This window comes from Nocardia uniformis NBRC 13702 (assembly GCF_001613345.1).
Lineage (GTDB): Bacteria > Actinomycetota > Actinomycetes > Mycobacteriales > Mycobacteriaceae > Nocardia > Nocardia uniformis.
In genome coordinates this window covers 1-56,051 of record NZ_BDCE01000039.1, presented here as the reverse complement: position 1 = coordinate 56,051, position 56,051 = coordinate 1, and the positions used below count along the sequence as shown (strand labels likewise).

The window sequence follows — 56,051 nt, the reverse complement described above, 5'->3', positions numbered from 1 at the left end:
GAACCCGGCCTCGCCGAACTCGTCCTACCCGCCGTGCGTGCCGATTACCAGGCCGTCGAAACGTATCGCTATCAGCCGGGGCCGCGGCTGCGCTGTCCGATCACGGCTCTGGTGAGTACCGAGGACCCCACGACGACGGTGGCGCAGGCGGGGGAGTGGAGCCAGTACACGTCCGGGGATTTCGACCGCGGCACCTTCCCCGGCCGCCACTTCTACCTGGACCTGCCCGAAAACGTGGGACCGGTAGCCGATTTCGTGGCCCGCCGTCTCGACAGCACGTACAGCCCGGCCCAGGACAGCACTACGCAGACAGCCACCAGCAGCCGCACCAATTCCAACGCGTCGCGCGGGTAGATCACCCCGGTGATGTAGTGGTCGATGAATCCGCTCGGCGGCAGGCCCGCCCTTCCGGCCTGTCGTCGAGACCAGTTCTCCAGATCGGTGAGCGGACAGTCGACCGCGAACAGAACCGTGCCGAATCCCCAGGCGACCGCGAGCAGGTGCAGCCAGATGGTGCGCGGCCACCGCCAGGCGATGAACCCGCCCACCACCACATAGGCCACGAACACGAAGTGCACGAGCATGGTGATATCGGCCAGTAGCCGGTACGGCATGACTCCAGACTAGGCCGGTGCGCCCAGGTACTCGGACTCGAGCACGAGATCGGCGAACAACGATTGATACTCGACGTGGGTGCGGTGCTCCACGGTCCGCCAGCTGCGTCCATTCTCCCCGCGCATATACGCGAGGTAGGCCGGAGCACCGGGGATCCGCACATTGTCCGCGACTACCACGGTGCCCGGATGCAGCCAGCCGGCCTCCAGAATCGTCTTCAGATCGGGCAGGTACGCCTGCTTGGCGTGATCGATGAAGATGAAATCGACGGTCCCGGGCGTGAATTGGTGCTCGTCGACCAGGCGCTGGACGGTCTCGCCGCCGTCGCCGATCGTCCCCACCACGACGCTCACCCGATCGGCGAGACCGGCGTGCGCGATGATGGCGCGCGCCACCCGCGCGTTGTCGGCACAGAACTCCACCGATACCAACCGCGCGTTCCGGGGGAGTGCACGAGCCATCCGCACCGCGCTGTACCCGCAGTAGGTCCCGAGCTCCAACACCACCTTGGGCCGCGTCCTGGACACCGCGGCGTCGAGGATCAGCCCCTTCTCATCCCCGACATTCACCAACATGCTGCTGTGCCGGGCGAAATCGTCCATGGCGGCCAGCACGGCATCCGGATCTCCGGCCGGTATCCGTGCGAGCACCCGATCCCGCACCGCCGCCTCCCGCCCATCACCGAACTGACCGGTGCGAGCGAAGGTGGGCAACCGAACGGCCGTCTCGACCGCCCGCAGAAGCCACCGAATCGTTGTGCCGCCCATGAGCTCTCCTGTGGGTCGCGGTAACCCGCTATCGCGATTATCCCCGCACCTGAACAGATACCGCCATGCTGATATGCGCATCAAAACATGTGATGACGGACGTGGCACGCATGGATCGACACAGGGGAGTGGCAGGTCAATGCCGCCACGGTGCCGAAGCAGCACCGGCCTCCTGGGTCGTCAGAGGGAGCGAAGCCCCGGAATGTACTTATCCGCAAAGCGGGGGGAGGGGCGTTACGCAGGGGGAATGCGCGAAAGATCCAGTGGTGCTGCAACTCTCGGGGCTCCGACACGGTCATGTCGGAGCCCCGACCATAGCTCTCTTGGCCATGACAATATCTATACGGCAATATGCGCATCTATTTATGAAAGAACTCAACTCTCGAATCGGCAATACACACACCATCAAGACACAAAAAGACGCACAGACAGGAGGGGGTCTGTTCGGGCCCCTCCTGTCTGTGCGGTGAAGAGGGCTACCAGTTGGACGGTTCGTAGTCCTTGAGGAAGACTCCGAAGAGATCGGTGCCGGCCTCGCCCTGGACGATCGGGTCGTATACGCGGGCCGCGCCGTCGACGAGGTCGAGGGGAGCGTGGAACCCTTCCTCAGCGAGGCGGACCTTGGTGAAGTGCGGGCGTTCGTCGGTGATCCAGCCGGTATCGACGGCGGTCATGAGAATGCCGTCGGTTTCGAACATTTCGCGGGCGCTGGTGCGGGTGAGCATATTCAGCGCGGCCTTGGCCATATTGGTGTGCGGGTGGCCGGGGCCCTTGTATCCGCGGCTGAAGACGCCCTCCATGGCGGAGACGTTGACGATGTATTTGCGGCGGGCGGGTGAGGCGGCCAGGGCGGGGCGCAGACGCGAGATCAGCAGGAATGGCGCGGTCGAATTGCAGAGCTGGACTTCGAGCAGTTCGGTCGCGTCGACCTCGGCGACGGTTTGCACCCAGCTGTTGGTGTGGGCGAGGTCGGGTACCAGGCCGCCCGCGTCGATGGCCACGCCGCGCGAAATGCGGTCGGGGGTGGCCGAACCCGCGACGAGGGCGAGTTCGGTGATATCGGCGGCGGTCAGATCGGGAGTGAGTGAGGCTGTGAGTGCGGTGGGGTGTGCCTGCATGGTCTTGCCGAAGGTGACGACGTCGGGTAGTTCACCGGCGGGCAGTGGGCCGTTTTCGGCGTCGACGAGGGCGCTGTAGGAGCCCGCGGAGCGTCGTACGGTCTGGGCCGCGTTATTGATGATGATGTCGAGCGGACCTTGGGCGGCAACGTCATCGGCGAGTGCGACGACCTGGGCGGGGTCGCGCAGGTCGATGCCGACGATGCGCAGCCGGTGTAGCCAGTCGGCGCTGTCGGGTTGGGCGGTGAAGCGGCGGATGGCGTCGTTGGGGAAGCGGGTGGTGATGGTGGTGTGCGCGCCGTCGCGCAGGAGCCGCAGCGCGATGTACATGCCGATTTTGGCGCGTCCGCCGGTGAGCAGGGCGCGGCGGCCGCTGAGGTCGGTGGAGGCGTCGCGTTTGGTGTGGCTCTTGGCGGCGCATTCGGGGCACAGTTGGTGGTAGAAGGCGTCGACACGGGTGTAGCGCTGTTTGCAGATGTAGCAGGGTCGCGCTTTGAGCAGGGTGCCCGCGGAGGCGCCGACGGTGTTGGAGCTGATCAGGATGCCCGCGGTCTCGTCGTCGATGCGATCGGGCGATGCCGTGGCGGTGGCGGACATGACCTGGCGGTCGGCGGTGGCGACGGCTTCGCGGGAGGCCATGCGGCGGCGCTGTTTGAACATTTTGAACAGGTGGCCGACGGCGCGTTGCACGGTGATCGCGTCCGGATGCTCTTTGTCGAGTTGTCCGGCCTGTTCGAGGACGCGCAGGCAGATGGCCAGCTCGTCGGGGTCGATGGCCGTGATGTCGGAGAGTGTTTCCGTGGTGCTGTGTTCGGCCATCGGAGGGTGCGGTGTTCCTTCGTGCGGGGGGTGGTTGACGCTCTATTGTCGCATCGCCCGTGATGAGCGCCGTCGGTGGCTGCTAGAGCGCGGCGACCAGCAGCACGATCGCGAGCACTAGGAGCGGGGTGACGAGGATTGTGACGTTTTTCAGGACGAGGCGACGAGCTATCGTCGGCGTTTTTCGCTGCGCTTGATGTTGGGGTGGTTGGCGTGGGGAGGACGGCCATGGCGAGGGGTGCGGGATGATCGGCGCGGCATACGCTGACCGTGGGGAGATTGTCGCGGTGTAGGTGGGTAGTCGTTTTCCCTTGCCGGGATACCAGGGGCCGTAACGGGCTGTCTTGCAGTACGGCGTGGTGTGCCAGCCGTTCCGGCATAGTGGGTTGTGGCAGGGGAATTTCACGGTCGAGACCTCCATGAGCCGACCTGGAAGTGATGGGTTGCAGGGTAGCGGTGGGGGCCGACAGATTTCGCGATAGTTCAGGGTCTCGATGGCTGACGTGAATGGGTCCCGACCAGTCTGGTCGGGACCCATTCACGTTGTGGTGCAGTCTTATTCGGCTGTGGCTGTGGCTGTGGCTGGTTCGAGTTGGGTGGCGATGTGGTCGTGGGCGAGTTCGCGGGATCGTTCGGCGAGTAGGCCGAGGAGTGTGGCGGGGATTTCGTCGCGTACCGCGATGAGGGCTTCCCATACGACTTCGGGGGTGTCGGGGGTGAGGGCGGAGAGGAATTCTTCGATGTCGTCCATGTCGTCGATGAGTTCGAGGACGCGGGTGCGGCCGTCTTGGTTTTGGGCGAGGGCGATGTCGATGAGGGTGTGGATGTTGTCGCTGCGGGAGGCGGCGAGGAGTCCGGCGAGGAGGTGTTCGCGGGTGAGGTCGCCGATGTAGGCGGCGAGTGTGGGTGTGGCGGTGTCGGGGAGGGCGTCGACGAGGGGGAGTGCGTGGGACCAGAGTTCGTGCTCGGCGGTGCTGGTGATGACAGCGCGGAGGAGGTCGGGTTCCTGCATGACGGGGAGTGTGGCCATGCGGCGGCGGTGTTCGTCGGTCATGGCGAGGGCGAGGGGGAGCATGGCGTGCCAGAGTCCGGCGGTGTCGGCTTCGCGGATGAGTTCGGTGAGGCGGTCGTCGGATTCGGCGGTGACGCGGGCGGCGACGAAGGCGAGTTGTTCCGGTGGCAGGTGTGGTGCGAGGGGGAGTAGGTCGCGCCATTGGCCGTGGTGCAGGGCGGTGTCCATGATGGCGGTGAGGACGGTTTCGTCGTGGACGGCGGGGCGTTCGGCGAAGAGTCGCAGGCTGTCGTGGCTCATGGCGCTGGTGATGGGGAGCAGGGTGGGCCAGGCGTCGAGTTCGCGGACGGCGTTGATGAGGGCGTCGAGGACGTCGCCGCCGAGTCCGGCGGTGATGTCGCCGATCCAGGCGCGGTTGTGGGGTGCGATGGAGTCGAGGAGGTCGATGCCTTCGGACCACATGTGTTGTTCGGCGGCGGCGCGGATGACGCCTGCGACACGGTCGGAGACGATGTGGAGGACGTTGTCGATGGCGGATTTGTTTTCGAGTAGGAAGCCGATGCGGAGCAGGTCGACGTCGCTCATGATGGGTGCGGCGGCGCGGAGTGCGGGTTCTTCGACGACGTGGACGAAGCGGCCCATGGTGATGTGGTCACCGCGGGCGAGGAGTTCGCGGGCGACGTCGGCGACCATGGTGGGTGGTACGGCGCTGATGATGTCGGCGGTGCGGCGTGGGTCGAGTTGGACGGCGCATTCGGCGAGGAAGCGTGCGGGGAGTGCTTTGGCGATGTCGATGGCGCGTCGGGGGTCGACGGTGCTGGCGGTGGCGGCGCAGAGGACGGGTCCGAAGGCGCGTTCGGCGACTTTGGCGCTGATGGAGACGGGGACCATTGTGCTGGCGGCGGCGATGCCTTTGAGGCGTTTGGCGTCGCGGTCGAAGAGGAGGTCGGTGGCGCGTTCGCGGAATTCGCGGAGGGCGGCGGGTGGGAGGTCGACGAGGAAGTCGAGTTCGGTGGCGTCGGTGATGCCGAGGACGCGGGCCAGCTTGGTGGTTTCCGCGACGGCGACGAGGTGTTCGCTCATAGGCCGAGTGCTTTCTTGACGGCCGGGCGCATGAGGCGTGGCACGTAGTCGAGTGAGGTGTCGATGGCGGCGTCGAGGTTGTCGCCGCGTTGGCGCAGTGCGGTCTGGAGCAGCCGGTCGAGTTCGGTGAGTTCGGTGTCGGCGAGTTGGTCGAAGGCGTCGGGGAGTGGTGCTTGGAGGGTGGCGCTGAGTTGGCGTGCTGCGTCTGGCATCGGCATCTTTCCGGTTGTTTCCCGTTCGACGGGCGGTGCGCACCGGTTCGACCCCTGCGCGAACCGGTGCGTACCGCCAGTACGCATTTCGATACTGGCAGTACGGTGATGGTGAAATCAATCCCGCATGGTGTGTGCGGTTTGTGGCATCGGTCACTCGAATACCCGGTAGTTAGTGGGCAAAACAGGCAGGGCTGTGGACGTACTGCCGGTACGTGTAGAGTTCGGTGCGTGGCGCGTATCAGTGTCGGATCTGCCCCGCGCACGATCACCCGTGATGAGATCGTCGATGCCGCGATCCGGGTGATCGATCGGGACGGGCCCCGGCCGAGTATGGATGACATCGCGCGTGAGGCGCGGATGACCAAGCCGCGGCTGTATCGGCAGTTCGCCGATAAGGCCGATCTCTATGCCGAGATCGCCGATCGGACGACGCGGCTGGCGTTCGCCTCGGTCGGCAATGACATGACCCTTATGCTGGCGCCGCCGCGCACCGCGCTGCGGCGGGTGTTCACCGAGTACGTGAATGGGATCCTGGAGCACCCCAACGTTTTTCGCTACCTCGGTCAGGCGCCCATGCTGCAGCAGTCCGATGGCGCGGTCATGCAGGTGGATCTGGGTCGCAATGCCGCGCGCAAGCTCACCAAGATGGCGACCTCGGTGGCGGAGGCGGTGCCGATCGATACCACCGGTATCGAGTATCTGTCGCGGGCGCTGATCGGTGTGGTGGTGTCGGTGACCGATCTGTGGCTGGCCGATTCCGATACCCCGGATGCCGCGCGCACCGCCGAGTACCTCGATCGCACCGTGGAACTGGTGTGGGACCTCATCGACGGGTTCCTGCGCCGCCAGGGCATCCACGCCGATCCGGATATCCCGATCTTCACGACACTGGCCGAGGTGAACCAGCGATCCGAGGACCGCTGATCACCCGTCGACACCCCCGCTCCCAGTCGTTGACATCCTGCCAATAACCCGGCACGCTGGTCTCGACAGCGCCGCACACGCGGCGCGGGGAAAGCAGAGGATAGCGACGATGGCACGGCCCGCATGGAGCGACGACGAAGTCGAAGCGGTACGAGGACTGGCGACCACCTTCTTCGAGAAGGAGGTGATTCCGCACGAGGAGAAGTTCATCGAACAGGGTCACCCCGACCGCGAGCTGTACCGGCGCGCAGGTGAACTGGGACTGCTGTGCGCGGCGATACCGACCGAATACGGCGGTGGCGGCGGCACCTTCGCACACGAGGGCGCCATTATCGAGGCGCAGTGCCACACCGGTGACGGCGCCATGGGAATGCCGGTGCACTCGTCGATCATCGCGCCGTACGTGCACGAGTTCGGATCCGAGGAACTCAAATCGCGGGTGCTGCCCAAGGCGGCCAGCGGTGACATGGTGCTGTCGATCGGGATGACCGAACCGGGCACCGGCTCGGATCTGCAGAACATCAAGACCCGCGCGGTGCGCGAGGGCGACGAATACGTCATCACCGGGTCGAAGATCTTCATCTCCAACGGCTGGCTGTGCGACGGCATCATCATCGCCGCCAAAACCGATCCGAGCCTGGGCGCGGCCGGTGTCTCACTGATCTTCGCCGAGGTCAACGATGAGACCCCCGGCTTCAAGCGCGGCCGCATCCTGTCCAAGATCGGCGGCAAGGGCCAGGACACCGCGGAGCTGTTCTTCGACGGCCTGCGCGTGCCCGCCTCGAATCTGCTGGGCTCGGCCGAAGGCCAGGGCTTCTATCAGATGATGCAGATGCTGGCCCAGGAACGCCTGGTCACCGCGTTGATGGCGGTCTCGATGATGGAGAAGGCGGTCGCGTTGACCGTCGAATACACCAAGGGCCGCGAGGCATTCGGCAAACCGCTGTTCGCCATGCAGAACACCCGCTTCGAACTCGCCGAATGCGCCACCATCACCAAGGTGAGCCGGGTTTTCCTCGACGACTGCATGGTCAAACACGTGGCCGGGGAACTCGATATCCCCACCGCGGCCATGTCGAAGTACTGGCTCACCGACCAACTGGGTATCGTGGTGGATCGTTGTCTGCAGCTGTTCGGCGGCTACGGATACATGACCGAATATCCCATCTCCCAGCTCTACACCGGTGCCCGAGTGCTGCGGATCCTGGCGGGCGCCAACGAGGTGATGAAGGATCTCATTGCCCGCTCACTCTGAGATGGTCGAGTCGACGGACGCCGTGCCCGCCAATGGCGCGGTGTCGATCGATGGTGGCGACGCACCCTCGCGGCGGCGTCGACTCGAACCCGACGAACGCCGTGCCCAAATCCTGGCCTGCGCTATCGACATGTTCGGTGAACGACCCTATGCGGCCGTCTCCACCGCCGAACTGGCGCAGCGGGCCGGGGTGGCGCGCGGACTCATCAACCACTATTTCGGCAATAAGCGCGACCTGTACCTGGCGGTCGTGCGCCGCATGGTGACCCTGCCACGCCCGGACGCGATGACCACGCCCACCGGCGATATCCGCGAACGGGTAGACGCCAGTGTGGCGTGGCTGCTCGACACCATCGGCGAGCACGGCCACACCTGGGTGAAGGTCACCGGCCACGAGGGCATCGGCGACGATCCGGAGGTGCAACGCATCCTCGACGACGCCGATACCGCCGCCGCCGACCGCATGGTGCACATGATGGGCCTCGAGGGTTCCCTGCACAGCGACGAATTGCGGGCACTGGTGCGCTGTTACGGCGGATTGGTGAAGGCGGCCGGCCGGGAATGGATCGTGCGCGGCAGCCTCAGCCGCGAGCAGGTTCACGACCTGCTCGCCGATATGCTGCTCACCCTGGTCACGCAGACGTTCCCGAACGTCCACCGCGGCACCTGAATTCGCGTCACACCTGGATGCGCAGCATATGGTGCGCGCCACGCTGGAACCGGTAGGCCACCTCGCGCAGTTCGGTGCGGTGGCCGTCGGCGTCCAAGTCCGCGCGCAGCCGGTCGAGGAATTCGACCGGCTCGCCGGTGGCCTGCAATACCAGCGGATAGATGCGCACCTCGCGGCGTGCGACCCGGATCAGTTCGGCGAGGGCACGACGATGAAAGTCCTCATCGAACCGATCCGACCAGGTGAACAGCAGATGCGAGCACAGCACCAGGTCGAATTGCCCGGTCGCCACCGGGAGATCGGGCAGCGCACCCGCGATATAGCGGTCGGGCCGGGCGGTCAGGTCCGCGATGAATCGCTCACTGGCCGCGCGGCGCATGGCCCTGCGGTTGGCAATATCTCCGTACCAGGTCCATTCGAACTGGTCGGCGTGCGCATCGATCATGTCATCGCCCTCGCGGATCGCCATGCGGACCCGTTCGGCGACCGCCTCGGGGCCCAGCGCGTAGGCCAGGTCGACGGCGAGGACCTGATCACCGGTCTCGGCGGCGAAACTCGAACCGCCCGAACAGCAGTCGAGTATCCGGCCCGCCATGTCCCGTTCTGACAGGTCGAACATGGCGCGATATTCCGTCGCGGAACGCGATGTCACCAACACGAGTGTTTGTCTATCCGACGGGGTCTCGCCCCGTCCAATCCATTTCGGGGCGTCACCTATCCAGATCTGCTGGCGCAAGATCTCGCGCCATCTCAACCGGAGTGAATCCATCCACGCGCTCAAAGGTGACCTCATCTACGCCTCCGATGTTCGGATGTAGACCTGTGGTGACTCATCTGGCAGGTGCAGGCTCGACGATCGCGGATCGGGGGTCCGGGAACATCTCCGGAATGGGTCAGTGACCCGGCCGCGCGGCGGCGTCCGGGTCGCTGAGAATCGTTCGATATATTGGTGATCCCACCGAATCACACACGCCCCCGAGCGAAGAACATGGGGGCGTGTGTGATTCGGATGCGGAGCAGGCCGCGCGGACCGGCGAGCCTGCCCCTGCCCTGGTCATTCAAGCGAATCCGCTGCCACCTCCGTCACCTCGCCGTAGCGCCTGGGGGAGTTCACATAGAACGGCGGAACGGTCTGCCCTTCGAACATGATCGTCATGATCGGGCCGGTCACGGGTTCGGCCGACACCGGGAGGGACACGTCATGGACGAGTTGCACCGCCGCGCCACAGGCCGCCGCTACGAGCGGCTCGCCGCGCGAGCGGTTCAGCCGCACCGCGGTCCCGCGCACCTGCGAAGGCATGGCGGAGGCCCGCGCGAATGGCCTCCTCGAGAGGGCAAAGCAGCGTCGAAACTGCCTCTCGCAGCACGGAAAACGATCCACCGCCGCCACCACGAGTCCGCCGAAGACGCGAGCCTGGCCGACCTAACCGAGGAATACAGCCTCGGCTGCTCCGCAATCCACCGCATCGCCAGCGGAACTGCTCCGCAGGCTAAGGCCCCGCGCGATTGCCGCTCATGACGTGCGGTTCCTACCGGCAGCTCGGGTCTGTCGGCGGTAGATCGAGACGTGTTGCGGGGATTTGTGATTGATCGGTTCGTAGGTGTAGCTGGCATAGCGTTGTTCGAGCTCGAGGTCGGCCAGTTGTGCCATGAGGTCAAGTTCGGAGGGCCAGCAGAAGCGTTCCTCGACGGGCAGGAACTCGATGCCCTCAGGGCGAAGTGTGGCTTCTTGGAACCTGATCTGTTGGGTGTATCGGTTCACAACAGTGGCGGAGAACCGGAGGCTAGAAGGAGTGAAGTCCCGCAATGTCATCGTTCGCGCGGGGCTGAGTAGTTCCGGGGTGGGGATGAATGCCTCAAGTATGAACCGGCCGTCAGGGGCGAGATGGTCGCTGACGCTGCGGAAGCAGTCGACTTGTCGTTGTTGGTCGGCGAGGTGGAAGAACGAGCTGGATGTGCAGTAGATCAGGCCGAAGGGGCCTGCGACTGGGATGTTGGCCATGTCGCCGTGGTAGGCGGTGAGGGGGATGTCTGTGGCTTTGCTGGTCAGTTGCGCGAGCATCGCCTCGGAGATATCGAGTCCCTCGATCGGATGGCCGCGTCGGGCGATTTCCGTTGCCACGCGGCCGGTTCCGACGCCGAGCTCGAGGATCCGACCGGAGTCGGGTAGATGCTTGATCAGGAACTCTGCTGCTTCGTGCGGACTGTTGGAGGCGTGCCAGTCGTCGTAGGACTCGGCCCAAAGGTCCCATAGTTGGGCTTGTCGTCGCGCATGTTCGCCGTCGTCGTGTATCAATTCTGATCTCTCCCCAGTGCGTGAGCGGCTATGTCGATATGTCAGCTTTGGTTTCGGTGGGTGCGCGGTAGGTGCGGATCGATGGCAGCGCGAGCACGACGAAGGTCGATGCGACGACGATGCCGACACCGGTGATGATGGTGGGGAACGTTCCCGTCCGGTCGCTGACGGGGCCCGCGATGAGGTAGCCGAACGGAATCAAGACCGTCCCGAACAGGATGTCGTAGGACGACACTCGGCTCACTCGGTCGGCCGGGACGAGCCGCTGCAGAGTGCTGTAGAAGCAGACGACGAATACCTCGGTTCCTATGCCCGCAGCGAAGGTCGCGGCCGCTACCGCCCACAGCGGTTGCTCGTAGGCGAGAGCGACGAGCGGTAGCGCTTTGGCAAAGGTGCTGCTCGCAGCGGCGAGCAGGGGACGGCGTGGCTTCCAGGCGAGGATGAGTACGCCGCCGGCCAGCAGCCCGCAGGCCAAGGCGGCGGTGATGATCCCCCAGGCGGCTGGGCCGCCGAGGTTTTGTTGGCTGATGATCGGCCCCAATAGCTGGAAACAGCCGACCCATACTGCGTTGACGAGGGAGTACTGCAGCACTAGCGACCACATCCAGGATCGGGACCAGAACTCGCTCCATCCTTCGGCGAGGTCTGCCCGAAACCGTGAGGGTGGTCGTGGCGGCAGGTCCACGCGCAGGCGAGCCAGCAGCACCGCAGCTAGAGCGAATGATGCCGCATCCCAAGCAATCACCCAGCCCGAGCCGATGAAAGCGACCGCGACGCCACCCACTGCAGGGCCAAGCACTTTGATGCCATTCATGCTCAGACGTAGCAGCGCGTTAGCGTCGTGGAGGCGGTCGGCCTCCACGACCTGGGGGACGATGCCCTGGGAAGCGGGGCCGAAGAACGCTCCCGCCCCGCCGACGACAGCCGCGGCGACGGCGATATGCCAGACGCGGGCGTGACCGGTCACCAACAGCACAGCCAGAACCACTTGCGCCGCAGCGCAAATCCAGTTCGACCACACCATCACCGAGCTCCGGCTGAAACGGTCCGCGACGACTCCACCGACCAGCAGGAACGCGATCAGCGGTGCGTAGCCGACCGCTAACACGACACCAAACGCGGTGGCGGATCCGGTCAGATCCAGGACGGCGAATGCTTGCGCGATTGGTGCGACGGCCGAGCCGGTCAGTGAGATCAGTCGGCCCCAGAACAGAATTCGAAACCTTGGATGAGTCGCAAGTATCCGCGCCCCCGACTTCAACGACATGCTTTGGCAGCATACGCACACCACTCCTCCGCGGAGTCATGCGCTTCGCGTGTATCAGTGGCCTACATCACATTTCAGTGGAGGGGTCGGACTTCTTCCGATTGGAAGTTACTCTCGATAACGAGTGGCGTTGGGGGACCGGCTCTCTCAAGTGCGGATTATGCGAAGCACGCGGAATCTGCACTGCTGCAACAAACATGTCTAGGGGGTGAATGCTTGCGTAACTTAGATGACCGTTCGGCACTACAGCGATTGGTGAAAGACCCGGAGCTGTTCCTCGCAGAGGTTTGGGGGCAACGGTCGGCCCATTACGCAGGAATTATTGACCGGCCGCTAGTACAAATCGCCGACCTCGACGCACTTTTCGCGACTTCATTACTGCGCGTACAGCACTTCCGTCTGGTCCGTGAAGGTCGGTCAATCCCACCATCGGACTACATCAGAACCCCCGGCTCGCAAGGTCCGCCGGAATTGGTGACTGGTGCGGCCACTATTTTCCAGCAGTTCACCGAGGGAACGCCGGACACGGCGAGAATCACGGACCTTATTTGCAGCGGCGCAACGCTGATCATGCAAGGAATGCACCGATTCCTTCCCACGCTCGGATCCTTCTGCGAAAGTCTCACACAAGAACTCGGGCACGTCTGCCAGGCGAACATCTATGTGACGCCGCCAGGTGAGCAGGGGCTGACACCGCACACCGACCCGCACAACGCGTTCGTAGTTCAGGCCTTCGGCAGCAAGCAATGGCTGTTGCGTGACGGCGACTCGGAATCCGAGCTGACTGTTCACCCCGGCGATGTGCTGTATCTGACGAAAGACACTGTGCACTCCGCACGTTCGACTGCCGATCATATCTCCGGCCACATCACCATCGGTGTGCGCGCCACCAGCTGGAACACCCTCGTCAAGACCCACACGGCAGCACTGATCGACGAGCTCGCCGGCCAGATCGGCGCCGGGGACCTCCCAGCTGGATGGCCATCGACACCAGAGCGTGCCGACCAGCAACTGGCACAACTCCTCACTCGCCTGAGCCAGATGCTGGCCACCACAGAGACCAGCCAGGTCATGGACCAGCATCTCGACACTTTGCGACGACGCGGCAACCGGGCCGCCGTCATTGGCTCGATCCACTCGCACACGTCACCGAGGAGCAATCACGATGACGACATGGGCTGACAACGGCCACGTCAGGCTCGATTCCATCATCGACGAATCGACCTGGGATGCACTCGAATCCGAGGCACGCGGCCTGTACCCGCAGGCGCAGCAGGACAGCCTGCCGAGTATTCGGACGTTCCGTGACGGCAGCTTCTGTTCGCCGGCTCGATTCAGCAGTCACAAAGGTGGTCCGGTCTTCCGCTCGGTAATGCAGTCGCGGGAGGTGCTCGCGGCGGTGCGCGAGGCAACCCAACTGCCGCGTCTGGTGCCCGTCCGCTGCGGTTACAACTTCTATCGGCGCGGCGATTTCCTGGGCCCGCACCGGGACTCGGTCAAGGCAACGGTCACCGTGCTGGTCGGATTGACCGACAATCTGGGTCAAATGGGGTGGGCACCGGATCACCGGCAATCCACCAATGACGACGTCATCACAATGATCAGCGAAGAGGACCTGTTCGTCTCGCTGCCGAGCCAAGGCATGCCCATCACTCACCGCAGTGCGCAGGCCTTCGACGGATACAACATCCCACACTGGCGTATGCCGTTCGACCACGAACTGGGAATCCTGGGAACGTTCTGCTATTTCGATCTATAACGAGAGACGATGGGGGTGGCGTTTTGTCCGATGCCGTGCATCAGACATGGATCGACTCCGGATTTATCGAGCTGCCCGATTTCCTCGATTCCCAGACCTGGGATTCGATCGAAGCCGAGGCGCACTCACTGGAGCCGGATGCGTTCGATCGACTGAACGAGAATGAACAATTCGACGACCGACGAGACGGAAGTCTGGTGTCGCCGCAACGATGCCGGGCACATCTGGCTGGGCCCGCCCTGCGAGAAATAGCGATCTCCCGTGAATTCAATCGACTCGTCTCAGCGGCGACCGGTCTGCGAGGATTGGTACCGGCCCGACTCGGCTACAAGTACTACACTCACGGCGACTTCATGGCGGTCCATCGCGACGACGTGAAATGCGCTGTGACAGTAAGCTTCGGCGTTACCTCGAACCTCGACTACATGGGATGGATGCCGTCGCTGCGCGGCGAGTCCAACGCGACGGTCATCGAGCACGCCCGCCGCGAGGGATATTTCCCGGCGTCGGGACAGCGATTCGACATCCTGCACCGCAAGATGCGCGGATTCGACGGGTACAACATTCCCCATTGGCGGCCACCGTTCGATCGGCAACTCGGCATCCTCGGGTTCGTCTGCTTCGTCGACCTCAATTGACCCCACAGACCCGCACGGCATTCGCCGTGTAATCCGCTCGACAGGCGAAGGGAGGTGACCCCATGCCCAAGCACATCGACACCAAGGCTCCAGCCGATGACGCCGACGTCCATGATTTCGTGATGGACCTGTTCAACGAAGGCCTCGTGCCCGCCATCGTCATGCACGATTCGGCCGTGCCGGACTTTGTGGGCTGACCACAGTAAGTGGTGGCGGGGTGCTCCACATGGCCCCGCCACCGCGGCAAGGAAGCGGATTCGTGCACAAGACGTACTTTCGCGGCACTCACCGGGTGCGCCACCCCGAAGCCACATGGGCTGCCATCGCACCTCACATACACGAGTACGGCATCAGTCGACTCGCGAACGTCACCGACCTCGATATCGTGGGGATCCCGGTCTACATGGCCGTGCGGCCGATGGCGCGCACGTTGACTGTCGCGCAGGGAAAGGGAGCAGATCCCTTGGCGGCCAAGGTCTCTGCGGCCATGGAAGCGATCGAGATGTGGCACGCCGAACACGCGGTACCTGACGCTACCGCCACCGCGGTGCCCGCCACTGAGCTGCACTTGCCCTACCGGGTGTCGGATCTGGCCACCACGGTGCGCGGAATCGGCACCGACTCAATGGTATTGGACTGGATTCCGGCCACTGACTTTTCGCGTGACCTATCGACCTATGTGCCGCGTTCTGCGGTCGTCATGGACTGGCGACCACCACCACGCTGGACACCGCTGGCGCTCCCGAGCACCAGCAACGGCCTCGCCTCAGGAAATACGCGCGCCGAAGCATGCATCCACGCAATGCTCGAGGTCATCGAGCGTGATTGCACTGCACAGCTGAGCCTGATCCCACAACGAGAGCGCACACGAATCAACCCCGCCACGGTGACCGATCCCACTGTGGTTGACCTGATTGGTAAGTTACGCGCCGCGGGTGCATGGTTCGAACTCGTTATTGCAGCCACTCAGTGGCCAGTCTGGTGCTTCGCCTGCTATCTATGGCTGCCCGATGCCCCGGTTATAGCCGCAGGTTCCGGTGCTCACACCGATCCCGGAGTCGCGCTGTCGCGTGCGATCACCGAGGCGGCCCAGAGCCGCCTCACAACCATCGTCGGTACCCGCGACGACATCAACCCCAAGTCCTACACACGATCTGCGGCACCATTGCACCCACCCGAAGACCCCGATGATCAGTCGACATTGCTGTCCTGGCAGACGATGATCGACTCCGGACCCGTTCATCGGTTCAACGACGACCACACCGAGGCCGCCTGGCTGGCTGCCCTGATAGCGGATAACTCGGGCCATTCCCCCCTGATCGTTGATCTGGCGGACGGCAGTGATTTCGCCGTCGTGAAGGTCCTGTGCCCGAACTTGCAGTTCCGCACCCGCCACCAGATTCCACGGCCCGGTGCCGCATGACCAAGCCCCTCACCCACGTGGCGCTCCAGCGTCTACACGTCACCTGCGGGCCGACGATCTCAACGAGCGAAGTCCACGCCGTTTGCCCCGAAGCCATCGTTCACCCACCCATCCAGCACGGCGACCTCTACCGAATCGGACTCGAACCCGGCGACCGCATCCTCATCATCGACGGGCTGTTCCATCAGACCGCACCGATCCGGCACAAAGAAATCCTCGACATGATCGCGCAGGGTGTCCAGGTCGTTGGGTCCAGCAGTATGGGGGCGCTACGCGCTGCAGAACTCCACACGCACGGAATGCACGGTGTCGGGCGCATTTTCGAGTTGTTCGCTGGCGGAGCCATCGACAACGACGATGCGGTAGCCGTGGTCCACCTCGAAAGCGACGACGAGTTCCGGGCACTGAGCGAGCCACTGGTCAACTTCCGTTTCGCGCTCGAGGACGCCGCCCTCGCAGGAGTGATCGACCATCGTTCCGCAGCGGCGATCCTCGAGCTGATACAGGACCTCGACTACCCCGGCCGTACTTGGAGGAACGTCTATCGGCTGCTGGAGAGAGAAGGGCGTCGCGAGCTGGCCGGCCAGTACACGGCCGTAACGACCTGGCTTGCCGAGCATCCCGCATCAGCCAACACCAAGAAGGCCGACGCACTCCACGCCCTGGACGAACTGACTCGCGAATCTCATTCCACGACAGTGCCCGTCAACGATCGATGGGCTACCAGCTTCGTTCACGGCTGGCGAAATCGCTTCCGTCCGTTGACAACCCAGCCCGATGAGACACTCACCGTCCTCGCTGGGTTGCACTACTGCCAGCTCTACGATGGCGAGTTCCTCCCACTGTGGCGCAAAGTTGTCCTGGCTCACATAGCCGGGGCAACGACGACTGACCTACCTGACGATGAGCTTCTCGGAGCTGCCGATGCCGAAATCGTCAGGCACGGGATCTGTTTGAGCGACCTTACCCCGCAACAACGCAGTCAATGGTTAACCCCAGATGAGCAAAGCAGCCTCGATACGGAGACTCAACTCCGCCTCCTTGTGATACGTTCCGCCCCGCTCACGCCCTCCCAGATGGACCTGTCCTCCCCGTTGGCAACAGTCCTGCTTGACCTCGCTCATCGAGGCGCCGCTGAAGCACGCGCCGTTCAACAAATCAGCACATCACTGCTACCGGCCGGACTGACCGTCGACCACATCTCGGACCAACACCTGGTGACCAGCCTCGACAACGAATGGTCACTCGCTACGCCGACACCTCAGCACCGCGATATCGCTGCTCGACAACGGGGATTTCTCTCGTTCGAGCACGCCAAAGACGCCAGCCGTCACTTCATTCCCGGGCGACTCCGTCGAGTACGGAAGGTTTTTCCAACCTCGTCGAGTTCGGTTCTCTCCCCGTGATCGCGGTGCACCTGTCGGCGGCAGCGGCCGTCAGTCGTCCGCAGTGTCGGGGTCGCGCAGTGGGCGGTGGGTTCCGCCGAGATCAGGCAGGTGAAAGGCATGGTGCCCGTCAATGCCGATGTGGCCGGGGATGAACGCCGACAGTCGGGCGGCGTCCTCCTCTCGCACCGGATAGTCTTGTGCGCGAAGCTGTTCCAGTGCGCGGTCGCTGTAGACGGTATTCCATAACACGAGACAGTTGAGCACCAGGCCCTGCGCGGAGAGTTGGTCTTCCATGCCCTCGTTGCTCTGTGGTGACCTTCGGACCGGCCGGGCGAGTGAGGTCGATGAATTGGCTGCGTGAAGTGCACTATGCGCCGAACGCGAGCTACCGGACTTGCGCACCGACGACGACGTACGCCTATGGCATCGACTAATCGTCGAAGAGCGGGTTCGCCGCTAACAGGACCTGAAGACCTCGTGGGTGTATCCCATCGGTGCGGTCACCTTCGCAGTGTTCGCGCTCATCGGTATCGGCAGCAGTGTTGGACCGGCCCCACAGGTGATCTACTTGGTTGTCGCGGCCTTGTTCACGCTCGTTTTCTTCCGCATCCGATCGGTGAATCCACACATCCTTGCCGCCCTGGACGTGCTCGCCCAGGGGGGAACTCGGCGCGACTACGACCGTCGCATCCAACAAAACTGACCATGGTCGCTGAGGTTGTACTACTCAGCTGGGTGATTTATCGGTTAATCACTCCCTAAGTGTCCGCCGCTTTTCTGGGGCCGAAGACTGACTGTTTTGGCGATCAGCCTGGCTAGCGGTTCGTGTGAGTCACGGCTCAGGTGTATTCCGTCATGTCCTGGGCACGCGACGGTGGCTGCGTCTACGAACAGCGCATTACTTTTGTCGGCGACACTGTGTATTGCCGCGCCGAGTTTGCGTGATTTGCCTACGGAGTCAGCACTGTATTCCGAACTGTTCTCGGCAAATCCAGGCTTGCTGGCATCGAGATGGATGGGGCTGACCAACAGGGTTGTAGGCACTTCGCCCGTGCGGGTCCATGCCGTGCTCTCGATGTTGTCGATGTAACCGTCCAGCGCGGTGGCGATGTCCTCTGGCCCTCGGTCAAACCTAGTTTTGAGATCATTTGTCCCCAGCATGATGACCACTATGTCCAGAGGTGAATGGCTGCGGAGGCAGGGCTGGAAGTAGGTTCGGCCATTGCGATCATTTCGCTCTGGGTCGTCCAAATCAGCGGTGCGACCTCCGAGACCCTCCTCGATAACGTAGTACCCGTTACCCAAAATCTCTTGTAGCCGACCAGTCCAACGAACGTCAGCGGGCCACCGGCCACTCCCTTCCGAACGTTGGCCGAAAGTGTTGGAATCGCCAAAACACAAGACGGTAAACGCGGATGGGTTAACGATCATGCTGTATTCCTCATATGTCAGACGGATATGCGAGGTGTTCCGCCACTTCGGCAAGTCCATCGAGTCGTTGCGCGTCTCGACGGGTCAGCAGTTCATTGGTCAGCGTGCGGGCCAGAGGGATGCAACCGACGAATTCTGGTGCCGTCGAGCACGCGCGACGAAGTGTTATCACCGCATCCGCGTTGTCTCGGCTATGGACTTGAGCATGCGCGACGTTAATCAATCTGCGGCTGCGTAACACAGGCGGAACCCCTTCAGTGCTGTCGCTGGCGGCGGCAAGCTTGAGAGCTTCACGCGGCTGATCCGCAGCAATCTCGTTGACAACACCGATGTCGAGCCGCTCGAGGTGCTCGATACCGAGACCGGTGAGAACTGGCCACCGTCCTCGGACGACGGCTGACCGAAGCATCCCGCAGACTCCACCACCGCTGACGTTTGGCGCCGGGAAATACGGAACCGCTCTGCTCGGTTCCATCGATTCTCTGCTCACCTCAGTGGTTATGGACAACATCACCGGCACCCGGCACCGCAGCAACCGGGAGCCGATCGGCCAGGGCCTAGGCAATATCGCCAGCGGCCTGTTCGACGGACTCGCCAGCACGGGCGCGACCGTCCGATCTGTGGTGAACATCCGAAGCGGCGGTCGCACAGCCGTTTCCGCCGCCATCCACAGTGTCATTCTGCGCGTGCTCGTTGCGGGTCTCGGCGGTGTCGTGCAGTATTCTCCGCTGGCGGTCCTGCCCGGCAGCCTCATCATGACGGCGACGGTGTTCGGCACCGAGGTGCTGCCGCACGTCGGCTGACCGGGCCAACCGGGCCGCCCGCCGAAACACAGTGGGCGGCTTGGTCGTCGACACACTCAGCAGGAGAAGTACGGCTTCAATCGTGCTGGGACCCCCTCGCTCTCGGCCTGCGCCCAGCACTTGTCGTGCGGGAAGACCAGATACGTGCTCCAGTGGTCCGGGACGCTGTACACGATGCGCTGGGTGTCGCCGGGCGAATCCCAGGAGACGACCGCCCAATTCCCGTCGCATTCACGCACCGATGGTGTCCCCGTGGGGATTGCACCCTGTTCGGCCAGGTCGCGTGCGATGGTTTCGGCCGAGCACGGCTCGGGCGCGGAGTCGTGGAAACGCAATTCCGCGTTGGCTACCTGGCCTTCTCGCGCGATGGAGAGACTCGGCCATTCCCCGGTTGCCGGGTAGGTACCCGGGGGAGCGGTCATACCGACGATGTAGCAGCCGACCGGCGCGGTGAAGACCGCTTCACCGGCATAGTCCGTCGTGCTTTCGCGGAGGGATGCCTCCTGGGCGTGCTGCGGAATTCCCGGAACGGTGGGATCGCAGGGCGCCATCTGGCGGATATAGACCGGCACGCGGGGTACGCGGTCGCCCGACGTTGTGACGGTGGTGACGATGATGGTGCCGTTGCCCTGCGGCGTCGGATTGTCCGTCGGCGGTGGCGCCGCGGCCAGGATTCCCTCACCCGGTGGCGTAGTGGTCGGACCGGGTGTGCCGACGACCGTGGAACCGGGAGGATTCGCCGCGGTTGTTGGTTCCGAATCGCCCCCGCCGCCACAGGCGGCAACGGTAACCGCCGCCGCAACGAGGACAATCGCTCGCTGAATTGCCATGCGCACGTGCCTTACCCCTAACCGTCTGGTCGGGTGCTCCCGACGTACCCACATCGCCGCCGGACTTCGCGGAGTTACGCAGGTGTCGTTGTTCGGAAAGTTCAGTGCTGACGCGCGGATTCCGCTGCGGCTGAACGGGACTGCCGATCGTCGGCGTATCCGGAACTCCTCGACGGTACGGTTTTCTGCGGGGGCATCGGATATCGCGGTGCGTGTTGATGCGGCACTGTGTCGATCGCTCGAACCGGCCTGTTACCGTGCCCGCAGCATCCGCCCCGCCGCTTCGACCGCCGGGCCGGAACTGTTGGCGTCGTGGACGAAGACCGCGAACGCGAGATCGCCGCTGATGCCGACGAACCAGCCGTGGGCGTGGGTGTCGTCGATGAACTCCGCGGTGCCGGTCTTGCCGAGCAGGCCGGGGATATCGCGGATTTGGGTGGCGGTGCCGTCTGTAATCGTTTCGCGCATCATGGTTTTCACCTGATCTGCGATGGTGGCGGGCAGTGCCGGTGGAGTGCGGTCGGGGGTGCCCGGTTGTCCGGCGACCAGTGTCGGATTCGGGGCCGAACCGTGGGCGAGTGACGCGGCGACCATGGCCATACCGAATGGGGACGCGGTGACCTTGCCCTGGCCGATGCCCTCCTCGACGCGCAGCGCCGGGGTGTCGGCGGCCGGTACCGAACCGGTGACGGTGGTCAGGCCCGGGGTCACGTAGTCGATGCCCAGTCCCAGTTGCGCGGCCGCGTCGGTCAACGCCTCCGGCGGCAGATCCACGGCCAGCCGGCCCATGGTGGTGTTGCACGAACGCGCGAACGCGGTGTGCAGCGGCACATTTCCGAGCTCGAAATTATTGTCGTTGGGGATGACGCGGCCCTCGATATTCGCCGAGCCCGGGCACGCGACGATGCTGTCGGGGGTTACCGTGCCCGCCTGCAACGCCGCGGAGACGGTCACCGTCTTGAAGGTCGACCCCGGCGGGTACAGGCCGGTCAACGCGATCGGCCCCTGGGTGTCGGCGGCCGAATTCTGGGCCATCGCCACCACATTGCCGGTGGAGGGCGCGATCGCGACAATGGTGGCCGGTTGGGTGATCGGCGCGAGCGCGGATTCGGCGGCGCGCTGCCAGCCCAGATCCAGGGTGGTGCGAATATCGGTGGTGGGCTCGGGATCTCGGCCCGCGAGACGTTGGGTGCCCTGCGCGGTCTGTGCGCGCACCGCCCATCCGGCCGCGGCGTCGGCGTCGGACTGCCACAGCTGCGCCAGCCCCGCCAATGTCGGGGACGCGAGTTCCTTTTCCACGGTGAGCAGTCGTGTCTGCGGTGACAGGGTGACATTGGCCAGCGCCGCCAACTGTGTCTCGATCGGCGCGATATCGGTTTCGCGTAACGTGATCGCGGTTATCGGTTTGCCTTGCACCGCAGTTAGATCCGACTGCAATGACGGTGCGGTGATGCCCGGGGAGATCGGGCCGATCAGATTCGCGACCGCGGCCAGGTCGGCGCCCGGTGACACATTCACCACCGTCACCACCTGCTGGGTCATCAGCTCGCCGTCACTGGCGAGCACCCGCGACGCCTCCGGATACACCGCGCTGTAGGTCAGCGGGCCGGCGTCGAGTCCCGGTGCGACGGTCGCCGCGTCCCAGCCGACCTTCCAGCCGTCCCCGGTGTCGTCGACCTTGCCGGTGGTGGTGTATTTCCACTCGTTGTGACCGTCTTTACCGAACTTCCAGGTGGCGTCGAGGGTGAATGTGCCCGCGTCCTTATCGACTCCGGTGACCTCGAAGTGCGCGTCCTTGCCGAGCCCCTCATACAGGGTGCCGATGGTGTCGGCGGCGCGCGGCGGGTCGGTGGTCACCGCACCCGCGGCGGCCGGGTCGTCGGCATTGAGCGCGTCCGCGAAACTGTTCGCGACATCGGTCATCTTCTCGGTGGTCTCATCGGTGAACAGCCCACACCCGGTGACCGTGAGTGCCGGAACAGCGAACAGGGCGAGCATTCTCGTCGTGGTACGCATTCGCCCGACCCTACCGTCGCCTCTCGACGAGGCAGGTCAGGCGCGATCTATCGAATCACCCGTCTGTCTCAGCCGATTCGGGGCAGACGGACCACCTGGCCCGCGTAGGCCAATCCGGCACCGAAACCGAGCAGCAGTGCGGTATCGCCGGGTTCGGCGTCCCCGGAACGCAGCAGTTGTTCGATGGCCATGGGGATGGAGGCGGCGCTGGTATTGCCGGTTTCGATGATGTCGCGGGCGACGGCGGCGGTGTCGGGCAGGCCCAGCACGCGAATCAGGGCGTCGGTGATGCGGCTGTTGGCCTGATGGGGGACGAAGGCATCGAGGTCGCCGGCGGTGATGCCCGCGCGATCGAGGGCGTCGCGGCAGGCCTTCTCCAGAAAGGTGACAGCCCAGCGGAATACCGCCGCACCGTTCATGCGGATGTAGGGGCGTTCGGTGGTGCCGCCGCTCGCTTCGGCGGCGGCGACCTCGGTGAAGTACTGCTGAAAGTCCTTGTCCTGTTTGATCGCCGCGGTTTGGCTGCCATCCGAACCCCACGCGACCGGGCCGATCCCCTCGGTGTCGGCCGGTCCCACCACCGCCGCGCCCGCACCGTCGGCGAAGATGAACGCGCACGTCCGGTCGGTGGGATCGAGGAGATCCGACAGTCGTTCCACCCCGATCACCAGGACATGGCGGGCCTCACCCGACCGCACCAGAGCGGCCGCGTTGGCGAGTGCGTAGCAGAATCCCGCGCATCCGGCGGAGATGTCGAAGGCGGCGGTATCGGCCATACCGAGTTCGGTCGCCACCACCGCGCCCGCCGACGGCCCCAACACCATCTGCGAGGACGTCGCCAGCACCACGGCGTCCACCTGCTCGGCGGTGACACCGGCGGCGGCGAGTGCGTCGCGCGCGGCCGCGGTACTCATGGCCACGATGGTTTCGTCGGGTTCGGCCCACCGGCGGGCCGCGATACCGGAACGGGTGCGAATCCATTCGTCGGAGGAATCGATGCGATCGACGATCTCGGCGTTGGGAACCACTCGGCGCGGTCGATATACCCCGAGCCCCAACATCGCCGCATACGCCGTCTCCGGCCGCGGCGTCGACCTGATCTGCACCCGCACGGTGTGTTCCCTCCAATTCGCGGCCCGGGGCCGCAGTGATCGAGACGTTCGGACAGGACACTATTTGTGCGGGTCCCACCAGGTCATTGCCGAATCAGTAGACTTTGACCGATCAACTTTGGAGGGATCTGCCAACAGCGTCAGTATCGGCCGAACGCGAGCGCCACATTGTGTCCGCCGAATCCGAACGAGTTGTTGATCGCGAACTCTATGTCCTGGCGGCGAGATTCACCGGTCACGACATCGAGATCGATCCGCGGGTCCCGGTAGTCCAGATTCAGGGTCGCGGGGACGACACCGTCGCGGATGCTGAGTGTCGTCAGCACCGATTCGAGCGCGCCGACGGCGCCGATCGAATGGCCCAGCGCCGACTTGGGCGCGTACACCGAGGCGTGTCCCAGTCCGGCCTGGTGGATCGCCTTGGCCTCGGCGAGATCGCCGATGGGGGTGGCGGTCGCGTGAGCGTTGATATGGGTGACGTCCTCGGGTGAGAGTCCCGCAGTCTCCATCGCGCGCCGCATTGCCCGCGCTGCCCCCGTTCCCTCCGGATCCGGTGCCACCAGGTGGAATCCGTCGGAGGTGATGCCCGCGCCCAGCAGCCGGGCAGCGATGGTGGCGCCACGCGCCTTGGCGTGTTCCTCGCTCTCGAGGACCATCAGCGCACCCGCTTCACCGAAGACGAACCCGTCGCGGTCGGCGTCGAACGGTCGTGAGGCGGCCCGTGGCTCGGTGTTGCGGGTGCTCGCGGCCCGCATCATGGCGAACGCGGCGATCGCCAGTGAGTCGATACGGCCCTCGACACCGCCGGTGACCACCACATCCGCATCACCCATGGCGATCATCCGCCAGGCGTTGGCGATGGCCTCCGATCCCGATGAGCACGCCGAGACCGGCGTGACCACCCCGGCTTTCGCGCCGAGTTCCAACCCCACGACCGCCGAGGGCCCGTTCGGCATGATCATCTGCACGGCCAGCGGCGAAATCTTGCGGTAGCCCCGGGTTTTCATGGTGTCATTGGATTCGATGACCGCGTCCGAGCCGCCGAGTCCGGTGCCGATGGCCACACCCAGCCGCAGCGGGTCGACCTCCGGTGCGCCGGCGTCGCGCCACACCGCACGGCCGAGGACGGTCGCCAGCCGCTCCACATAGGACATGCGGCGAATCTCGACGCGGCTGAGCGCGGTATCCGGTGACACCTTCAGATGACCACCGATACGGACCGGCAGGTCGTACTCGGTGACGAAATCGTCCTCGAGGGTGTCGATGCCGCTCTCGCCGTCGAGCAGGCCCTTCCAGGTCGCGTCGATATCGCCGGCGATCGACGTGGTGGCCGCCATGGCGGTCACCACGACGGTGGGGAAGTTGCCGCGCGCGCTGAAGGGATTGGACGTCGCGGCCGTCACTCGCCGTGGCCCTGTTCGAACTTCGACTTCAACTCCGCGGCGAGCTCGGCGTTCTCGGCCTCCATTTTCTGCACATAGGACACCGCGTCCCCGACGGTCCGCAGGCCCGCCAGGTCCTCGTCGGGAATCTTGACGCCGTACTTGTCTTCGAGCTGTACGGCGATCTCGACCAGTGACAGCGAGTCGATATCGAGGTCGTCGACGAATGCCTTCTCGATCGTCACCGACTCGGGCTCGATACCGGTGACCTCCTCGACGATCTCGGCAATACCGGCGACGATCTCCTCCTGCGTGGTAGCCACAAATCTCCTCTTTATCGTTGGACTGGAACATCGGTAGTCGACAGTCCGGATCGGTACGGGTGCGGAAACCCGTCGGCCACTCGAACTAGCTGTGGCGCAATCGGTTTGCGTCGGCTACCGGTGCCAAACATAGCTATGCGGGGTGCGGCGCGAAGATGGCGGCGCGGCACCAACCTGCGAGGCGGACTTTGTGGGAAGTCTCCAATAGCCACGGTGGGCAATCGATGCGGTCACCGCTCGATGATCAAGCGCGTGCCACTGCTCAACAGTCCGGTGGGGGGTCAATCCGAACATGGTGCGGAAGGTGTCGCTGAAATGGCTCGGTCCTGGTCATTCCGGTCGCGGAGAAGGCCAAGCCCCGCAAGATCGACATCGCGCACGGCAACGGCCAGAACAAGGCCATCAACGCCTGAATCCGCGGGACTAGTTCTCCTCCGCCTTGCGTGCCTTGCTCGGCTGCACCCGCGGCGGTTCGTTGGGCATTTTCGGATACACCGGCGGCCAGGGCGCGTCCATGAGCCCGGCGGCCATATCCCTATCCGACATATCCAGCAGCGGCGCAATCGATTGCGGGATTCGATCGGCCCACGGGTCACCGAATTCGGCGACGCGGGCGGGTACGGTGGCGATGGTCAGTTCGTCGGGGACGATGGCGTCGAGTTGATCCCAGGCGATCGGGGTGGAGACCTGCGCGCCGACCTTCGGGCGCACACACCATGCGCCGAAAACCGTTTTGTGCGGGGCGTTCTGGTTGAAGTCGACGAAAACGCGGCTGCCGCGTTCCTCTTTCCACCATTGCGCGGTGATGCGGTCGGGGTGGCGGCGTTCGAGTTCGCGCGCGAGTGCCACCGCGGCCGCGCGCACCTGGTAGCCGTCCCATTTCGGTTCCAGTAGCGCGTACAGGTGCAGACCGCGCGACCCGGAGGTTTTGACGCGCACGTCGATACCGAGTTCGGCGCACAGCTCATGGGTCGAGATCGCGGCCGCGCGCAGATCGTCGAAGCCGATACCGGGGGAGGGGTCGAGGTCGATGCGCAGTTCATCGGTGATGCCGGTCGGTGGCAGGACCGTCCCGGCGGCGTCGTGCACCGGCGGGGCCGTGCTCTTCGCTTCCGCGCCCGCGTGCGTGGGCCAGACGTGAAAACCTAGGCAGCCCAGGTTGACCGCCCACAGAATGTGCGCGAGATCGGCCGCGACCAAGGCGTCGCTGGTGGTGCCGTTGGGGGTCGAGACGACCGTGGTCCGCAACCAGTCCGGCACCGATTTGGGCACCCGCTTCTGAAACCACGACTTCCCGCTCGCCCCATCGGGATAGCGTTCCAACAGCAGCGGCCGGTCGCGAATGACACCCAGGAGCGGTTCGGCGACCGCCTGGTAGTAGCGCACCAAATCCAGTTTGGTGTCACCGCGTTTGGTGAAGTAGATCTTGTCGGGGTTGGAGATGGTGACGGTGTGCCCGTCGGCCTCGATCTCGACCACCTCACTCACGACCGCACCTCGCCGCGCTCGGCTCCGACGTGCGCGACGCGCGCTGTGTCGTCGTGCGCGACGCGCGCTGTGTCCATGGTGCGTTCGCCGCGTTCGCTCACGATTTCCCCTTTGCGTTGGTTGCTCTCGCCTCAGCGAAGATATCGGCCAGTTCGGCGGGTGCGACCTCGTCGAGCTGGGCGTAGGTGCACGACTGCGGGGTGCGGTCGTCGCGGAAACGCACCAGGCGGCCACCGTGGCGCAATCGCCCGGCCATCACATGCTCATAGCGCACCTCGCCGACCAGCTCCGGGCGCAGCGGTTCCCAGGACAGGTCTTTGCCGCCGGTCCAGCGGCTGACCCCGCCGGGCATCTTGCCGTCGGCCTTGGCTTGCGCGGCGGCGTCGGCCCACGATCGCCACGGATGATTGTCCAGGGCGTCGACCCGCAACGGGGCCAGCTCGGTCACCAGTTCGCGGCGGCGCGCGGCGGTGAAACTGCTGGCCACGCCGACATGATGCAGATTGCCCTCGTCGTCGAACAGGCCCAGCAGCAGCGACCCCACACCCGCACCGTCCTTGTGCCACCGGAATCCGGCGATCACACAGTCCGCGGTGCGTTCGTGCTTGACCTTCAACATGACCCGCTTGTCCATCAGATAGGGCAGGTCCTGGGCCTTCACCATCACACCGTCGAACCCGGCGCCCTCGAAGCGGGTGAACCAGTCGGCCGCCACCGCCGGATCGTCGGTGATCGGCGTAATGTGCGCCCGGTCGAGGCTGTTGTCGAGGGCCGTCGCCAGCAGGCGTCGCCGCTCGGCGAACGGCTCGTCGGTGAGGTTGCGTTCGCCCAACGCCAGCAGATCGAACCCGACGAAACTGGCCGGAGTCTCCACCGCCAACTTGTTCACCCGCGACGCCGCCGGATGCAGTCGCTGCTGCAGCGTGTCGAAGTCCAGGCCCTGGTCGGTGACGACCACGATCTCACCGTCGACCACGCATTTGTCGGGCAGGGCCTTGGCCAGCAGTTCCACCAGTTCGGGGAAGTAGCGGGTCAGCGGGCGATCGTTGCGCGATCCGAGTTCGATCTCGGCACCGTCGCGGAAGACGATGCAGCGGAAGCCGTCCCATTTGGGTTCGAACAGCAGTCCGGGTTCTTGCGGTATGGCCGATACCGATTTGGCCAGCATCGGTTTCACCGGCGGCATCACGGGCAGCTCCACACGACCTCCTTCGGAAGGGCTTCACCCAGGTAGACGCCGCGACCGGCGAAAAATCACCGGTCGGGGCGGCACCCCCAAAGATCGTACGACCGTACCGGTCAGTTTTTCGGGAGGATGCGGCTCGTGATGCGGCTCCGATGCGCGTGCCGGGTCAGCCCTCGAGCCAGCCCTGTTCATCGGCGAAGGCGGTCAGCCGGTCGCGAATGGTGAGGATCTCCCCGGCCGTCAATGCCGGGCTGGCGTCGAGCAGCAGTTCGGTGATCAGTCGCCGATGTTCGGTGGCGGTGAGCTGCCCCATCGGGCGATCACGCTCCTTGGTCTTGTGCCGCACCGGCGCGGTGACCGCGCCGGCGAGGGCCAGGTTGATGGCCTTCGGCCCTCTGTCACCCTCGGTCACATCGAATTCGAATACCCGTCCCTGCCGCAACTCGTCCTCGTCCAGGCCGATGTCATTGACATGGACGAAGACATCTGGACCGCCATCTTCGGGGCGAATGAATCCGAACCCCCGAGAACTATCGAACGACACCAATTTCCCGATGGACACCTAACACCTGCTCCTCTTGCCGCGTCCCTCTGCCGGTCACTGTAACCCGCGAGTCGCCCCTTGTCGGATGAAAAGACCGAACGGGAACAATTGCCTGACCTTCGACCCCGTAACGGCCGCCCCACTGGGGTTTTTGTGCGCGGCGCCGAAAATGTTGCAGCGGGATGCCGGTAGGGTGTCGACTCCGGTTGCGGTGGTGCGGGTTTCGGCGCACGCGGGAGGCGCGCGTGGGTGCGAGCGCTCCAGTTGTGGTGCGCCCCTGGGGTTTGCGCGCGCAAGACGCTGCGACCGACCGCGCACGGGGTGTGCGACGGGAGGTCGGGCGACGGCTCGGCGGCGATCAGTCGATGTGCGGTTGTCTCGCCAGAATATAGCTACTGGTCGGTCTGTTGAGCCGATCGGCGTACGTCCCGATGTGTCGCAGCGCAGACGCGAGGTCGGCCCGGTGTGCTGGCTGCTCACCGCGGAAATGTCGCTGGTTCTCCCGCTCTCGACCTGGCAGGCTGAAGCGGTGACACCACCTCCGGATATCAATACGGCCGATGCGGCCGATGGCAAACTCGACGCCCGGGTCCTGAAGATCGCGGGCGTCGTCGTACTCGGCGCGATCATGTCGATTCTCGACATCACCGTCGTCACCGTCGCCATCCCCAAATTCCAATCCGAGTTCGAGACCACCTACGCCATCGCCGCGTGGACGATGACCGGCTATACCCTCGCGCTGGCCACCGTCATCCCGCTGACCGGGTGGGCCGCCGACAGGTTCGGTACCAAACGCCTCTACATGGCGGCGCTGGTGTTCTTCGTCCTCGGTTCGGTGCTGTGTTCGACCGCGTGGAATATCGAGTCGCTCATCGCGTTCCGGGTGATCCAGGGTCTCGGTGGCGGCATGCTCATGCCGCTCGGCATGACGATCATGACCCACGCCGCCGGGCCCCGGCGCATCGGCCGCGTCATGGCGGTGCTGGGTGTGCCCATGCTGCTGGGCCCGATCCTGGGGCCGATCCTCGGTGGCTGGCTGATCGACGACTTCAGCTGGCACTGGATCTTCCTGATCAACCTGCCCATCGGCATGGTCGCGCTGAGTCTGGCGTGGGTGATCTTCCCCGCCGACCGGCCCGAACCGTCGGAGTCGTTCGACTTCGTCGGCATGCTGCTGGCCTCACCGGGTCTGGCACTGTTCCTGTTCGGGGTGTCCTCGATTCCGGAGGCGGGCACCGTCACCGCCAAACGGGTGCTCATTCCCGGCATTATCGGTTTGGCGCTGATGGTGGCGTTCGTCTTCCACGCCATGCGCACCCGCCATCCGCTCATCGATCTGCGCCTGTTCCAGAACAAGTCGCTGCGCTACGCGGTGCTGACCATGACGCTGTTCGCCATGGCGTTCTTCGGGTCGAGTCTGCTGCTGCCGAGCTACCTACAGCAGGTGCGTGGTGAATCGACCCTGATGGCCGGTCTGCTGATCGCGCCGCAGGGACTCGGTGCCATGTTGACCATGCCGATCGCCGGGCGCCTGGTCGACAGGATGGGTCCCGGCAAGATCGTCATGGTCGGTATCGGGCTGCTGTCACTGGGTATGGCGTTCCTGACCCAGGTCACCGCCGAGACCTCCTACCCGGCCCTGTTGACCGCGTTGTTCGTGACCGGTCTGGGTATGGGCTGCACCATGATGCCGACCATGACCGCGGCCATTCAGACGCTGACCCACGCGCAGGTGGCGCGCGGATCGACGCTGATGAACATCATCAACCAGACCGCCGGATCCATCGGTACCGCCGTCATCTCGGTGGTGCTGACCAATCTGCTGGCGAATCGGGTGCTCGCCGGGCCCGCCATCGCCTCGCAGTTCAGTCCGGAGTTGGCCGCCACGATTCCGCCGGAGGCGATCTCGACCGGTTTGGATCAGGCGGCCCAGGCGTTCGCGCACACCTTCGTGGTGGCGCTGGTGCTGCTGCTGTTGACGCTGATTCCGGCGTTCTTCCTGCCGCGCACCAAACCGCCCGCTCCGGCCGAGGGTGCCGAGAAGCCGATCATGGCGCACTAGTCACAAGCCGGCGGCCGGATCGGCGGCGATCCGGCCGGAATCGGTGTCGTAGTCATACAGCTCGCCATAGCGTCCCCAATCGATCGCTGTGGCGAGTTGTTGCTGTGCGTCGGCCGGGGAGAAGGAACGGCGCAGCAGATCCACGACGAAATCGGCGCGGGCGCTGTGATCGGAACTGCCCGCCAGCGCACTGCAGATGGTGCGCACCAGCGGGGCGCGCTTGCGGGCCTGGGTGGCGAAAATCCGCTTGCTGTCCTGGATATCGGCGGTGGCGAAGCGCGCGCCCACCTCGGTCAGGAGGACATCACCGGATTCGGTGGTCAGAAAACCCAGCAGCGCGGCCGCGTCCACCAGGGGCAGTAGATCGTCGAGTTCGAAGTTCAGCTCGCCGGCGATCCCCGGCAGATCGACGCGGTCGCCGCTGCCGTGCACGAGTTCGACCAGACCCGCCAGCCCACCGACACTCGCGTCGGGCAGCGGGGTGGTGACCGGGGTACCCGGATCCGGCAGTGCCGCACCGGGTTCGCCGGCGCGGCCGGTGAGCAGACCGTAGAGGTGATCGACCAGGGCGGCGAAGCCGGGGGCGCGGCGGTCGCGCGGGCGCGGCGGTGTCACCGGCACGTCGGCGAGGATATGGCCGGGGTTGGCGCCGAGTACCACCACACGGTCGGCCAGTTGCACGGCCTCCTCGATATTGTGGGTGACGATACACACACACCGGGTCGGGAAATCGGTTGTGGCCCACAGGTTTACCAATTCGGTGCGAAGGTTCTCCGCGGTCAGGACATCCAGGGCCGAGAACGGTTCGTCCATCAGCAGCAGATCCGGTTCCAGCACCAGGGCGCGGGCGAAGCCGACACGCTGGCGCATACCGCCGGACAGTTCCTTCGGATACGCCGATTCGAAACCGTCCAGACCGATGCGGTCGATGGCGTCGAGGGCGAGTTCGCGCCGCCGCACCGGCGGTACGCCGCGGGCGGCCAGCCCGAGTTCCACATTGTCCTGCACCGTCAGCCACGGCATCAGCGCGAAGGATTGGAACACCATGGCCGCACCGGGATTGGTGGCGCGCAATGGTGTGCCGCGGTAGCGGATCTGGCCGGTGGTGGGTGCGATAAGTCCGGCGACCAGCCGCAGCAGGGTGGATTTGCCGGAGCCGGAACGGCCCAGCAGGGCGACGATCTCACCATCGCGCAGGGTCAGGTCGATGTGGTCGAGGACGTGGAGTTGTTCGCCGTCGGCGGCGGTGAAGGACATGCCGACACCGTCGATTTCCAACAGCACGTCTCCGGTGGTGGTGTGGGTCATGGTCGTACTCCTGTCACAGGGCGTAGCGGCGTTCGGCGAGGGTGTAGAGGCGGCGCCAGCACAGGCGGTTGATGCCGACCACGTACGCGCTCATCACCAGGACGCCGACGAGGATGCGGGGGCCGTCTCCGGCCGTGGTGGCCTCGGTGATGTAGGCGCCCAATCCCTTTGCGGTCAAGGTGGTGTCACCGAATTCGACGATCTCGGCGACGATGGAGGCGTTCCAGGCGCCACCGGCGGCGGTGATCGCGCCGGTGACGTAGGACGGGAAGACGGCGGGCAGGATGAGTCGCCGCCACCACAGCGGGCGTGGCAGCCGCAGATTCGCCGCCGCCTCACGCAGGTCATTGGGTACCGCGCTGGCTCCGGCGATGACGTTGAACAGGATGTACCACTGCGCGCCCAACGCCATGAGCACGATGCCCGCCCAGTTCAGGCTCGCGCCGGTCGCCACCAGCACCGCCGCCACCAGCGGGAACAGGAAGTTGGCGGGGAACGACGCCAGGACCTGCACCACGGGCGCCATGATGCGCGACACCGTGGGGTTCAACCCGATCCACACTCCGATCGGCACCCAGACGATGCTGGCGACGATCAGCAGCACGATCACCCGCAGCAGGGTGAACAGGCCCAGTTCGGCGGCGTGACCGACTTCGCGGAAGCCGACGGTGTCGCCGATGTAGCGCACCAGCAGCAGGCAGCCCGCCACCAGGGCCGCACCCAGGACGGTCGCGAAGAGCACATCGCCGACGCGGCGACGCGCCACCGGCACATACAGGGGAGGTTCGGCGAGGCCGAAGATTCGCATCACCCGATCCGTCGGATACACCAGTGGCCCCAGTATCCGGCCCAGCAGCGGGGCGGTATGGGAGCGGCGCAGCAGGGTGAGCATCAGGCTGCGTGGGGCCTGTTCGGATGTGGAGGTCTCGTTGCGGAATCGTTCCGCCCACACCGTGATCGGCCGCCAGAACACCGCATTCAACCCGACCACCATGACGATCATGACCGCGATGGCCAGCAGCACCTTGTGGGTGTCGCCGTCGCTGGTCGCGGCCGCCACGTAGGAGCCGATACCGGGGAGGGCGTATTCGCGGTTGTTGACGCTGATGGCTTCGGCGGCGGTGAGGAAGAACCAGCCGCCACCGAAGCTCATCATGGCGTTCCAGACGAGGGGGAACATGCCGCTGGGGACATCGACGCGCCAAAACCGTTGCCAGCGTGAGAGTCTCAGGTTGCGGGCGGCCTCATCGAGTTCACGCGGTTGCGACATCAGGCTGGAGTGGAAGGCGAAGGCCATATTCCATGCCTGGGAGGTGAAGATCGCGAAGATCGACGCGCATTCCAGACCCAGCGACGATCCCGGGAACAGGGCGATGAATCCGGTGACGGTGACCGCCAGGAAACCCAGGATCGGCACCGACTGCAGAATGTCGAGCAGCGGCAGCATGACCTTCTCCGCGCGTGGCAGCCGCGCGGCCGCCGTCGCGAAGACGAAGGTGAACACGATCGACAGGCCGAGTGCGAGGAACATGCGCAGCAGCGACCGGGCCGCGTAGTAGGGCAGATCCGCCGGATCGGTGGAAATGGCGGTCTGGGCGTGGGTTTCGTCGAAGGGCGTGTCCATGCCCTGGGTCAGTCGCACCACCAGCCAGATCAGCACCGCCGCGGCGGCGAAGACCGCGATATCGGCCCACCGCGACCGCGGCCGGTCCATCGCGTCGCGGGTCGGGTAGGAGCGCAGGGTGGCCATCACTGCTCCTTGGCGGGGTCGAGAATGCGCCAGCCGACGCTGGTCACATGCGGTTCCAGGCTCAACCGGCTGACCGCCGACTCCATTTGCCGGTCGTCGCGGCGGTCGGCCATCATTTCCGCGCGCACCTCGACGCGATCGGATCCGATATCGGAGCTGGCGATGGACGCCAATTGGAAGTCGGTGCGGGTCAACGATTGGACGAGCAGTGCGCGAATATGGGCTTCGTGCGCGTCATCGGTGACCGCGATGAACCGGTAGAGGGTGATTTCCTCGTCACCGGCCTCCGGGCGCCGATCGACCTTGCGTCCGGCCGCCCGCAGCGCGGTATTGACGATGACGACCACACCGGTGCCCGCCACGGCGGTGGGCAGCATGCCCGCACCGGCGAGGGAGCCGATCGCCGCCGAACACCACAGTGTCGCGGCGGTATTGAGTCCGCGCACATTGAATCCGTCACGCAGGATCACACCCGCGCCGAGAAATCCGATACCGGAAACAATTTGCGCCGCGACCCGGGTCGGATCAGCGGTCCCGCCATTGAAACCGTGCGCCGACAACAGCACGAACAAGGTGGCTCCCGCGGCGACCAGTGCGTTCGTCCGCAACCCGGCCATCCGTGCCCGGAACTGTCGCTCGAACCCGATGACCGCGCCCAGGCTTACTCCGGCCAGCAGCCGAAACAGCATTTCCCACGTCTGCATGACGCTCTCCCGAGAAAGGTCGGCGCACCAGCCAGCCGCACGCTACCGAGAGTTTCCTATCCTCTGGTGCCGTGCGGGGTGTCGCCGAGTAAATGATTGGCTAACGCATAGTCGTCATTTCCGTCAGGCACGGCGATCACCTCCTTCACTGGCAGGACAGCACGCGGCAGTCCGGTGCCAAGGGGAGTGGGGACCGGCTCGAATAACCGGTTCGGGTACCGCTCCTCGTAAGACCTTTGGCACTTCACGGCGTAACCCCGGGGTCGGGGAGCTGGTCGGGATCACCCCTTAATCCGGGGAGACCTGTCCTGATCGGTGGCGTCTCTCGACGTTTACGATCGCCAGCCTGTATCCGCGAAGGAGCCTCAGCGAACGATGGCACCTTGCGTCAGCGAGTAAACACCCGGCAGCCGGGGTTTGGCAAACCATTGTGGGCGGGGCAACAGGGGGTGGTCGTTTCGTCGGTTGGCTCAGAATGACTTTTCTCGCTGGTTGGTCAACCAGGCACAGGGCAGGGTGGCGAGGATCGGAACGGCGGTGGCCAGCAAGGCTTTCGGTAAGGTCGAGCCCAGGGCGAGCAGGCCGACGGTGAGGGAACCGATGCCGATGCCGGCGTCGTAGGCCATGTTCCATGCGGTGCTGGCGGTGCCGTGCCCGGTGGGGCCGACGCGGCGGAACATCACCACCAGCGTGTCGTTCTGCACGGCACCGAATCCCAAACCGAAGACGGCGGCCGCCGCCACCGCGAGAGCCGCTGTACCCGAAGACATCCCGGTCGCCACCGCCATACCGGCCATTCCCAGGGCGCAGGACGCGACCCCCGGCGCCAGCAGTCGGCCCGATGTCGTCCGGTCGCTGTACACCCCGGCCAGCCATCGGCCGAGGATGGACATGGCGGTCAGGACCAGCAGCACAATCGAGGCGGTGGTCGGGTTCCCCAGCGCCAAGGGCAGGAAGGACGTCACCCCGCCCAACGCGCAAGCTGTCGTGATCAGCAGCAGCCACGGGGCGGTCAGCACGCGGCTGCTCACAACGGTCGCGATGCCGGAGGTGGTTGACATACCAGAGATCTCGGAGGAGTCCGCCGAATCGGAGGAGTCCGCCGAAAGGGAGGTCGCTGCGCTGGATCGGTGTCGCTGGGCAGGTTCGGCCCGAGGCGTCGTCATCATGGTGGTCAGTGGCACCGCCGCGAGGCTCGCGAGGGCTGCTGCCACGAAGACGGCGGCGAATCCGAGTTGCTGTGTAGTCCATACCGCAAGTGGCAGAAGAACCATTTGTGGTAGTCCCACCGCGATTCCGTACCACCCTACTGCTCTGCCGCGCTGCCCGGCCGGGACCATCTCGGCCACCAGAGCGCTGCCAGCGACGGCCACCATTCCGAAGCCGACGCCGCGGACCGCGGAGACCGTCAACACCCAGGCCAGTTCGGAGGAGAACAGGTAGCCGAAGGTCGGCACCCCCAAAACGAGTGCCCCGGTGGCGAGTATCGCGCGCAGGGTAAACCGCCGCAGCAGCCACCGCATGCACAGCTGAATGGCGACCGTGGTGCCCATGGTCACCCCGGTGGCCGCGCCCACACCGCTGTGGGAGGCGCCGCCGTCGGCGGACCACAGCGGCACCACCGACAGCATCGGTGCGTAGTTGGCGAAGGTGCCCAGCGTCGCCGCCAGCAGCAACCCGAAGTTTCGCCCCCCAGGCGGCCGCCGACCGCCCTCGCTGCCGCGGTGTCGTGACGTGGAAACAGCCATAGTCGAGTTGTACGGGTACTCAATCCATCGCGTCCAACGACAGTTTTCTATCGTATCAATCGGCTCTGACGATTGATGTCGGATACGCTCGTCGCCATGGAGTTGAAGCACCTGACGACGTTCTTGTCTGTCGCGCGGCACCTCAACTTCACCCGGGCCGCTCACGAGCTGGGCTATGCGCAATCCAGCGTCACCGCGCAGATCAAGGCGCTCGAAGCCGATCTCGGCGTGCGCCTGTTCGAACGCCTCGGGCGCCGCGTCGCGCTCACCGATTCCGGCAGGGAACTGTGCGCGCATGCCCCAGCACTGCTCAGCCACGCTCAGCAGGCGCGGGAAGCGGTGCACGGAGCTGCCGACGACCCCCGAAAAATCAAGAGCACCTTGCGGATCGCCGCGCCCGAGAGCTTGTGTGCGTACCGCCTGCCGCCAGTGCTGCGCTGCCTGCAGGATCGGTTCCCGCTGCTTCAGGTCGTCTTCGGACCCGCAGGCCGGGTACCCCTGGTCACCTCCCTGTCCAACGGCACCCTCGATGTGGGGTTCCTACTCGAGGAAACGGTCGACGAACCCATGCTCCACGCCGAGCGCATTGCCCACGAGCCCATGCGGCTGGTCGCCCCGCCCGCGCACCGGCTGTGCTCGTGCCCGTCCGTCACGACTGAGGACCTCGCCTCGGAAACGCTGCTGCTCATCGAACAGGGCTGCGCTCAACGTGCGGTCATGGACCGGGAGTTACGCAACGAGGGTATTCATCCCACAACCATGGAGTTCGTCAGCATGGAAGCGCTCAAGCGCTGCGCCACGGCAGGACTGGGGGTCGCCATGCTGCCCGCCATGTCCGTCGTCGACGAGGTCGGACGCGGCGAGTTGGTGGTCCTGCCCTGGACTCGGAGGGTGGTCCTGGACATCTTCCTGGTCCGCCACAAGGACCGTCGGCCTACCCGGGTTTTGCGCGAGATCACCCAGATCGCCGGGCAGCACTGGACGCCGTCGGGACACTGACCGAAAACCCCAACCGGGTCTGCCGGGTCCCGGCCGCGACCAGGATCGACAAACGCCAGATCGGCCGGGTCAACGTGAAATACCGGAACAACTCCGCACGGCTGATCTCCGGGCCGACAACCGGAACGCTGAGGTTCGGTGGTTCGGCCGCGGCTGTGACTAGCGGCGATGGAACTCCCATGCGTCGGAGACGATGTCGGACAGGTTGGGCCGTTGGGGTTTCCAGCCCAGTACCGCGCTGGCCTTGGTGCTGGCGGCGACGGAGGTCGCGGGGTCGCCGGGGCGGTGGGCGGCGATGGTGACGGGGAAGGTGCGGCCGGTGACCTCACGGACGGTGTCGAGGACCTCGCGGTTGGAGTAGCCCGCGCCGTTGCCGAGGTTGAACACGTCGTAGCGGCCCGGCTCCAGATCCTCGAGGGCGAGCAGGTGCGCGGCGGCCAGGTCGGAGACGTGGACGTAGTCGCGGACGCAGGTGCCGTCGGGGGTGGGGTAGTCGTCGCCGTAGAGGGTGAACGAATCACGTTGTCCGCCAGCGCATTGCAGCAGGATCGGGATCAGGTGGGTTTCGGGGTCGTGGCGTTCGCCGAGCCAGCGGCCGCCGGGGAGCCGGACGGCTCCGGCGGCGTTGAAGTAGCGCAGCGACGCCGCTCCCAAGCCGTAGGCGCGGCACGCGCCGTCGATCATCTGATCGACGGTCCATTTGGTGGCCGCGTAGGGATTGCGCGGCCCGACGGCGGAGTCCTCGGTGAACGGGGCCGCGCCGGTGTACATCGAACCGGTGGAGGAGCAGATCAATTTGCGCACTCCCGCCCGGCGCATCGCCCGCATCAGCGCCAGCGAGCCTTCGATATTGGTGTGCCAGAACCGGTCCGGATCGGCGACCGATTCAGCGACCTCGATCTTGGCGGCGAAGTGCACGACCGCGTCGAAGCCGCTGCCCGGGGTCAGCACATCGTCGGCGCGGTGCACCGGAATCTGGAGCAGCCGCGCGGTCTCCGGCACATTCTCGGCATACCCGGTCGAGAGATCGTCGAGCACGACCACCTCGTGTCCGGCATCGGCGAGCTGGTGGGCGACGGTGCCGCCGATATATCCGGCTCCGCCGGTGACGAGCAGTTTCACGCGAAATACCTTCTGTCTGTGGGTGCCGTGCGCGGAGAGTCACGCAGATGTTCTTCGGCGCGCGGACCTGTTCGGACGCCGGCGGGAGCAAATGCGTCACGATTGGGCACGGTGCGGGAAATCGCCCGAACGACCGGTAGGTCGGGTGTGGTCTGGGTGCCGAGTGGCATGGCCGCGAGTGGCGGCGGAATACGGTGGGCGCGACGAAGAGGCGGCGGAGATCGCCTCCTCGTCGCGTAGTCAGCACGTTGCCAGCAAAAGCGCATGGCCACAATGGATCCCACGGCGAATGGCCCAGAAGGTCATGACGCGCCCGGTCCGTCCGGTGCGGTGTGCCCTGCTGCCTGCATGATCCGGCACGAAGCCGATCGGCCCGAAGCGCTCAAATGGTCACCCCCCGATGCCCCGCCGCCGCACCGCGTCCGGCCAGGCGTCCCAATCCAGGTGATGCGGAATCTCCGGCCCACCCCGGAATGACAGGAATTAATCGATACCGGAATACGCAGACCGGTGTTAGCGTCGAAGGAACAACAACGACGAAAGGAATGACGATGACCCGGCATCCGGTCTCCGCCCATACTCGGCGCACCGCTGTCCCGGAATCCGTTGTTCCGTCGGTATTCCCGTCGCGCCGCAGCGTCACCAGCGGTCCCTGAACAGGCCCCAATTCACCTGTTCACCGGGTCGCGCCACCGGCTGAAGCCGACGGAGCGGCCCTCTTTCTTTCCGCCGCAACGATTCCCGGGATGTAGCTCCAATTTGCGCAGAGCGCCTGCTTTGGGTGCAGGAGGCTGTGAGTTCGAATCTCGCCGTCCCGACAGCCGACCACCGAGCCGCGGTGGTCGAAGTGCCTTCGTAGCTCAACGGATAGAGCACCTGACTTCGAATCAGGGGCGTGGAGGTTCGAATCCTCTCGAAGGCTCGATGACCCGCACGCGTGGGTCGCATGGTGAGCGATGCCGAAGCGGTCGAGGCATCAGTGTGTGGAACTGAAGAAAGCGGGTTCGAGTCCCGTCGCCCACCCCATTTCGCGGTGCGCGAACCGTCCTCCAAGGGGCAGTTCGCGCACCGCGACCAGTTTCCTCACCGTCGACTTCCCGCATGGGCCGCTTCGGCAGCCAGCGTGTCGGGGTCGTGTCCGTCGATGAGCGTGGCGAGTGTTTGCACATGGGGCGATCAGCCAGCCGATGCCTACGGGTTCAGCGTCGACCGCGCACTCGTGCTGGAACGGGCGTCGGGCAGCGACGCCCACGGCACGGCCGCACTGGCTGAAGGGAATACTTGACACCGATGTCGCTCGGTCAGCGGTCGGGGTCGAGGAGTTCGCGCGGCAACACCTCGCCCCACCAGTGTTCGACCCGATCGGGGTGCCAGCCGCGTTCGTCGACGAAGGTGGCGTAGATGTCGATGTTGCACAGTGCCGCGTAGATATCCACCGCAGAGTCGAGGTCGAGGCCAGGACGAAGCGTGCCGTCCGGCCACGACGAGAAGACCTGGATGCGGGTCCGGTCGGCCGCCCGACGTCCGTCGGTGTAGATCGCGGCCAGCTCCGGTTCGGTACGGGCCGCCTCGCGGATCAGCGCGATGATATCGCCCGCGCGTTCGTACAACCGCCGATCGAACGCCGCCATGGCGGCCAGTTGTCGTTCCGGCGCGGCCTGCGGATCCTCCAGTTCCGCCAGCATCCGGGCAGGTTCCGCGGACAGGTCGGCGGCATCCACCAGCGCCTGGGTCAGGCCGGCCTTGTTCTGGTACGTGGCGTAGATCGTGGGTGCCGAGACACCGGCTTCCCGGGCCACGTCACGGACGGTGGTGCCCGCCCACCCCTGAGCGACGAAGAGCCTGCGGGCGGCACGGGCGATCTCGGCACGCGTCTCCAGCGCCTGAGTGGTTCGGCGCAATGAGTCGTAGCGGCGGCGCGCCTGGTTCTCGGTCATCGATCCCTCCATTGACTTTTCGCTACTTATAATCAATATACTCAATGGAATACCAAACATGGTCACGCACCGTGCTCGAAAGGGATACCATGAGCTTCTCCCGCATCGGCGGTCTCGCCGCCATAGGCTTCGCCGCCCTGATTCTGGGCACCAACCTGGTCCTGGCGCCTGCCGGCCTCCCGCTGCTCGGTGACCCGATCGGCGAGGTCACCGAATTCTTCGACACCGACAGCGATCTCGTCCGCGGCACATCGGCCTTGACGCCGCTGGTCTGGATACTGGCCACCTTGTTCGGCGCCAGCGTCGTCGCCGCACTGTGGCCCGCCGAGCGCGCACGCGGTGAGGCGTGGTCCCTGGTCGGCTTCGCCGGACTCATCATGCAGAACATCATGTTCGCCGGCGTGACCGCGACCCGGCTCGCACTCACCAGCACAACAGGCGACCGCTCCGCGAGCGTGGGAATATGGGCGATGAACGGGGGATTCTTCGTACTCAACGGAACTTTTCTCGCCCTGGCCATGATCGGACTGTCCGTCGGCGGCGTACGCGGGGGACTCATTCGACCATGGCATGCCGCTCTCGGATTCACCGCTGCCGCACTGCAATTCAGCTCGGCTGTCTTCCTTCCTGTCGCATTCGACGATCCCGGTGCGGTCAACCTCCTGGGGCTCTCCGGCTGGTTGCTGTGGGTGGTCTGGCTCGTGGGGTACGGCGTCACCCTCATTCGCCGAAGCCACTCGGTCAGCCCACAGCCGAGCACTTCCCTCGCCTGAACTCCCCACTGCCCGACTTCGCCGCGCAACTACCTCATGACCGCGCCGCGGCGGGAAAAGCCTTCGGCGGCAGCGCTATTCGTGACGTGTGCTAGATATTCGTGACGAATGTCGAGTGACCGATACCCGCACCACCGCGGTGTCACCGTCGACCGCGACCACCTCGGACGTCATCGTGAAGGGCTCGTTCGGGCCGTCGCGGCCCGCTTCCCAGAACCCGGCCAGCGCTTCGAGCCCGGTGACCGGTGTTGCCCAGGGGGAGACCAGGTACTGCGCGTCCGGGACGAACAAGTCGCTCAGGGTGTCGGTACCGGCTGTGCGCCAGGCCCGTTGGTAGGTGTCGACCCACTTGGCTACCGCGTGGCGGTCCATGGATTCGACGCTACCCGGTCGCTCAGCCGCGATACATCGAGCGGTAGGCGCCGATGGTGGCCACCAGGTGATCGACGATCTGGTCGCGGGTGGCGCGCAGCGTGCCGTTGAGCCAGGCGGAGAACATGCCCGCGTTGCCCGAGGCCATGGTGACCGCGGCCAGGCGGCGGCGGGTGGGGTCTTCGATATGGGCGAAGAGGTGGTCTTGGATGAGGCGGGTGAAGGCGGGCATGACCGAGATGGTGGTTTGGCCCAGGCCGGTGCTGGAGTAGGGCTCCACCAGGAATAGTCGGGATTTGCGGGGGTCTTCGAGGACCTTGTCGACCAATACTTCCGACAGGGCGCGGTCGCGGGCGGGCTCGTCGGCCACCGCGTAGGCGGTCATGGGTTCGAGGAATTCGTCGGCGATCTGGCGGTAGAGGACGTCGAGGAGTTCGTCTCGGCTGGCGAAGGATTCGTAGAAATAGCGGTCGGTGAGGTTCGCGGTGCGGCATACCGCGCGCATGGTGACCGCGCCCGCACCCGATTCGCCGATCAGGTCGAGGGCGGCGTCGAGCAGGGCGGCGCGGCGCGCCTCACGACGTTCGGTGAGGGTCGTGCCGCCCCAGATGCGGGGCTCGGCGTCGGAGGGTTGCTGACCTGTCTGCACCGGGACAAGCGTAATGCCCGGCGTCGGATGCGCGCGCACCCCCGACGCCGGAGCCCGTCGACGGCGTCAGCGCACCACGCAGGCGCTGCCCAGATTGATGCCGGTGCCGACCTGGATATCGGTCGATTGCGCCGATCCGTAGTAGGAGTCGGCGTAGATACGATGCCAGCCGGTGGTCTGCGGCGTCCAGGTGCTGGTGGCGCGGCCGTTGGTGCCGATGGTGATGGTCTGCGGGTCGAAGGTGCCGTACGCGCCGACGTCGTAGAGCCAGGCGGTGTCACCGGAGCGGCCTTCCACGGTGACGGTGTAGGGGCACCCGGTGCCGTACTGCGAGATTCCCAAGCCGATGGAGCTGCCGGCCGAGACGTTTACTCGCCATACCTGAGCGGTCGCGCCGGGTGCGGCCAGGACGACGGCGGCTGCCATCGCGGCGAAGGTGGTGGTTGCGGTGAGAGCCGACTTCCGGAGTCGGGGCATAGCGATCAACTCCCGGGTGAGCGGGTGAATGGTGGATGCGCCAACGCTGGCGCACACCATCCAGTGTCGGCGTGCGGGGGTGGCGACACGCGCGTAACGGACTACCTAGTTCCGAAAGGGGTTGTCGCGCAACGATTCGCGGCAGGTCGTGTTACCGGGTGGCTAACCGAGCAGCTCGTCTTCGTAGCACCAGAGCCAACTTTCGCCGAGCTCCGCGCTGCGGATCACCGGATGTGTGGTGGTATCGAAGTGCGCGGTGGCGTGCCGCCGGGGCCAGACCAGTGGCCAGGCCGCCAGGCCGCGGACCGGCTAGCGGAGGAATCCGTAGGAATCGGTGTTGATCAGGATGATGCTGGCGACCATGCCCCAGGCCGGTGCGAAGAGCCACAGGCTGTTCGTCCCGCCGATGAAGATCGCGAGATTGCGCTTGGTGTGCCCGACGTATTCCTTGTTGAAGAAGTAGACGACGTAGTAGAGGACCGTGCCGTAGAACATCATCCAGAAGATGACCAGGCCCATGATCCCCACGGTGCGTGCGGGCATGATGTCGAAGGTGAGCGCGTAGATGAACAGCAGTGACGGGATCAGCGTCACGTACCCGTTGCCGGAGTCGACCCAGAACCCGAACGACTTGCGGTTGGCATAGGCCGGATCGAACAGCGAGTACGACGACCAGACCTGCGCCCAGGTACTGGGCCGCACGATCTCACGGAGTCGGATGGGGGCGGTGAAGAAGTCGATCACCCGGTCGAGTTCGCGGCCGCGGTAGTCGGCGACGAACTGCTTGTGCTGGCGCTCGACCAGGGAGATGCGCAGGTTCAGCGAGATCTCCCACAGGGCGATCATCACGTTGATCCAGGTGAACGTCACCAGCACGATCTGCCCGACATTGACGCCGTAGCGCGCGATATGCAGGGCGATCGGTACTGCGGCACCGGCGACGACGAACGCGGCGACCACCATCCAGACACGGAGAATTCCGGCGCTGCGCACCGGCTGTGCCGCCGTGGTTTCGGTTACTTCCAGCATTGGGTTCGGGTTCCTTCGAGAGCTTGTTCGGTGAGCTGATGCAGGGTGGGGCCGCGGGGGTCGTCGTGTTCGAGCCAGCGCAGGAAGGCGAATTCGGCGGCGGCGAGCACGGTGTGGACGAGCAGGCCGGGCCGGATGTCCTCGTCGGGCCGCGCGCCCATGCGGTCGCCGAGGAGTTTGGTCAGCTGCGCGCGCTCGAACGGACCGACCACCGTGGCTCGGTCGAGTACATGCGGTGCGGCCCGGATCGCGGCGCGCCAGTGGCCCAGTGCCTCCTCGTCGGCGACGAATGCTCGGCTCCACCGCAGGCTCGCCTGGCACAGTGCTTCTTCGGGCGACTCGCTGCGCGGCCGTGCCGCCAGGTTGTCGACAATGGCCGCGCCGGCCCGGCGAAGAGTGCCCAGCAGCAGGTCCTCTTTGCTGGTCACATAGCGGAAGTAGGTGCTGTGCCCGATACCGGCGGCCGCCGCGATGTCCTCGGTGGTCACCGCGTCGAAACCGCGTTCGGCGAACAGCCGTAACGCCGCCCGTTGAATGTCGTGGCGGATCAGTGCCTTCTGTCGGTCCCGCAATGATTCAGCCACGCGCGACCGCCAGATCCGGATGTGCGCGTCCGGCGACGACGGGCAGGTCCAGGCTGGATTTGAGCCCGGGTGCGGCCGCGCACACGTAGGGGATGGAGTTGACGCAGTGGTTGGCGGTCGCCACGATGCCGGGATTGCGTTTGAGCCCTTCCGCGATGGACGCGGGCTGCCAGCCGCGAATGGTCACGAAGGTGTCGGGATCGCCCTGGATCTCGATCTCGTAGCGTTCCCCCTCGGGCCCGAATTCCCAGGCCGGTTCGAGGTTCTGCTCTCCCATCAGCCAGTTGACCGCGATCCGGACGACCGGTTGATCGCCGATCATCGCGTCCCACGCGAAGCGCTGGCCCGCGACCTGGCCCGGCTCGATGGTCCCCAGCGGCGATTCGATCGGCGCGGCGGCCACGGCGATGTCGTGGGAGGTCCGGATCGGGGCGTCGGCGAATCCGAGTGTGTCCAAACACATTCGTACCGATTGGGTGAATCCGCCGGTGAGCAGGCCCAGCATCGGGGATTTGCGGGCCTGCTCGGGGGTGCCGCCGAAGCCCATCACCCATCGCAGGACGTCGGGTGCGTCGTAGGTGCGCATATCGGAGAACTCCTCGGCCCGCACGAAGGTCACCTTCGACGACATTGCCGAGAGCACCAGCGGATGCAGGTCGGTCGTACCCCCGGGATTGATGCCGATGCCGTGCAGGGTGACGCCGCCGTCGACGCACGCCCGCGCCAATTCGGCATCGCGTTCACTCGGATAGAACCAGCCGACCGGGGTGACCACGTTCTTGCCGGATCGCAGAATGCGCGCCACCTCACCGGCATTCGGGATCAGCGGGGCATAGACCACCACATCCGCGTCCAGCGCCAAGATCTCCTCGACGTCGTCGGTGGCGGTGACACCCATCTGCCGTGTGCCGAGGATGTCGCCGACATCCTTGCCGCGCTTGGCCTCGGAGTGGACATAGCACCCGACGAGATTCAGCTCGGGATGCGCCCGCACCGCTTCGATCGCCGCCGTGCCGACTCCGCCGGTAGCCCACTGGACAACCCGCAACATGAAACCACCTCGAAGATAGAAGCTCTTGATATGAGAGTGGCTCTCTCGCAGAGGTACGGTATCGCAACTCCGTCCGATTCGTACGGTTAGTGACAGAAACGGGTAATGCCCCCGTCATTCCGGCGTGCTTTCGGCCGGAATCCACACCTGAATGGGCACCGCACAGTGTCGAACCCGGCCAAGTAGCGCGGCTCGATAACGGGGCAGGGCGGTCAATCCAGGCGCGGCGCGGACTCCATGGATCCACCGCTGTCCCGCCAGGCGGTGACCCCGCCCGCCAGGCTGGTGGCGTCGTAGCCCACGCGCCGGGCCAGCGCGGCGAACCGCAGCGACACCTCGCCGACCGGGCAGACGAAAACCAGTGGGCGCGAGCGGGAGAACGGCACACCCTGGGTGAACATCTCCTCGAGCTGATCGTCGCGAATATTGATCGCGCCGGGTACATGCGCGATGCGGTACGCCATCGCGCCGCGGGTATCGACGATGGTCGGTCGCGTGCTGCGGTCGAATTCGGCGAGCTCTTCGGGCGACAGCGTGGGTACGGCCGCCAATTCGGCCGCGGTGGGGCGGATTCGGCGGTGCGCGGTCTCGCCGAACAGGTCGGGGCGGCGTTTGCGGATATAGGACAGATACGGTTCGAGCCGGTCGCAGACGATGATCACGGCCACCACCGGACGCGGCGTTGAACGATCCAGCGTCCGAAGGCAATCCAGTGCCGCGGCATAGGTCGCGCCGCTGGTGGGTCCGGCCAGCACCCCGTGTCCGGTGGCCAGATCGAGGGTGGCCTCGATCGCGCGGCCCGCGTCGACGGGCACGATACGGTCGTAGAAATCGGGTTGGAACAACCCCACATCCCACATCTCGGTTTCCGAGCGAATGCCCGGAATGAAATCGCCGCGTTCGGATACCACCGCGATGGTGCGCAACTCCGGATGGTGTTTGCGCAGATAGGTGGCCGCCCCGCGGGTGGATCCGGTGGTGCCGAGCCCGCCGACCAGATAGTCGACCCGGGTGATCTTGTCGCGTGTCAGGTCCTCGTGGATCTCGCGGCCCGTGCCCTGATAGTGCGCCTCGATATTCTTCTCGCTCGTGTACTGCGACGGGTGATGATAGGCGCCGGGCGCTTTCGCCATGGCCGCCTCGATCACCGAGTACACGTCATTGGGTGCGGTCGGGTCCGGACACTCCGAGAGCCCGGGCAGTTCCTCGATCTCGGTGCCGAACAGGCGCAGCAGCTCACGCACCTCGTCGACCCTGATGCGATTGGTGACCGCCCGCAGCCCCACTCCGCGCATGCCCCCGAGAATGCGCAGCGCCTTGGCGGTATTGCCGCTGGAGGCCTCGATGAGCGTCTGCCCGCGCGCCACGATCTCGTCGAGTTCGTCGCGGATCATGCCCCACGCCACCCGATCCTTCACCGACCCGAACGGGTTGCAGGATTCGAGTTTCGCGTACAGCTCGACATGCTCGAGCCCGTGCACGGCCGGATCGAGCCGCAGCAGCGGGGTATTGCCGATGAGCTCGGTGATGTGGTCATAGCGCATTCACGACCTCCGGCTTCGGCTCGGCAGCGCCGCGACCGTCATCGCGGGCTCGTACTCGCGGTCGTGGCACACGGTGAATCCGTCGGCGCGTTGGGTGACCGCGAGTTTCGGTGGCACCGGATGCATGGACGCACTCGCTGCCGACAGATCCATGTGATAGGCGGCGGTATTGGGAAACACCAGCAGATCGCCCGGCCGCGGGCGGTGCGGCAGCCACACCTTGTGATTGGTGATGAGATCGCGTTCCAGACACAGCCTTCCGGCCAGGAACACGCCCACCGGTCCGCCGGAATCGGCGCGATCGGCGCCGGGTAGCAGTACCGGATCGACCATCACCTCCTGATCGGCGGGGGTGACGGTGTCGCGGCTGATATCGAGATTCACCAGGGTCGTACCCACGGCGACCTCCTTGACGAACTCCACCCGGGCCACGGTGATTCCGGCGTGATCGACCAACGCCTTACCCGGTTCGAGCCAGATATCGAGGAGGTTCTCCTGCGCGACCTGCGCGACGGTGCGTCCACCGTGCTGGTCGAGTCCGGCGGTGAGCAGATCGGTGAGCATGCGGGTGGCGGGCACGGTGTTCGCGTACTTGTGGAACACCGGGGTCCCGTGCACCGCGCCGCCCTCGATATGGAAGCCGAAGGTATTGCCGCCCCACGTCATCGGTTCCGCGCGGCCGAGCAGCGACTCCCGCAGCGCCACCACGTACCGGTCGAATTCGTCGGCGTCGGCGGTGAATACCTGCCGGAACCCGCCGCCCACATTCAGCACCGTCGGTGTGAGCCCGTGCCCGTAGGCGCGTTCGGTCAACGCGAGGCAGGCCTGCACGGCCCGCACCCGTTCGACGGTCTCCCCGGAGTCGATATGGAAGGCGAACCCGCGAAACGCGATCCGACCCCGATGCGCGGCCAGCACCTCGAGCGCCTCGTCGACCCGAGTCAGGGGTATGCCGAACCGGCTCACCGGCGTGGCCGGAAATCCGGAAACCCGCACCAGCACCGGCACCGGGGCCGCTTCGTCCGCCAACTCGGCCACCCGCCGCAGCTCCCACAGATTGTCGACACTGATCGTCGCCCCGGCATCGATCAATTCCCGCAGGAACACCTCACCTTTCGGCCCGGTCACCTCGATCCGCTCCGCCCCGAACCCGGCCTCCACCGCACCGGCCACCTCCGCGCGCGAGCAGACGTCGATGGCGATCCCGGCCTGTTCGGCCGTGCGCACAAAGGCGCGCGACTGATTCACCTTGTGCGCGTAGCAGATTCGATACCGCGACAACTGCCCCTCGAGCACGGTCCGAAACCGCACCAGGTTGTCGGCGAACACCTGCGGGAACACCACATGCACCGGCGACCCGAATCCGGCCAGCGCGTTCTGCACCGCGCCGGGCGTGCCGAGAAAGGCACGGACCAGCGGATGGATCTTCGGCGGCAGGGTCGGCGCGACAATGGGCGTCATACGGCCTTTTCGGCGGTCGCGGGTGCGGGCGTCTCGATGGTCGGGTTGTAGCCGCTGTCGCGCAACGCCTCGAAGGCGCGATGCCGATTGCGGGGGCTGCGGAAGTCGGCCAGGACCCGCTTGGAGATCAGATCGATATCGTGCACGTCGATATGCATCGACTCCAAGGTGCCGGTAATGGTGCGAACGCAGTGCTGGCAGTTCATATCCGGTACCCAGAACACGTGATCCTCGGCGGTCAGATTCCCGGTGTCGGAGTCGGCCTCGGAGGTCACCTCGGCAATGGTGAGTCGCGTGGAGATGGCGCAGAACAGTTCGGTGAAGCGGTCGATGAGTACCGGCAGCACGCTGTAGTGCACGCCGTCGAGCTGGTGGGGCATGGCGGCCAGGCAGGCCGGGCGCGTGCCGGGCGGCAGCAGTGCGTACTGGCGGGAGATGACATCGAGTTCGTCGTGGTATTTGGCGATGGCCGCGGGCGCGCTCAAACCCTCGACGCTGGTGGCGCGGCGCATGATTCGATGCGCCTCGGCAATGGTCATATCTTTCATGGACCGCAGCGTGGCGACGGTTTCGGCCGAATAGCGCACCGTCCCGTCGGGTTGGCTCGCCAGGGTCACCGCGATCATGCCGCGCCGATAGGTCGACGCCTGCAACTCCCAGAACCAGCGGGTCGCGACCGCCCCGTAAATACTGGAATCGCGCATGCCGATGGCGAATTCGATCGGCGTCCGATACGGCGTCCACCGCGCCAACAGCGCGTGCTGGGCCAATGCCCGTCCCGCCGCCTCGATCCCCACCCGGAAGATATCGAACGGCTCATGGTCGGTGGTCGTTCCCAACAGCACCGCCCGATCCCGCTCACTCAATCGCGAGATCCGCAGCGCCAGTTCGGTATCGGATTCGAGGGCGTGCCACAGGCCGAGCACCGTCTCGCGCATGGCGATGGGCACGATCGGCCCCAGCCCGCCGGAGTGGAAATGCCCGGTGTTGGGAATCCCGTCGCTGTCGGTCCATGCGATCCGGTGTGTCGCCGAGGTGACCTGATCGGGTCGGCACGGCTTCATGAACCGCTCCAGATACAGCCGTTGCGACAGCGTCAGCCGCGATCCGGGTTCCGGACGCATGGACGCACAGGTGTATTCGATGCGCGTCGGGGGTGGCAGGTCGGCCTGCTCGCACCATCCGGGCCGGGCGAGGCAGGCCAGGACGCGGGAGGCGGCGCGGCGGTCGTAGCGGGGGGCGTGCCCGTTCATCGTTGACGAACCTCCGTGGCAATCGTTGCGACACACTCGGTGAATCGGGCGATTTCGTCGGCGGTGTTGTAGATCTGGGTACTGACGCGCACGGAATCCGCATCGGACGGTGCGTTCTCGGCGGGGACGCAGTGCGTGCCGGTACGCACCGCGAAATCGGCGTCCAGTTCGGTGACGTCCACCGGCAGGTGCCCGCCGCTCTGCCCGCTGTCGAGGTACACCGCCGATTCGCGCAGCGCCGGAAACAGTCTGCGCGCGCTCGTCAGCGCGACATCCGGGGCGAGATTCGACCCGGCGGACGTAGGCGCTGATGACCGCAACGTGCCGCTCCCTCCCAGGAGTCCGCGTTCGACGCCACCCACGATACGCAACTTTCAGGTGCGGCTCGAAGGTTCTCGCAGGCAAGAGTTTTCGCCGCGACCGTCTCGTTATGGCCGGTCGGCGGCCTCAGCGCTCGGGGCCACCGGGATTGCACAGGGCGTTGACGGTTTCGTCGTAGCCGACCGCGGGCCGCCACGGCTCCAGATTCCAGCTCGGCTTATCGGGGGCGACCAGGCGCGCCCACTCCCAGTGGCAGTGGAACTGATCGCGCATGCCGGGAGTGTCGGCGTCAGGGGAGCGGTCCAGCACTTCCTGCCAGGCGCGGTCACCGGCGGTGGGGTAGGTGTCGGCGCGGCCCGCGGCGGTCGGGTAGATGAGCAGGCGGCGACCGTCGACGGCGTCGGTCCACTCGGTGCCGTCGATGAGCGGCAGATCGGCGTACGGGTTCGGCGGCAGGGGCGTGGGATCGGCGATATCCGCGGCCACGGTGGGGCTGGCGGGGAGCGCCAGGACAGGTGGGGGCTCGGTGTATGCCGCCGGTTCCAGCGAACCGATAACGACCGGTGCGGATTCCTGGGAGGCGCCGCATCCGGACAGCGACACCGCCGCCGCGCCCATCAGCAGCACACCCGATAGTCTTCCGCGGTATCGCATCGGGCTCCTCCACTTCTGTCCTGTCCTGCTGCGGAAACCGACGCTACCAGCCATGAATCCGCGATCACTTTTCCTTCAACGACGCCGGTCGCGGATCGGTTCCACTGGTGTTGTGGCCCAGACAGACCATACGATGTCACGCGCAGGGCGGCTCCGAAAGAGGGGAGTATCTCCCCTGCCGTGGTTATCTGGTCGATTGCCACGCTGGAGCGATGTGAAGAGGGCGAGAGATGTCACCGACAGTGAAATGTCTTGTCTGGGAAGTGGACAAGACCCTCTGGGATGGGGTGGTCAGCGATTCCAGTAGCGGCGCGTTACGTGCCGACGCGGTGCGGTCGCTGCGCATCCTCGGTGAGCGCGGTATCCTGCACGCGGTCGCCAGCCGCGGGGAATGGTCGTGGACGGACGCGGAATTGCGTCGGCACGGTCTGCACGATCGGTTCGCGGCGGTCGAGGTGGGATGGGGTCGGAAATCGGCTGCCATCGCGCGGATCGCGCAAACCCTCGGCCTGCACCTGGACAATATCGGCTACATCGACGCCGAACCGCTCGAACGCAGCGAGGTCGCGCACGCGTTACCGCAGGTCCGCTGTTATGCGGCCCGGCATGTGGATGTGCTTGCCGCGCTTCAGGAATTCCACGCCCCCGCCACCGCCGCGACGCCACCGACGTCGCCGATGGGATTCGCGCACGTCTTCGGAAGCTGAGTACAGCGAACTGGCACCGACTGCACGAATGCGGTCGGTGCCAGTGGTGTCGTGAGCTGGATTCAGCGGTGCTGGACTCGCGTGCGCCGGGTTCAGGCGGGCTTGGGTTCGACGGTGCCGCCGGGTCCGCGGATCTCCACGATCGGGAGCACCAGCGCGGCGGGAGCCGAGGCCGGGACCACCGGCTGCTTCGGTGCCACCGGTGTGATGCGCTGATATCCGGTGCCCTGGGCGGGCCGGGTGTCGATTTCCCCCTTATTGGGCCATAGCGCCGCCGCGCGTTCGGCCTGCGCGGTAATCGTCAGTGACGGATTCACTCCGAGGTTCGCCGAGACCGCCGCGCCATCGACGACGCTCAGTGTCGGGTACCCGTAGACCCGGTGGTAGGGGTCGATCACACCGTGTTCGGGATCCGCGCCGATGGCCGCACCGCCGAGGAAGTGCGCGGTCAGCGGAATATTGAACACCTCACCCCAGGAGCCGCCCGCGACGCCGCCGATCTTGTCGGCCACCTTGCGTGTCACCTCGTTGCCCGCCGGAATCCAGGTCGGATTGGGTTCGCCGTGGCCCTGTTTGGAGGTGAGCTTGCGCCCGAACAGGCCGCGCTTGGTGTAGGTGGTGATGGAATTGTCGAGATGCTGCATCACCAGCGTGATGATGGTGCGCTCACTCCAGTTCTTCACACTCATGAACTGCAGCAACCGGAGCGGATGTCGCAGCACGATGCCGAGGAAGCGCAGCCAGCGCGGTATGCGCCCGCCGCCATCGACCATGAGGGTTTGTAGCAGGCCCATCGAATTGGAGCCCTTGCCGTATCGGACCGGTTCGATATGGGTGTCGTGGGTGGGGTGGATGGAGGAGGTGATGGCCACTCCGCGCGTCCAGTCGCGATCGGGGTTCACCTTGCGGGTGGCCGCGCCGACAATGGATTCGGAGTTGGTGCGGGTCAGCACACCGAGACGATCCGACATCTCCGGCAGCGCGCCCTGATCCTTCATGGCGAACAGTAGTTTCTGGGTGCCGCGTGTTCCGGCCGCCATCACCACGTGTCCGGCGGTGAGGGTTCGCGGGTTCTTGCGCACCCAGGCCCCGGTGCGCGCGGTGCTCACATCCCAGGTGCCGTCCGGGTGTGGGCGCAGCCCGGTGACCGTGGTCATCGGAATGATCTGCGCGCCCGCCTTTTCGGCGAGGTACAGGTAATTCTTGACGAGGGTGTTCTTGGCATTGTGGCGGCAGCCGGTCATGCACTCGCCGCATTCGGTGCAGCCGGTGCGGGCCGGGCCGACGCCACCGAAGAACGGATCCTCGACGGTTTCGCCGGGCTCGCCGAAGAACACGCCCACCGGAGTCTGCACGAAGGTGTCGCCGACGCCCATATCCTCGGCGACCTGCTTGAACACCTCGTCGGCGGGCGTCATATGCGGGTTCTGCACCACGCCGAGCATTTTGCGGGCCTGCTCGTAGTAGGGCATGAGTTCATCGCGCCAGTCGGTGATGTCGCGCCACTGCGCGTCGCGGAAGAACGGTTCCGGCGGCACATACAGGGTGTTGGCGTAATTGAGTGATCCGCCGCCGACGCCCGCGCCCGCGAGAATCAGCACATCGCGCAGCGGATGAATGCGCTGAATTCCGTAGCAGCCCAACATCGGAGCCCACAGGAACTTCTTCAGATCCCATGAGGTTTCGGGCAGTTCGTCATCGGCGTAGCGCTGCCCGGCCTCGAGCACCCCGACCTTGTAGCCCTTCTCGACCAGGCGCAGCGCGGTGACGCTGCCACCGAATCCGGAGCCGACGATGAGCACGTCGAAATCGGTTTCGCGTTGAGACATGCGGAACTCCCTGGTCGGTGTCGGCGGTGACGCGCGTTACGCTAACGCGGACAGTTGCCACTGTCAATGAAGGTCGGCCTCACTCTATGCTGAGCGCGTGCCCCGATACAGCCGCGCGCAACTCGCCGACCTCAGCGGCGTTCCGGCGCGCACCATTCGCTACTACCACTCCCTCGGTGTGCTGCCGAAACCCGGACGCGCGGGTAAGGAGGCGGTGTACGCCGAGGAGCATGTGCGGCGGTTGCGCGATATCGCCGCCATGCAGGCGCGCGGGCTGCGCCTGGACGCCATTCGCGAGGTGCTCGCCACCGAAGCCGTCAGCACGGACTGGCGTGCGGTCTTCGATCCGCGCCAGCCGTTATCGGGTGAGCCGCCGGTCGTCATGTCCGACGAACAGGACGTCGTGATGTCCGATGCGGAGCTCACCGACCTGCTCGGAGATCGACGTGCCGAGATCTTCGACGACCTCCTCGCCGCCCAGTACCTCGAACCCGACGGCGACCGCTGGCGCATCCCGGACCTGCCCATGCTCAAGGGCGCGCTGATCCTCTACGACGTCGGCACCGACATCACCCTCGCGGGCGCACTGCGCAAACTGATTCGCGCCCATATGGCCGAACTCGCCGATGACATCGCCCGCACCTTCCGCGACGCCGCGGCGACCAGTTACGGCGGTGAGGGGATCGGCACCGACCTCATGCGTTTCCGTGATCGGTTCCGCGCGGCGGCGTGGGAGGTCGGCGGCGCGACCCTGGCCGATGAGATCGAGCGCGCGGTGCGCGAGGTGGACGCGGAGCCGGAGCGGTAGCAGCGGATTATCCCACGCGCTGCCACGAAGTGGCTGTGCGTGGTTCACCGACCGGTTGGTCATTGCATTCAGGCTGCTCACAGCCTTGTCGCCCACAATCGGTAAGTGATGGACGAGGACAACCCACCGCTGCGGTCGGTGCGCACCACCCGCAGGCGCGCGCGCCGTACCGCCCGCCACCGCGCCCGACCCACCCGTGGGTCACGGGTGCGCGGGCTGATGCGGCTGCTCGCCGCGATGGCGTCGACGGTGGTGCTCGGGGCGACCGCGTTCGGTTTCTACGCCTCCGCGGGTCTGGAGAGCGGCTTCTTCCGCTCGGACGCCATCAGCGACGAGGATGCGAGGGCCCTCGATGGTGATCTGAACATTCTGCTCATCGGCCTGGACACCCGAAAGGACTTCGACGGCAAGGATCTTGCACCGGAAATCCTGTCCGCACTGCACGCCGGGGACAGCGACGTGGGCGGCTACAACGCGAATTCGCTGATCCTCGTCCATATTCCGAAGGATCTGAGCAAGATCGTCGCCTTCTCCATCCCGCGCGACAACTATGTCGCCGTCTCCGGAATCCCGGGCTACAAGAACGTCAAAATCAAAGAGGCGTACGGCTTGAAGAAGGCCGCGGTGGAGCAGGATCTACGCAGTCGGGGCGTCACCGATGAGGTGGAGCTCGAGCACCGGAGCCGCGAAGCGGGCCGCGCCTCCATCGTGCAGACCGTACGTACCCTGACCGGCGTCCCGATCAACAGATTCGCCGAGATCTCCCTGGCCGGTTTCTACGACCTGGCCAATGCCGTCGGCGGCGTCGACGTGTGCCTGAACAACGCCGTCGACGACAGTACGTACTCCGGCGCGAAATTCCCCGCCGGACGTCAACATCTCGACGGCGCCCAAGCCCTCGCCTTCGTCCGCCAACGCCACGGCCTGCCCAACGGCGACCTCGACCGCACCCGCCGCCAACAGGCCTTCCTCATGTCGGTGGCCAAATCCCTCGAAGACTCAGGGACCTTCACCGACCTCCGCAGACTCGGCAACCTGGTCGATGTCGCGCACAAGGATACGGTCCTGTCCACCGGCTGGAACCTGCTGGATTTCGCCTCCGTCCTCGGCAGGGCCGGCGCGATCCCCGTCGAATTCCGTACCCTGCCGATCCTGCGCTACGACAATGTCAACGGCCAAGATGTGAATATCGTCGACCCCGACGCCATCAAACGCGAAGTCCGCACCGCCTTCGGCATGCCTCCGCCCGACCACCAACCCTCCACCGCCACCACCCCGTCGACCGCCTACCCGTCGACCGCCTACCCGTCGACCGCCTACCCGTCGACCACGGCCGGATCCGCCGAGCCGTCCCCGAATGCCGGGAAACCGGTCATCGGCACGATCGGCGACGGCATTCCCTGCGTGAACTGATCGGTCACTCGGGCGGCGACGGGCGGTGGGCGTCCAGCTCGGCGACCAGCCGCTTGGGCGCGACAACCCGATAGGCGTCCTGCACGATCTCGCCGATCTCCACCCAATCCACCGGCACGTCGAGGTACACCCCGAGCCACCCCCGGTGCCCCACATAGGGCGGGCGGAAGTACCGCACGGGATCGGCCGCGATCAGCTCCTCCTGCACCCCCGGCGGTGCGGCACACCAGAATCCGAGCCGATCATCGTGATGTTGGTCGGCGAACATGACAAAGGTCTTCCTACCCCGCACGAACCAGGTCGGCTCACCATGGCTGAGCCGCTCGGTCACCTCCGGCAAGGCCGAACACACTGCGCGCAGGGATTCCAACGGTTCACCCATACTCGAACGCTAGATGATCCCTACTCCGGTAGCGACCGGCACAGGGCGACGGCATCGGCGACTGCTCCTCACCGCCGCAATGCTCACCCTCGCACTGGCCGACCACACCACGCTGACCGCCGCGACGGTCCTCATGGTGTGGGGCCTCGGCTACGGAGCGGTCCCCGTCACCTTCCAGACCTGGATCCTCGACGCGGCGAGCGAAGACACCGAAGCCGCTACCTCCCTGTATGTTTCGGCCTTCAAGGTGAATCCAGGCATTCGTTCACTCGACGGCGCGTCGGCCGCCCGCACCGCCACCCGGGGGCGACCATGGTTCGATGCCGTCGGATAGGTCGTGGTTCGGGTCGATGTCACTGCCGGGGAAGGCCACCCTCGGTGGCGCGGTCGCCGCCAACCTCGCCGCACCGCTCGCGGCGGCGCTCGTCGCGGCCGTCTACCGGTTCCCGGTTCCGCTCAGTGGCTACACCAGCGGACTCTCGGGCACCGTCATCGCGGCATTCGCCAGCCTGTTCTACCTCCTGCTGGGTGGTGTGGTGGTCCTCGGTACGTTGGGGGCGCTGGCGGGGTTGTTGGCCGTTCGGATCGCGGCGCCCGATGCTCGACGGGTCGCTCGCCTCACCATCGCCATGGCCGCGGGGATAGCGCTGATCGGTGCGATCGCTCTCGCCACGCTCGAATTGTTCATCGGCGCTTGGTAATACCGGAAATTCGTCGTCTGATTCGTGTCCCGGAAGACCGGTGCCCAGA

The 56,051-nt window shown here is 65.6% G+C and carries 58 protein-coding genes, 3 tRNA genes, 2 pseudogenes and 1 riboswitch (1 of these 64 running past the window's edge); of the genes and pseudogenes, 23 read left to right on the top strand and 40 right to left on the bottom strand.

The features are described 5' to 3' along the window. Positions 1–201: pseudogene (locus NU1_RS11080) on the top strand (thioesterase II family protein) (its annotated part extends 483 nt beyond the left edge of the window); the annotation flags it as partial. An 11-nt stretch (positions 202–212) separates the two neighbouring features. Here the strand turns inward: NU1_RS11080 and NU1_RS40250 are convergent. The 5 genes from NU1_RS40250 to NU1_RS11060 form a co-directional block, all read right to left on the bottom strand. Then, positions 213–614 (bottom strand): DUF2784 domain-containing protein, encoded by a 402-nt coding sequence (locus NU1_RS40250; RefSeq protein ID WP_245720058.1) that lies wholly within the window; start codon positions 612–614, stop codon positions 213–215. A 9-nt stretch (positions 615–623) separates the two neighbouring features. Beyond that, entirely contained in the window at positions 624–1,382 is a 759-nt protein-coding gene (locus NU1_RS11075) for an O-methyltransferase (RefSeq protein ID WP_067520007.1), read from the bottom strand. Positions 1,383–1,858: 476 nt separating this feature from the next. Further along, a complete protein-coding gene (locus tag NU1_RS11070; protein WP_067520006.1) occupies positions 1,859–3,319 on the bottom strand; it encodes an SDR family NAD(P)-dependent oxidoreductase in 1,461 nt (486 codons plus the stop codon). A 556-nt stretch (positions 3,320–3,875) separates the two neighbouring features. Next, on the bottom strand, positions 3,876–5,414 hold the full coding sequence (locus NU1_RS11065) for a hypothetical protein (protein ID WP_067520005.1): 1,539 nt from the start codon (positions 5,412–5,414) through the stop codon (positions 3,876–3,878). Further along, positions 5,411–5,626 (bottom strand): hypothetical protein, encoded by a 216-nt coding sequence (locus NU1_RS11060; RefSeq protein WP_067520129.1) that lies wholly within the window; start codon positions 5,624–5,626, stop codon positions 5,411–5,413. The genes NU1_RS11065 and NU1_RS11060 overlap by 4 nt, the downstream gene beginning before the upstream one ends. A gap of 231 nt (positions 5,627–5,857) precedes the next feature. Here NU1_RS11060 and NU1_RS11055 point away from each other — a divergent pair, with 231 nt between their 5' ends. The 3 genes from NU1_RS11055 (at position 5,858) to NU1_RS11045 (ending at position 8,478) form a co-directional block, all read left to right on the top strand. Then, positions 5,858–6,553: a TetR/AcrR family transcriptional regulator gene (locus NU1_RS11055; RefSeq protein ID WP_067520003.1), complete on the top strand. Its 696-nt coding sequence runs from the start codon at positions 5,858–5,860 to the stop codon at positions 6,551–6,553. 109 nt (positions 6,554–6,662) lie between these two features. Continuing rightward, on the top strand, positions 6,663–7,808 hold the full coding sequence (locus NU1_RS11050; RefSeq protein ID WP_067520001.1) for an acyl-CoA dehydrogenase family protein: 1,146 nt from the start codon (positions 6,663–6,665) through the stop codon (positions 7,806–7,808). 1 nt (position 7,809) lies between these two features. Beyond that, a complete protein-coding gene (locus NU1_RS11045) occupies positions 7,810–8,478 on the top strand; it encodes a TetR/AcrR family transcriptional regulator (protein WP_084521177.1) in 669 nt (222 codons plus the stop codon). Positions 8,479–8,485: 7 nt separating this feature from the next. On the opposite strand, the gene NU1_RS11040 is transcribed toward NU1_RS11045, so the two are convergent. The 4 genes from NU1_RS11040 to NU1_RS11025 form a co-directional block, all read right to left on the bottom strand. Then, on the bottom strand, positions 8,486–9,097 hold the full coding sequence (locus tag NU1_RS11040) for a methyltransferase domain-containing protein (protein WP_212761189.1): 612 nt from the start codon (positions 9,095–9,097) through the stop codon (positions 8,486–8,488). 435 nt (positions 9,098–9,532) lie between these two features. Beyond that, entirely contained in the window at positions 9,533–9,778 is a 246-nt protein-coding gene (locus NU1_RS41295; protein WP_067519996.1) for a hypothetical protein, read from the bottom strand. Between the two features lie 213 nt (positions 9,779–9,991). Next, positions 9,992–10,903 carry a class I SAM-dependent DNA methyltransferase gene (locus NU1_RS11030; RefSeq protein WP_084521192.1) on the bottom strand — a complete coding sequence of 304 codons (912 nt, stop codon included), beginning with the start codon at positions 10,901–10,903 and terminating at the stop codon, positions 9,992–9,994. After that, a complete protein-coding gene (locus tag NU1_RS11025; protein WP_067519994.1) occupies positions 10,803–12,041 on the bottom strand; it encodes an MFS transporter in 1,239 nt (412 codons plus the stop codon). Before NU1_RS11025 ends, NU1_RS11030 begins: the two co-directional genes overlap by 101 nt. Before the next feature lie 216 nt (positions 12,042–12,257). Between NU1_RS11025 and NU1_RS40240 the strand changes: the two genes are divergently transcribed. The 6 genes from NU1_RS40240 to NU1_RS11000 all read left to right on the top strand — a co-directional run bounded on the left by NU1_RS40240 (position 12,258) and on the right by NU1_RS11000 (position 17,267). Further along, positions 12,258–13,223 carry a JmjC domain-containing protein gene (locus NU1_RS40240; protein ID WP_169815037.1) on the top strand — a complete coding sequence of 322 codons (966 nt, stop codon included), beginning with the start codon at positions 12,258–12,260 and terminating at the stop codon, positions 13,221–13,223. Further along, entirely contained in the window at positions 13,207–13,800 is a 594-nt protein-coding gene (locus NU1_RS11015; protein ID WP_067519992.1) for a transglutaminase-like domain-containing protein, read from the top strand. The genes NU1_RS40240 and NU1_RS11015 overlap by 17 nt, the downstream gene beginning before the upstream one ends. A gap of 23 nt (positions 13,801–13,823) precedes the next feature. Next, the gene (locus tag NU1_RS11010; RefSeq protein WP_067519991.1) at positions 13,824–14,438 is read left to right on the top strand and encodes a hypothetical protein; all 615 of its coding nucleotides are present in this window, start codon (positions 13,824–13,826) and stop codon (positions 14,436–14,438) included. Between the two features lie 62 nt (positions 14,439–14,500). Beyond that, positions 14,501–14,635 (top strand): hypothetical protein, encoded by a 135-nt coding sequence (locus NU1_RS43760; protein WP_281221097.1) that lies wholly within the window; start codon positions 14,501–14,503, stop codon positions 14,633–14,635. Positions 14,636–14,664: 29 nt separating this feature from the next. Beyond that, positions 14,665–15,861 (top strand): YcaO-like family protein, encoded by a 1,197-nt coding sequence (locus NU1_RS11005; protein ID WP_067519990.1) that lies wholly within the window; start codon positions 14,665–14,667, stop codon positions 15,859–15,861. Further along, on the top strand, positions 15,858–17,267 hold the full coding sequence (locus NU1_RS11000) for a TfuA-like protein (RefSeq protein WP_067519988.1): 1,410 nt from the start codon (positions 15,858–15,860) through the stop codon (positions 17,265–17,267). The genes NU1_RS11005 and NU1_RS11000 overlap by 4 nt, the downstream gene beginning before the upstream one ends. Positions 17,268–17,297: 30 nt before the next feature. On the opposite strand, the gene NU1_RS10995 is transcribed toward NU1_RS11000, so the two are convergent. Continuing rightward, positions 17,298–17,651, bottom strand: coding sequence for a Tn3 family transposase (locus NU1_RS10995; RefSeq protein WP_245720056.1), 354 nt, complete (start codon positions 17,649–17,651; stop codon positions 17,298–17,300). Positions 17,652–17,760: 109 nt separating this feature from the next. On the opposite strand from NU1_RS10995, the gene NU1_RS10990 reads away from it, so the two are divergent. Beyond that, a complete protein-coding gene (locus tag NU1_RS10990) occupies positions 17,761–17,952 on the top strand; it encodes a hypothetical protein (protein WP_157552096.1) in 192 nt (63 codons plus the stop codon). A gap of 44 nt (positions 17,953–17,996) precedes the next feature. Here the strand turns inward: NU1_RS10990 and NU1_RS40235 are convergent, their stop codons facing one another. Both NU1_RS40235 and NU1_RS43170 read right to left on the bottom strand, forming a co-directional pair. Next, the gene (locus tag NU1_RS40235; protein WP_084521191.1) at positions 17,997–18,680 is read right to left on the bottom strand and encodes a GDSL-type esterase/lipase family protein; all 684 of its coding nucleotides are present in this window, start codon (positions 18,678–18,680) and stop codon (positions 17,997–17,999) included. Between the two features lie 10 nt (positions 18,681–18,690). Then, positions 18,691–19,170: a hypothetical protein gene (locus NU1_RS43170; protein WP_169815035.1), complete on the bottom strand. Its 480-nt coding sequence runs from the start codon at positions 19,168–19,170 to the stop codon at positions 18,691–18,693. On the opposite strand from NU1_RS43170, the pseudogene NU1_RS43165 reads away from it, so the two are divergent. After that, a pseudogene (locus NU1_RS43165) lies at positions 19,139–19,444 on the top strand (SulP family inorganic anion transporter); the annotation flags it as partial. The gene NU1_RS43170 and the pseudogene NU1_RS43165 sit on opposite strands and share 32 nt — an antisense overlap. A 95-nt stretch (positions 19,445–19,539) precedes the next feature. On the opposite strand, the gene NU1_RS10975 reads toward NU1_RS43165, so the two are convergent. The 8 genes from NU1_RS10975 to NU1_RS10940 all read right to left on the bottom strand — a co-directional run bounded on the left by NU1_RS10975 (position 19,540) and on the right by NU1_RS10940 (position 28,382). After that, positions 19,540–20,313, bottom strand: a complete 774-nt coding sequence (locus NU1_RS10975) for a hypothetical protein (RefSeq protein WP_084521172.1) — start codon at positions 20,311–20,313, stop codon at positions 19,540–19,542. A gap of 252 nt (positions 20,314–20,565) precedes the next feature. After that, complete coding sequence (locus tag NU1_RS10970; RefSeq protein ID WP_067519981.1) at positions 20,566–22,329, bottom strand: penicillin-binding transpeptidase domain-containing protein; 1,764 nt, start codon at positions 22,327–22,329, stop codon at positions 20,566–20,568. A gap of 68 nt (positions 22,330–22,397) precedes the next feature. Beyond that, the gene (locus tag NU1_RS10965; RefSeq protein ID WP_067519980.1) at positions 22,398–23,390 is read right to left on the bottom strand and encodes a beta-ketoacyl-ACP synthase III; all 993 of its coding nucleotides are present in this window, start codon (positions 23,388–23,390) and stop codon (positions 22,398–22,400) included. A 191-nt stretch (positions 23,391–23,581) separates the two neighbouring features. Beyond that, positions 23,582–24,844 carry a KasA/KasB family beta-ketoacyl-ACP synthase gene (locus NU1_RS10960; protein WP_067519977.1) on the bottom strand — a complete coding sequence of 421 codons (1,263 nt, stop codon included), beginning with the start codon at positions 24,842–24,844 and terminating at the stop codon, positions 23,582–23,584. Next, positions 24,841–25,146 (bottom strand): meromycolate extension acyl carrier protein AcpM, encoded by a 306-nt coding sequence (gene acpM / locus NU1_RS10955; RefSeq protein ID WP_067519976.1) that lies wholly within the window; start codon positions 25,144–25,146, stop codon positions 24,841–24,843. The genes NU1_RS10960 and acpM overlap by 4 nt, the downstream gene beginning before the upstream one ends. Before the next feature lie 423 nt (positions 25,147–25,569). Next, positions 25,570–26,634, bottom strand: coding sequence for a DNA polymerase domain-containing protein (locus NU1_RS10950; RefSeq protein ID WP_067519975.1), 1,065 nt, complete (start codon positions 26,632–26,634; stop codon positions 25,570–25,572). Between the two features lie 97 nt (positions 26,635–26,731). Then, on the bottom strand, positions 26,732–27,835 hold the full coding sequence (locus NU1_RS10945; RefSeq protein ID WP_218027823.1) for an ATP-dependent DNA ligase: 1,104 nt from the start codon (positions 27,833–27,835) through the stop codon (positions 26,732–26,734). 151 nt (positions 27,836–27,986) lie between these two features. Next, positions 27,987–28,382, bottom strand: coding sequence for a cold-shock protein (locus tag NU1_RS10940; RefSeq protein WP_067519971.1), 396 nt, complete (start codon positions 28,380–28,382; stop codon positions 27,987–27,989). 511 nt (positions 28,383–28,893) lie between these two features. Here NU1_RS10940 and NU1_RS10935 point away from each other — a divergent pair. Beyond that, the gene (locus NU1_RS10935) at positions 28,894–30,426 is read left to right on the top strand and encodes a DHA2 family efflux MFS transporter permease subunit (protein WP_067520122.1); all 1,533 of its coding nucleotides are present in this window, start codon (positions 28,894–28,896) and stop codon (positions 30,424–30,426) included. Here the strand turns inward: NU1_RS10935 and NU1_RS10930 are convergent, their stop codons facing one another. The 4 genes from NU1_RS10930 to NU1_RS10915 form a co-directional block, all read right to left on the bottom strand. Next, positions 30,427–31,734, bottom strand: coding sequence for an ABC transporter ATP-binding protein (locus NU1_RS10930; protein WP_067519970.1), 1,308 nt, complete (start codon positions 31,732–31,734; stop codon positions 30,427–30,429). A gap of 13 nt (positions 31,735–31,747) precedes the next feature. Continuing rightward, positions 31,748–33,484 carry an ABC transporter permease gene (locus NU1_RS10925; RefSeq protein ID WP_067519969.1) on the bottom strand — a complete coding sequence of 579 codons (1,737 nt, stop codon included), beginning with the start codon at positions 33,482–33,484 and terminating at the stop codon, positions 31,748–31,750. Further along, complete coding sequence (locus NU1_RS10920) at positions 33,484–34,188, bottom strand: MgtC/SapB family protein (RefSeq protein ID WP_067519968.1); 705 nt, start codon at positions 34,186–34,188, stop codon at positions 33,484–33,486. Before NU1_RS10920 ends, NU1_RS10925 begins: the two co-directional genes overlap by 1 nt. Before the next feature lie 213 nt (positions 34,189–34,401). Beyond that, positions 34,402–34,572: riboswitch (M-box (ykoK) riboswitch) on the bottom strand. Positions 34,573–34,658: 86 nt separating this feature from the next. Next, positions 34,659–35,936 (bottom strand): MFS transporter, encoded by a 1,278-nt coding sequence (locus NU1_RS10915; protein WP_067519963.1) that lies wholly within the window; start codon positions 35,934–35,936, stop codon positions 34,659–34,661. Between the two features lie 96 nt (positions 35,937–36,032). On the opposite strand from NU1_RS10915, the gene NU1_RS10910 reads away from it, so the two are divergent. After that, entirely contained in the window at positions 36,033–36,935 is a 903-nt protein-coding gene (locus NU1_RS10910) for a LysR family transcriptional regulator (RefSeq protein ID WP_067520120.1), read from the top strand. A 159-nt stretch (positions 36,936–37,094) separates the two neighbouring features. Here NU1_RS10910 and galE read toward each other — a convergent pair whose 3' ends face one another. Beyond that, complete coding sequence (gene galE, locus NU1_RS10905; RefSeq protein ID WP_067519960.1) at positions 37,095–38,057, bottom strand: UDP-glucose 4-epimerase GalE; 963 nt, start codon at positions 38,055–38,057, stop codon at positions 37,095–37,097. 742 nt (positions 38,058–38,799) lie between these two features. Here galE and NU1_RS10900 point away from each other — a divergent pair. The 3 genes from NU1_RS10900 (at position 38,800) to NU1_RS10890 (ending at position 39,083) form a co-directional block, all read left to right on the top strand. After that, a tRNA-Pro gene (locus NU1_RS10900) sits at positions 38,800–38,875 on the top strand. A 31-nt stretch (positions 38,876–38,906) separates the two neighbouring features. After that, positions 38,907–38,979, top strand: a tRNA-Arg gene (locus NU1_RS10895). Positions 38,980–39,006: 27 nt separating this feature from the next. Continuing rightward, a tRNA-His gene (locus NU1_RS10890) sits at positions 39,007–39,083 on the top strand. Positions 39,084–39,358: 275 nt separating this feature from the next. On the opposite strand, the gene NU1_RS10885 is transcribed toward NU1_RS10890, so the two are convergent. Further along, the gene (locus NU1_RS10885) at positions 39,359–39,994 is read right to left on the bottom strand and encodes a TetR/AcrR family transcriptional regulator (protein ID WP_067520118.1); all 636 of its coding nucleotides are present in this window, start codon (positions 39,992–39,994) and stop codon (positions 39,359–39,361) included. Between the two features lie 71 nt (positions 39,995–40,065). On the opposite strand from NU1_RS10885, the gene NU1_RS10880 reads away from it, so the two are divergent. Then, positions 40,066–40,767, top strand: coding sequence for a hypothetical protein (locus NU1_RS10880; protein ID WP_245720055.1), 702 nt, complete (start codon positions 40,066–40,068; stop codon positions 40,765–40,767). 75 nt (positions 40,768–40,842) lie between these two features. On the opposite strand, the gene NU1_RS10875 is transcribed toward NU1_RS10880, so the two are convergent. The 12 genes from NU1_RS10875 to NU1_RS10825 all read right to left on the bottom strand — a co-directional run bounded on the left by NU1_RS10875 (position 40,843) and on the right by NU1_RS10825 (position 50,162). Continuing rightward, on the bottom strand, positions 40,843–41,139 hold the full coding sequence (locus NU1_RS10875; RefSeq protein ID WP_084521170.1) for a nuclear transport factor 2 family protein: 297 nt from the start codon (positions 41,137–41,139) through the stop codon (positions 40,843–40,845). Positions 41,140–41,161: 22 nt separating this feature from the next. Beyond that, the gene (locus NU1_RS10870; RefSeq protein WP_067519959.1) at positions 41,162–41,788 is read right to left on the bottom strand and encodes a TetR/AcrR family transcriptional regulator; all 627 of its coding nucleotides are present in this window, start codon (positions 41,786–41,788) and stop codon (positions 41,162–41,164) included. A 66-nt stretch (positions 41,789–41,854) separates the two neighbouring features. Continuing rightward, positions 41,855–42,265, bottom strand: a complete 411-nt coding sequence (locus NU1_RS10865) for a hypothetical protein (RefSeq protein WP_067519958.1) — start codon at positions 42,263–42,265, stop codon at positions 41,855–41,857. Positions 42,266–42,427: 162 nt separating this feature from the next. Next, a complete protein-coding gene (locus NU1_RS44195) occupies positions 42,428–42,547 on the bottom strand; it encodes a UBP-type zinc finger domain-containing protein (protein ID WP_371859786.1) in 120 nt (39 codons plus the stop codon). A 27-nt stretch (positions 42,548–42,574) separates the two neighbouring features. Continuing rightward, positions 42,575–43,294, bottom strand: coding sequence for a hypothetical protein (locus tag NU1_RS10860; protein ID WP_067519954.1), 720 nt, complete (start codon positions 43,292–43,294; stop codon positions 42,575–42,577). Continuing rightward, the gene (locus tag NU1_RS10855; protein WP_067519953.1) at positions 43,282–43,878 is read right to left on the bottom strand and encodes a TetR family transcriptional regulator; all 597 of its coding nucleotides are present in this window, start codon (positions 43,876–43,878) and stop codon (positions 43,282–43,284) included. Before NU1_RS10855 ends, NU1_RS10860 begins: the two co-directional genes overlap by 13 nt. Next, entirely contained in the window at positions 43,871–44,929 is a 1,059-nt protein-coding gene (locus tag NU1_RS10850; RefSeq protein ID WP_067519952.1) for an NAD(P)H-dependent amine dehydrogenase family protein, read from the bottom strand. The genes NU1_RS10855 and NU1_RS10850 overlap by 8 nt, the downstream gene beginning before the upstream one ends. A gap of 212 nt (positions 44,930–45,141) precedes the next feature. Beyond that, entirely contained in the window at positions 45,142–46,473 is a 1,332-nt protein-coding gene (locus tag NU1_RS10845; protein ID WP_067519948.1) for a pyridoxal-phosphate dependent enzyme, read from the bottom strand. Next, complete coding sequence (locus NU1_RS10840; RefSeq protein ID WP_067519946.1) at positions 46,474–47,934, bottom strand: type III PLP-dependent enzyme domain-containing protein; 1,461 nt, start codon at positions 47,932–47,934, stop codon at positions 46,474–46,476. Beyond that, entirely contained in the window at positions 47,931–49,187 is a 1,257-nt protein-coding gene (locus NU1_RS10835) for a heavy-metal-associated domain-containing protein (RefSeq protein ID WP_067519941.1), read from the bottom strand. Before NU1_RS10835 ends, NU1_RS10840 begins: the two co-directional genes overlap by 4 nt. Beyond that, positions 49,184–49,507 (bottom strand): hypothetical protein, encoded by a 324-nt coding sequence (locus NU1_RS42535; protein ID WP_174565936.1) that lies wholly within the window; start codon positions 49,505–49,507, stop codon positions 49,184–49,186. Before NU1_RS42535 ends, NU1_RS10835 begins: the two co-directional genes overlap by 4 nt. 127 nt (positions 49,508–49,634) lie before the next feature. After that, entirely contained in the window at positions 49,635–50,162 is a 528-nt protein-coding gene (locus tag NU1_RS10825; RefSeq protein WP_067519937.1) for a DUF2599 domain-containing protein, read from the bottom strand. Positions 50,163–50,425: 263 nt separating this feature from the next. Between NU1_RS10825 and NU1_RS10820 the strand changes: the two genes are divergently transcribed. Further along, positions 50,426–50,869: an HAD family hydrolase gene (locus tag NU1_RS10820; RefSeq protein WP_084521169.1), complete on the top strand. Its 444-nt coding sequence runs from the start codon at positions 50,426–50,428 to the stop codon at positions 50,867–50,869. Between the two features lie 92 nt (positions 50,870–50,961). On the opposite strand, the gene NU1_RS10815 is transcribed toward NU1_RS10820, so the two are convergent. Then, on the bottom strand, positions 50,962–52,698 hold the full coding sequence (locus tag NU1_RS10815; protein ID WP_067519932.1) for a GMC oxidoreductase: 1,737 nt from the start codon (positions 52,696–52,698) through the stop codon (positions 50,962–50,964). 97 nt (positions 52,699–52,795) lie between these two features. On the opposite strand from NU1_RS10815, the gene NU1_RS10810 reads away from it, so the two are divergent. Both NU1_RS10810 and NU1_RS10805 read left to right on the top strand, forming a co-directional pair. Then, the gene (locus NU1_RS10810) at positions 52,796–53,506 is read left to right on the top strand and encodes a MerR family transcriptional regulator (RefSeq protein ID WP_067519930.1); all 711 of its coding nucleotides are present in this window, start codon (positions 52,796–52,798) and stop codon (positions 53,504–53,506) included. A gap of 108 nt (positions 53,507–53,614) precedes the next feature. Beyond that, positions 53,615–54,919, top strand: a complete 1,305-nt coding sequence (locus NU1_RS10805; protein WP_067519928.1) for an LCP family protein — start codon at positions 53,615–53,617, stop codon at positions 54,917–54,919. Between the two features lie 4 nt (positions 54,920–54,923). Here NU1_RS10805 and NU1_RS10800 read toward each other — a convergent pair whose 3' ends face one another. Further along, a complete protein-coding gene (locus NU1_RS10800) occupies positions 54,924–55,301 on the bottom strand; it encodes an MmcQ/YjbR family DNA-binding protein (RefSeq protein WP_067519927.1) in 378 nt (125 codons plus the stop codon). Between the two features lie 13 nt (positions 55,302–55,314). On the opposite strand from NU1_RS10800, the gene NU1_RS10795 reads away from it, so the two are divergent. Together NU1_RS10795 and NU1_RS10790 are read left to right on the top strand one after the other, a co-directional pair. Continuing rightward, positions 55,315–55,635: a hypothetical protein gene (locus NU1_RS10795; RefSeq protein WP_157552094.1), complete on the top strand. Its 321-nt coding sequence runs from the start codon at positions 55,315–55,317 to the stop codon at positions 55,633–55,635. Further along, a complete protein-coding gene (locus tag NU1_RS10790) occupies positions 55,622–56,002 on the top strand; it encodes a hypothetical protein (RefSeq protein ID WP_169815036.1) in 381 nt (126 codons plus the stop codon). Before NU1_RS10795 ends, NU1_RS10790 begins: the two co-directional genes overlap by 14 nt. The last annotated feature ends 49 nt before the right edge of the window (positions 56,003–56,051 follow it).

Bases quoted from the DNA above. Each gene is read 5' to 3' on its own strand.
- NU1_RS11025 (WP_067519994.1), bottom strand. From the start codon at position 12,041: ATGTCGTTGAAGTCGGGGGCGCGGATACTTGCGACTCATCCAAGGTTT.
- NU1_RS10845 (WP_067519948.1), bottom strand. From the start codon at position 46,473: ATGCGCTATGACCACATCACCGAGCTCATCGGCAATACCCCGCTGCTG.
- NU1_RS11015 (WP_067519992.1), top strand. From the start codon at position 13,207: ATGACGACATGGGCTGACAACGGCCACGTCAGGCTCGATTCCATCATC.
- NU1_RS10930 (WP_067519970.1), bottom strand. From the start codon at position 31,734: ATGACCCACACCACCACCGGAGACGTGCTGTTGGAAATCGACGGTGTC.
- NU1_RS11065 (WP_067520005.1), bottom strand. From the start codon at position 5,414: ATGAGCGAACACCTCGTCGCCGTCGCGGAAACCACCAAGCTGGCCCGC.
- NU1_RS43760 (WP_281221097.1), top strand. From the start codon at position 14,501: ATGCCCAAGCACATCGACACCAAGGCTCCAGCCGATGACGCCGACGTC.
- NU1_RS10885 (WP_067520118.1), bottom strand. From the start codon at position 39,994: ATGACCGAGAACCAGGCGCGCCGCCGCTACGACTCATTGCGCCGAACC.
- NU1_RS10805 (WP_067519928.1), top strand. From the start codon at position 53,615: ATGGACGAGGACAACCCACCGCTGCGGTCGGTGCGCACCACCCGCAGG.
- NU1_RS10815 (WP_067519932.1), bottom strand. From the start codon at position 52,698: ATGTCTCAACGCGAAACCGATTTCGACGTGCTCATCGTCGGCTCCGGA.
- NU1_RS10865 (WP_067519958.1), bottom strand. From the start codon at position 42,265: ATGCCCCGACTCCGGAAGTCGGCTCTCACCGCAACCACCACCTTCGCC.
- NU1_RS10840 (WP_067519946.1), bottom strand. From the start codon at position 47,934: ATGACGCCCATTGTCGCGCCGACCCTGCCGCCGAAGATCCATCCGCTG.
- NU1_RS10910 (WP_067520120.1), top strand. From the start codon at position 36,033: ATGGAGTTGAAGCACCTGACGACGTTCTTGTCTGTCGCGCGGCACCTC.
- NU1_RS10875 (WP_084521170.1), bottom strand. From the start codon at position 41,139: ATGGACCGCCACGCGGTAGCCAAGTGGGTCGACACCTACCAACGGGCC.
- NU1_RS11000 (WP_067519988.1), top strand. From the start codon at position 15,858: ATGACCAAGCCCCTCACCCACGTGGCGCTCCAGCGTCTACACGTCACC.
- NU1_RS40250 (WP_245720058.1), bottom strand. From the start codon at position 614: ATGCCGTACCGGCTACTGGCCGATATCACCATGCTCGTGCACTTCGTG.
- NU1_RS41295 (WP_067519996.1), bottom strand. From the start codon at position 9,778: ATGCCTTCGCAGGTGCGCGGGACCGCGGTGCGGCTGAACCGCTCGCGC.
- NU1_RS10965 (WP_067519980.1), bottom strand. From the start codon at position 23,390: ATGTTGGGGCTCGGGGTATATCGACCGCGCCGAGTGGTTCCCAACGCC.
- NU1_RS11045 (WP_084521177.1), top strand. From the start codon at position 7,810: ATGGTCGAGTCGACGGACGCCGTGCCCGCCAATGGCGCGGTGTCGATC.
- NU1_RS10825 (WP_067519937.1), bottom strand. From the start codon at position 50,162: ATGCGATACCGCGGAAGACTATCGGGTGTGCTGCTGATGGGCGCGGCG.
- NU1_RS10975 (WP_084521172.1), bottom strand. From the start codon at position 20,313: ATGGCAATTCAGCGAGCGATTGTCCTCGTTGCGGCGGCGGTTACCGTT.
- NU1_RS11060 (WP_067520129.1), bottom strand. From the start codon at position 5,626: ATGCCAGACGCAGCACGCCAACTCAGCGCCACCCTCCAAGCACCACTC.
- NU1_RS10920 (WP_067519968.1), bottom strand. From the start codon at position 34,188: ATGCAGACGTGGGAAATGCTGTTTCGGCTGCTGGCCGGAGTAAGCCTG.
- NU1_RS10800 (WP_067519927.1), bottom strand. From the start codon at position 55,301: ATGGGTGAACCGTTGGAATCCCTGCGCGCAGTGTGTTCGGCCTTGCCG.
- NU1_RS10925 (WP_067519969.1), bottom strand. From the start codon at position 33,484: ATGGCCACCCTGCGCTCCTACCCGACCCGCGACGCGATGGACCGGCCG.
- NU1_RS11070 (WP_067520006.1), bottom strand. From the start codon at position 3,319: ATGGCCGAACACAGCACCACGGAAACACTCTCCGACATCACGGCCATC.
- NU1_RS11005 (WP_067519990.1), top strand. From the start codon at position 14,665: ATGGCCCCGCCACCGCGGCAAGGAAGCGGATTCGTGCACAAGACGTAC.
- NU1_RS11075 (WP_067520007.1), bottom strand. From the start codon at position 1,382: ATGGGCGGCACAACGATTCGGTGGCTTCTGCGGGCGGTCGAGACGGCC.
- NU1_RS11040 (WP_212761189.1), bottom strand. From the start codon at position 9,097: ATGTTCGACCTGTCAGAACGGGACATGGCGGGCCGGATACTCGACTGC.
- NU1_RS40235 (WP_084521191.1), bottom strand. From the start codon at position 18,680: ATGATCGTTAACCCATCCGCGTTTACCGTCTTGTGTTTTGGCGATTCC.
- NU1_RS10850 (WP_067519952.1), bottom strand. From the start codon at position 44,929: ATGTTGCGGGTTGTCCAGTGGGCTACCGGCGGAGTCGGCACGGCGGCG.
- NU1_RS10915 (WP_067519963.1), bottom strand. From the start codon at position 35,936: ATGGCTGTTTCCACGTCACGACACCGCGGCAGCGAGGGCGGTCGGCGG.
- NU1_RS10860 (WP_067519954.1), bottom strand. From the start codon at position 43,294: ATGCTGGAAGTAACCGAAACCACGGCGGCACAGCCGGTGCGCAGCGCC.
- NU1_RS11050 (WP_067520001.1), top strand. From the start codon at position 6,663: ATGGCACGGCCCGCATGGAGCGACGACGAAGTCGAAGCGGTACGAGGA.
- NU1_RS10790 (WP_169815036.1), top strand. From the start codon at position 55,622: ATGCCGTCGGATAGGTCGTGGTTCGGGTCGATGTCACTGCCGGGGAAG.
- NU1_RS10970 (WP_067519981.1), bottom strand. From the start codon at position 22,329: ATGCGTACCACGACGAGAATGCTCGCCCTGTTCGCTGTTCCGGCACTC.
- NU1_RS10795 (WP_157552094.1), top strand. From the start codon at position 55,315: ATGATCCCTACTCCGGTAGCGACCGGCACAGGGCGACGGCATCGGCGA.
- NU1_RS10835 (WP_067519941.1), bottom strand. From the start codon at position 49,187: ATGAACGGGCACGCCCCCCGCTACGACCGCCGCGCCGCCTCCCGCGTC.